56 protein-coding genes and 3 pseudogenes (1 of these 59 cut by a window edge) are annotated in these 56,365 nt (G+C 62.7%); 38 read left to right on the top strand and 21 right to left on the bottom strand.

The annotated features are described in order from the left end of the window. From VEC01_RS17340 to iscX, 9 genes are all read left to right on the top strand, one after another. On the top strand, window positions 1-208 hold the end of the coding sequence (locus tag VEC01_RS17340) for a hypothetical protein (RefSeq protein ID WP_324902160.1). 1,010 nt of this gene lie to the left of the window's left edge; only the last 208 of its 1,218 coding nucleotides appear in the window; its start codon lies off the left edge, out of view; its stop codon occupies window positions 206-208. A 244-nt stretch (window positions 209-452) separates the two neighbouring features. Next, entirely contained in the window at window positions 453-926 is a 474-nt protein-coding gene (gene iscR, locus VEC01_RS17335) for a Fe-S cluster assembly transcriptional regulator IscR (protein WP_324902159.1), read from the top strand. A 16-nt stretch (window positions 927-942) separates the two neighbouring features. Next, on the top strand, window positions 943-2,196 hold the full coding sequence (locus tag VEC01_RS17330; RefSeq protein ID WP_324902158.1) for an IscS subfamily cysteine desulfurase: 1,254 nt from the start codon (window positions 943-945) through the stop codon (window positions 2,194-2,196). A gap of 35 nt (window positions 2,197-2,231) precedes the next feature. Further along, entirely contained in the window at window positions 2,232-2,633 is a 402-nt protein-coding gene (gene iscU, locus VEC01_RS17325; protein WP_324902157.1) for a Fe-S cluster assembly scaffold IscU, read from the top strand. 48 nt (window positions 2,634-2,681) lie between these two features. Next, window positions 2,682-3,005 (top strand): iron-sulfur cluster assembly protein IscA, encoded by a 324-nt coding sequence (gene iscA / locus VEC01_RS17320; protein WP_324902156.1) that lies wholly within the window; start codon window positions 2,682-2,684, stop codon window positions 3,003-3,005. Window positions 3,006-3,093: 88 nt separating this feature from the next. Further along, a complete protein-coding gene (gene hscB, locus VEC01_RS17315) occupies window positions 3,094-3,609 on the top strand; it encodes a Fe-S protein assembly co-chaperone HscB (protein WP_324902155.1) in 516 nt (171 codons plus the stop codon). Window positions 3,610-3,683: 74 nt separating this feature from the next. After that, window positions 3,684-5,549, top strand: a complete 1,866-nt coding sequence (hscA, locus tag VEC01_RS17310) for a Fe-S protein assembly chaperone HscA (protein ID WP_324902169.1) — start codon at window positions 3,684-3,686, stop codon at window positions 5,547-5,549. Window positions 5,550-5,585: 36 nt separating this feature from the next. After that, window positions 5,586-5,924, top strand: a complete 339-nt coding sequence (fdx, locus tag VEC01_RS17305) for an ISC system 2Fe-2S type ferredoxin (protein WP_324902154.1) — start codon at window positions 5,586-5,588, stop codon at window positions 5,922-5,924. A gap of 15 nt (window positions 5,925-5,939) precedes the next feature. Beyond that, window positions 5,940-6,134 (top strand): Fe-S cluster assembly protein IscX, encoded by a 195-nt coding sequence (gene iscX / locus VEC01_RS17300; protein ID WP_324902153.1) that lies wholly within the window; start codon window positions 5,940-5,942, stop codon window positions 6,132-6,134. A 9-nt stretch (window positions 6,135-6,143) separates the two neighbouring features. Here iscX and VEC01_RS17295 read toward each other — a convergent pair whose 3' ends face one another. From VEC01_RS17295 to VEC01_RS17270, 6 genes are all read right to left on the bottom strand, one after another. After that, the gene (locus VEC01_RS17295; RefSeq protein WP_324902152.1) at window positions 6,144-7,712 is read right to left on the bottom strand and encodes a PAS domain S-box protein; all 1,569 of its coding nucleotides are present in this window, start codon (window positions 7,710-7,712) and stop codon (window positions 6,144-6,146) included. 100 nt (window positions 7,713-7,812) lie between these two features. Then, the gene (locus VEC01_RS17290; RefSeq protein ID WP_324902151.1) at window positions 7,813-8,511 is read right to left on the bottom strand and encodes a glycine zipper 2TM domain-containing protein; all 699 of its coding nucleotides are present in this window, start codon (window positions 8,509-8,511) and stop codon (window positions 7,813-7,815) included. Window positions 8,512-8,707: 196 nt separating this feature from the next. Then, a complete protein-coding gene (gene lysS, locus VEC01_RS17285) occupies window positions 8,708-10,234 on the bottom strand; it encodes a lysine--tRNA ligase (protein WP_324902150.1) in 1,527 nt (508 codons plus the stop codon). Window positions 10,235-10,270: 36 nt separating this feature from the next. Then, window positions 10,271-11,375, bottom strand: a protein-coding gene (prfB, locus tag VEC01_RS17280) for a peptide chain release factor 2 (RefSeq protein WP_324902149.1) whose coding sequence is annotated in 2 segments (ribosomal slippage) — window positions 10,271-11,293 and window positions 11,295-11,375 — 1,104 coding nt in all. Because the reading frame shifts where the segments join, the coding sequence is not laid out codon by codon here. 117 nt (window positions 11,376-11,492) lie between these two features. Then, a complete protein-coding gene (recJ, locus tag VEC01_RS17275) occupies window positions 11,493-13,193 on the bottom strand; it encodes a single-stranded-DNA-specific exonuclease RecJ (RefSeq protein ID WP_414691468.1) in 1,701 nt (566 codons plus the stop codon). After that, window positions 13,184-14,233: a hypothetical protein gene (locus tag VEC01_RS17270; protein ID WP_324902148.1), complete on the bottom strand. Its 1,050-nt coding sequence runs from the start codon at window positions 14,231-14,233 to the stop codon at window positions 13,184-13,186. The genes recJ and VEC01_RS17270 overlap by 10 nt, the downstream gene beginning before the upstream one ends. Before the next feature lie 157 nt (window positions 14,234-14,390). On the opposite strand from VEC01_RS17270, the gene VEC01_RS17265 reads away from it, so the two are divergent. The 13 genes from VEC01_RS17265 (at window position 14,391) to ftsB (ending at window position 28,645) form a co-directional block, all read left to right on the top strand. Further along, the gene (locus tag VEC01_RS17265; RefSeq protein WP_324902147.1) at window positions 14,391-15,518 is read left to right on the top strand and encodes a tartrate dehydrogenase; all 1,128 of its coding nucleotides are present in this window, start codon (window positions 14,391-14,393) and stop codon (window positions 15,516-15,518) included. A 10-nt stretch (window positions 15,519-15,528) separates the two neighbouring features. Next, window positions 15,529-16,338, top strand: coding sequence for a 4-hydroxy-2-oxoheptanedioate aldolase (gene hpaI / locus VEC01_RS17260; protein WP_324902146.1), 810 nt, complete (start codon window positions 15,529-15,531; stop codon window positions 16,336-16,338). Window positions 16,339-16,485: 147 nt separating this feature from the next. Beyond that, a complete protein-coding gene (locus VEC01_RS17255; RefSeq protein WP_324902145.1) occupies window positions 16,486-17,751 on the top strand; it encodes a lipoprotein-releasing ABC transporter permease subunit in 1,266 nt (421 codons plus the stop codon). Window positions 17,752-17,758: 7 nt separating this feature from the next. Beyond that, on the top strand, window positions 17,759-18,367 hold the full coding sequence (locus VEC01_RS17250) for a glutathione S-transferase family protein (RefSeq protein WP_324902144.1): 609 nt from the start codon (window positions 17,759-17,761) through the stop codon (window positions 18,365-18,367). Window positions 18,368-18,369: 2 nt separating this feature from the next. Further along, window positions 18,370-19,056, top strand: coding sequence for a lipoprotein-releasing ABC transporter ATP-binding protein LolD (gene lolD, locus VEC01_RS17245; protein WP_324902143.1), 687 nt, complete (start codon window positions 18,370-18,372; stop codon window positions 19,054-19,056). Continuing rightward, entirely contained in the window at window positions 19,046-19,843 is a 798-nt protein-coding gene (locus tag VEC01_RS17240; RefSeq protein ID WP_324902142.1) for a TatD family hydrolase, read from the top strand. Before lolD ends, VEC01_RS17240 begins: the two co-directional genes overlap by 11 nt. A 2-nt stretch (window positions 19,844-19,845) precedes the next feature. Beyond that, on the top strand, window positions 19,846-22,272 hold the full coding sequence (locus VEC01_RS17235; protein ID WP_324902141.1) for a DNA internalization-related competence protein ComEC/Rec2: 2,427 nt from the start codon (window positions 19,846-19,848) through the stop codon (window positions 22,270-22,272). A 228-nt stretch (window positions 22,273-22,500) separates the two neighbouring features. Then, window positions 22,501-23,295, top strand: a complete 795-nt coding sequence (locus VEC01_RS17230) for an alpha/beta hydrolase (RefSeq protein WP_324902140.1) — start codon at window positions 22,501-22,503, stop codon at window positions 23,293-23,295. A 6-nt stretch (window positions 23,296-23,301) separates the two neighbouring features. Continuing rightward, window positions 23,302-24,243, top strand: coding sequence for a lipid A deacylase LpxR family protein (locus VEC01_RS17225; RefSeq protein WP_324902139.1), 942 nt, complete (start codon window positions 23,302-23,304; stop codon window positions 24,241-24,243). Window positions 24,244-24,345: 102 nt separating this feature from the next. Beyond that, window positions 24,346-26,004 (top strand): CTP synthase, encoded by a 1,659-nt coding sequence (locus tag VEC01_RS17220; protein WP_324902138.1) that lies wholly within the window; start codon window positions 24,346-24,348, stop codon window positions 26,002-26,004. Further along, entirely contained in the window at window positions 26,001-26,855 is an 855-nt protein-coding gene (gene kdsA, locus VEC01_RS17215) for a 3-deoxy-8-phosphooctulonate synthase (protein WP_324902137.1), read from the top strand. The genes VEC01_RS17220 and kdsA overlap by 4 nt, the downstream gene beginning before the upstream one ends. Window positions 26,856-26,973: 118 nt before the next feature. Next, window positions 26,974-28,257, top strand: a complete 1,284-nt coding sequence (eno, locus tag VEC01_RS17210; RefSeq protein ID WP_324902136.1) for a phosphopyruvate hydratase — start codon at window positions 26,974-26,976, stop codon at window positions 28,255-28,257. A 64-nt stretch (window positions 28,258-28,321) separates the two neighbouring features. Then, the gene (ftsB, locus tag VEC01_RS17205; protein WP_324902135.1) at window positions 28,322-28,645 is read left to right on the top strand and encodes a cell division protein FtsB; all 324 of its coding nucleotides are present in this window, start codon (window positions 28,322-28,324) and stop codon (window positions 28,643-28,645) included. A 46-nt stretch (window positions 28,646-28,691) separates the two neighbouring features. On the opposite strand, the gene hslO is transcribed toward ftsB, so the two are convergent. Together hslO and VEC01_RS17195 are read right to left on the bottom strand one after the other, a co-directional pair. After that, on the bottom strand, window positions 28,692-29,618 hold the full coding sequence (gene hslO / locus VEC01_RS17200; RefSeq protein ID WP_324902134.1) for an Hsp33 family molecular chaperone HslO: 927 nt from the start codon (window positions 29,616-29,618) through the stop codon (window positions 28,692-28,694). Then, entirely contained in the window at window positions 29,618-30,142 is a 525-nt protein-coding gene (locus tag VEC01_RS17195; RefSeq protein WP_324902133.1) for a gamma carbonic anhydrase family protein, read from the bottom strand. The genes hslO and VEC01_RS17195 overlap by 1 nt, the downstream gene beginning before the upstream one ends. Before the next feature lie 53 nt (window positions 30,143-30,195). Here VEC01_RS17195 and VEC01_RS17190 point away from each other — a divergent pair, with 53 nt between their 5' ends. Further along, window positions 30,196-31,023 (top strand): ferritin-like domain-containing protein, encoded by an 828-nt coding sequence (locus VEC01_RS17190; protein ID WP_324902132.1) that lies wholly within the window; start codon window positions 30,196-30,198, stop codon window positions 31,021-31,023. Between the two features lie 123 nt (window positions 31,024-31,146). Further along, a complete protein-coding gene (locus VEC01_RS17185; protein ID WP_324902131.1) occupies window positions 31,147-31,413 on the top strand; it encodes a hypothetical protein in 267 nt (88 codons plus the stop codon). A gap of 12 nt (window positions 31,414-31,425) precedes the next feature. Here VEC01_RS17185 and VEC01_RS17180 read toward each other — a convergent pair whose 3' ends face one another. Next, window positions 31,426-33,114, bottom strand: a complete 1,689-nt coding sequence (locus tag VEC01_RS17180) for an acyl-CoA synthetase (RefSeq protein ID WP_324902130.1) — start codon at window positions 33,112-33,114, stop codon at window positions 31,426-31,428. A 112-nt stretch (window positions 33,115-33,226) separates the two neighbouring features. Between VEC01_RS17180 and VEC01_RS17175 the strand changes: the two genes are divergently transcribed. From VEC01_RS17175 to VEC01_RS17130, 10 genes are all read left to right on the top strand, one after another. Continuing rightward, entirely contained in the window at window positions 33,227-34,102 is an 876-nt protein-coding gene (locus VEC01_RS17175; RefSeq protein WP_324902129.1) for an alpha/beta hydrolase, read from the top strand. 93 nt (window positions 34,103-34,195) lie between these two features. After that, window positions 34,196-35,032 (top strand): 3',5'-nucleoside bisphosphate phosphatase, encoded by an 837-nt coding sequence (locus tag VEC01_RS17170; RefSeq protein WP_324902167.1) that lies wholly within the window; start codon window positions 34,196-34,198, stop codon window positions 35,030-35,032. A 110-nt stretch (window positions 35,033-35,142) separates the two neighbouring features. Then, window positions 35,143-36,024, top strand: coding sequence for a protease HtpX (gene htpX / locus VEC01_RS17165; protein ID WP_324902128.1), 882 nt, complete (start codon window positions 35,143-35,145; stop codon window positions 36,022-36,024). 180 nt (window positions 36,025-36,204) lie between these two features. Continuing rightward, entirely contained in the window at window positions 36,205-36,828 is a 624-nt protein-coding gene (locus tag VEC01_RS17160; protein WP_324902127.1) for an L-threonylcarbamoyladenylate synthase, read from the top strand. Between the two features lie 63 nt (window positions 36,829-36,891). Beyond that, a complete protein-coding gene (locus VEC01_RS17155; RefSeq protein WP_324902166.1) occupies window positions 36,892-37,551 on the top strand; it encodes a site-2 protease family protein in 660 nt (219 codons plus the stop codon). A 4-nt stretch (window positions 37,552-37,555) separates the two neighbouring features. Next, on the top strand, window positions 37,556-38,758 hold the full coding sequence (locus tag VEC01_RS17150; RefSeq protein WP_324902126.1) for a tryptophan--tRNA ligase: 1,203 nt from the start codon (window positions 37,556-37,558) through the stop codon (window positions 38,756-38,758). Window positions 38,759-38,766: 8 nt separating this feature from the next. Beyond that, the gene (locus VEC01_RS17145) at window positions 38,767-39,336 is read left to right on the top strand and encodes a class I SAM-dependent methyltransferase (RefSeq protein ID WP_324902125.1); all 570 of its coding nucleotides are present in this window, start codon (window positions 38,767-38,769) and stop codon (window positions 39,334-39,336) included. 97 nt (window positions 39,337-39,433) lie between these two features. After that, entirely contained in the window at window positions 39,434-40,312 is an 879-nt protein-coding gene (gene dapA / locus VEC01_RS17140) for a 4-hydroxy-tetrahydrodipicolinate synthase (protein ID WP_324902124.1), read from the top strand. Window positions 40,313-40,360: 48 nt separating this feature from the next. Further along, complete coding sequence (bamC, locus tag VEC01_RS17135) at window positions 40,361-41,515, top strand: outer membrane protein assembly factor BamC (protein WP_324902123.1); 1,155 nt, start codon at window positions 40,361-40,363, stop codon at window positions 41,513-41,515. 12 nt (window positions 41,516-41,527) lie between these two features. Further along, entirely contained in the window at window positions 41,528-42,313 is a 786-nt protein-coding gene (locus VEC01_RS17130) for an MBL fold metallo-hydrolase (protein WP_324902122.1), read from the top strand. 72 nt (window positions 42,314-42,385) lie between these two features. On the opposite strand, the gene VEC01_RS17125 is transcribed toward VEC01_RS17130, so the two are convergent. Beyond that, entirely contained in the window at window positions 42,386-42,655 is a 270-nt protein-coding gene (locus tag VEC01_RS17125) for a hypothetical protein (protein WP_324902121.1), read from the bottom strand. Window positions 42,656-42,895: 240 nt separating this feature from the next. Further along, window positions 42,896-44,017: a cupin domain-containing protein gene (locus VEC01_RS17120; RefSeq protein ID WP_324902120.1), complete on the bottom strand. Its 1,122-nt coding sequence runs from the start codon at window positions 44,015-44,017 to the stop codon at window positions 42,896-42,898. A 124-nt stretch (window positions 44,018-44,141) separates the two neighbouring features. Here VEC01_RS17120 and VEC01_RS17115 point away from each other — a divergent pair, with 124 nt between their 5' ends. Continuing rightward, window positions 44,142-44,702 (top strand): peptidylprolyl isomerase, encoded by a 561-nt coding sequence (locus tag VEC01_RS17115; protein ID WP_324902119.1) that lies wholly within the window; start codon window positions 44,142-44,144, stop codon window positions 44,700-44,702. 106 nt (window positions 44,703-44,808) lie between these two features. Here the strand turns inward: VEC01_RS17115 and VEC01_RS17110 are convergent, their stop codons facing one another. Beyond that, window positions 44,809-45,720 (bottom strand): hypothetical protein, encoded by a 912-nt coding sequence (locus VEC01_RS17110; RefSeq protein WP_324902118.1) that lies wholly within the window; start codon window positions 45,718-45,720, stop codon window positions 44,809-44,811. An 8-nt stretch (window positions 45,721-45,728) separates the two neighbouring features. Beyond that, entirely contained in the window at window positions 45,729-48,344 is a 2,616-nt protein-coding gene (gene mutS / locus VEC01_RS17105; protein WP_324902117.1) for a DNA mismatch repair protein MutS, read from the bottom strand. Between the two features lie 230 nt (window positions 48,345-48,574). On the opposite strand from mutS, the pseudogene VEC01_RS20665 reads away from it, so the two are divergent. From VEC01_RS20665 to VEC01_RS17095, 3 genes and pseudogenes are all read left to right on the top strand, one after another. Continuing rightward, window positions 48,575-48,775: pseudogene (locus VEC01_RS20665) on the top strand (integrase arm-type DNA-binding domain-containing protein); the annotation flags it as partial. A 207-nt stretch (window positions 48,776-48,982) separates the two neighbouring features. After that, window positions 48,983-49,864: a tyrosine-type recombinase/integrase gene (locus VEC01_RS17100; protein ID WP_414691470.1), complete on the top strand. Its 882-nt coding sequence runs from the start codon at window positions 48,983-48,985 to the stop codon at window positions 49,862-49,864. Between the two features lie 70 nt (window positions 49,865-49,934). Beyond that, complete coding sequence (locus tag VEC01_RS17095) at window positions 49,935-51,839, top strand: AAA family ATPase (protein ID WP_324902115.1); 1,905 nt, start codon at window positions 49,935-49,937, stop codon at window positions 51,837-51,839. 147 nt (window positions 51,840-51,986) lie between these two features. Here VEC01_RS17095 and VEC01_RS17090 read toward each other — a convergent pair whose 3' ends face one another. The 8 genes and pseudogenes from VEC01_RS17090 to VEC01_RS17065 all read right to left on the bottom strand — a co-directional run. After that, a complete protein-coding gene (locus VEC01_RS17090; protein ID WP_324902165.1) occupies window positions 51,987-52,205 on the bottom strand; it encodes a helix-turn-helix transcriptional regulator in 219 nt (72 codons plus the stop codon). 21 nt (window positions 52,206-52,226) lie between these two features. After that, window positions 52,227-52,490 (bottom strand): annotated as a pseudogene (locus VEC01_RS20660) (DNA cytosine methyltransferase); the annotation flags it as partial. Between the two features lie 59 nt (window positions 52,491-52,549). Beyond that, window positions 52,550-52,864 carry an HNH endonuclease gene (locus VEC01_RS20655; RefSeq protein WP_414691469.1) on the bottom strand — a complete coding sequence of 105 codons (315 nt, stop codon included), beginning with the start codon at window positions 52,862-52,864 and terminating at the stop codon, window positions 52,550-52,552. A gap of 988 nt (window positions 52,865-53,852) precedes the next feature. Continuing rightward, window positions 53,853-54,500, bottom strand: a pseudogene (locus VEC01_RS20650) (DNA cytosine methyltransferase); the annotation flags it as partial. Between the two features lie 17 nt (window positions 54,501-54,517). After that, window positions 54,518-55,012, bottom strand: coding sequence for a hypothetical protein (locus VEC01_RS17080; protein WP_324902113.1), 495 nt, complete (start codon window positions 55,010-55,012; stop codon window positions 54,518-54,520). Continuing rightward, window positions 54,996-55,265 (bottom strand): hypothetical protein, encoded by a 270-nt coding sequence (locus VEC01_RS17075; protein WP_324902112.1) that lies wholly within the window; start codon window positions 55,263-55,265, stop codon window positions 54,996-54,998. Before VEC01_RS17075 ends, VEC01_RS17080 begins: the two co-directional genes overlap by 17 nt. Further along, window positions 55,262-55,459, bottom strand: a complete 198-nt coding sequence (locus VEC01_RS17070) for a hypothetical protein (protein ID WP_324902111.1) — start codon at window positions 55,457-55,459, stop codon at window positions 55,262-55,264. Before VEC01_RS17070 ends, VEC01_RS17075 begins: the two co-directional genes overlap by 4 nt. A 192-nt stretch (window positions 55,460-55,651) precedes the next feature. Next, the coding region (locus VEC01_RS17065) for a DUF2303 family protein (RefSeq protein ID WP_324902110.1) at window positions 55,652-56,365 on the bottom strand (714 nt) is incomplete at its 5' end.

The following is a 56,365-nucleotide window of genomic DNA, read 5'->3' as shown; positions in this document are numbered from 1 at the left end:
GCTGCGGGAAAACGAGTCGCTGCAGCGCCAGATGTTCAAGCTTAACAAGTTCACCGCCGGCTTCTATCAGGGGGTACGGGTAACGACATCCCTTGCACTCGATGTCGGTATCTTCGTCAGCCGCCACTTCGTACCGTCCGGGATGGCCGTGTCCTACGGTGGTAATCCCACCGCCTACATGATGTTCATGCGGGTCAAGCTGCATTAAGTTGTCAGGCGTCAATTTATCCGGAAAGCCGCCCGCTCACGGCGGCGGCGGGATAGGAAATATGAAATAATAACGTTGCACCGCAGCAATCGCTGTGACGCCTAAGATCGCTCTCGCCTTGCAGGGAAAAATGGCTCCGGCAATACCTGACGAAATCACTCAACTTTGATATACTTGACCAAAATCTTCGGGAATCCCGGATATTCATTAGAACTTGGATAAAGTCATCTTGGAGTGGAACATCATGCGTCTGACTACCAAAGGCCGTTTTGCAGTAACCGCGATGATCGATCTGGCAATGCGCCAGGATAAGGGGCCGGTTACGCTGTCCGCGATCAGCCAGCGGCAGGAAATTTCCCTGTCCTACCTTGAGCAGTTGTTCGGCAAGCTGCGGCGGCATGAAATTGTGGAGTCGGTGCGTGGCCCTGGCGGCGGTTATACGCTGGCACGCCGTGCGGAGGATGTGACGGTGGCCGACATCATCATCGCCGTGGATGAGCCGCTGGATGCGACGCAATGCGGCGGCAAGGAAAATTGCCACAGCCCCGGCCATGAGCACGGCTCGCGCTGCATGACGCACGACCTGTGGGCGACGCTGAACGCGAAGATGGTTGAATACCTGGACTCTGTTTCCCTGAAGGATCTCGTGGACCAGCAGCGCCAGAAGAACGCCGAACACAACGTGGTGCTGGTACCCCGTCCCCACGTAGCCGCATGATTGGAGTAAAGACAGCATGAACGCCCCATTGGAAAAAAGCCTGATCGATACCATCAAGGCGCCGCATTTTCCGATCTACATGGATTACTCGGCAACCACCCCGGTCGACCCGCGCGTGGCAGACAAGATGATTCCGTTCCTGCGCCAGCAGTTCGGCAACCCGGCTTCACGCAGCCATATGTATGGCTGGGAAGCGGAGAAGGCGGTCGAGGAAGCGCGTGGCCATGTCGCGGCGCTGGTGAACGCCGATCCGCGCGAAATCATCTGGACTTCCGGCGCAACCGAAAGCAACAATCTCGCGATCAAGGGCGCCGCGCATTTCTACAAGACCAAGGGCAAGCACATCATTACGGTCAAGACCGAGCACAAGGCCGTGCTGGACACCGTGCGCGAACTCGAACGCGAAGGCTTCGAGGCGACCTACCTGCAGCCGCAGGACAACGGCTTGATCACGCTGCAGCAGATCGAGGAGGCAATCCGCCCCGACACCATCCTGGTTTCCGTGATGCTGGTGAATAACGAGATCGGCGTGATCCAGCCGATCCCGGAAATCGGCGAGCTGTGCCGCTCGAAGGGAATTATTTTCCATTCCGATGCCGCACAGGCAACCGGCAAGGTGGCGATCGACCTCGAGAAGTGGAAGGTCGACCTGATGAGCTTCAGCGCCCACAAGACCTACGGCCCGAAGGGCATCGGCGCGCTGTACGTGCGGCGCAAGCCGCGCGTGCGCATCGAAGCGCAGATGCACGGCGGCGGCCACGAGCGCGGGCTGCGTTCGGGCACGCTGGCGACGCACCAGATCGCCGGCATGGGCGAAGCTTTCCGCCTCGCCAAGGAAGAGATGGATACGGAACTGGCGCGCATCAAGGCCTTGCGCGACCGGCTGGCGAAGGGTTTGACGGAAATCGAGGAAGTCTATGTCAACGGCGACATGGAGCACCGGGTGCCGCACAACCTGAACGTCAGCTTCAACTACGTGGAAGGCGAGTCCCTGATCATGGCGATCAAGGACATCGCGGTGTCTTCCGGTTCCGCTTGTACTTCGGCCAGTCTGGAACCATCTTATGTATTGCGCGCGCTCGGCCGCAGCGACGAACTGGCGCACAGCTCGATCCGTTTCACGATCGGCCGTTTTACCACCGAAGAGGACATCGATTTCACGGTGAACCTGATCAAGACCAAGGTTGCCAAGCTGCGCGAACTGTCGCCGCTGTGGGAAATGTACAAGGACGGCATCGATCTCAACTCAATCCAGTGGGCTGCGCACTGAAGCGGCCCCGACTGAACAGGTAAAGGAGCATCAACATGTCTTATTCCGAAAAAGTTCTCGACCATTATGAAAACCCCCGCAACGTCGGCTCCTTCCAAAAGGGCGACGAGTCGGTAGGGACCGGCATGGTCGGCGCGCCGGCATGCGGCGACGTGATGAAGCTGCAGATCAAGGTCGGCGCCAACGGAGTGATCGAAGACGCGAAGTTCAAGACCTACGGCTGCGGTTCGGCGATCGCCTCGTCCTCGCTCGTGACGGAATGGGTGAAGGGCAAGACGCTGGACCAGGCAATGTCGATCAAGAACACGCAGATCGCGGAAGAGCTGGCGCTGCCGCCGGTGAAGATCCACTGCTCGATTCTTGCCGAAGATGCGATCAAGGCGGCCGTGCAGGATTACAAGGCCAAGCACGGATCGGAGTCGAAGGAAGCGGCCTGATTTTGCGCCCCGGGGAGGCCCGGGGCAGGGACAAGAAGCGAAACTGCCATGGCAATCACACTGACAGAAAAAGCGGCAAAGCATATCAACCGCTACATTGAACGGCGCGGCAAGGGGATCGGGCTGCGTTTCGGCGTGCGTACCACCGGCTGTTCGGGGCTGGCGTACAAGCTCGAGTATGTCGACGAAAGCTCGCCGGAAGATGCGGTGTTCGAGTCGCACGGCGTCAAGGTGTTCGTCGATCCGAAGAGCCTCCCTTATATCGATGGCACCGAACTTGATTTTGCGCGCGAGGGATTGAACGAAGGCTTCAAGTTCCACAACCCGAATGTCAAGGATGAATGCGGCTGCGGAGAAAGCTTCCGTATTTGATGCAGCCGGGCTTTCCACTCGGAAGCCGGAAAACCCGGTCTCATGACAAGCCTGTTGAAGTCGTAACAGGCTTTTGTTTTAGATAACCATGCAAAACCACTTCGAGCTGTTCCACCTGCCCCAGCGCTTCGACGTCGACCCGGCGGCGCTGGACAAGGCGTATCACGAAGTGCAGAACCGGGTCCACCCGGACAAGTTTACGAATGCGACCGACACCGAAAAACGGGTCGCGATGCAGTGGGCGACGCGCGCCAACGAGGCATACCAGACGCTCAGGAATCCGTACAAGCGCGCCGCCTATCTGTGCGAACTGAACGGCGTTGACCTGCAGACCGAGTCCAACACGGCGATGCCGCGCGAGTTCCTGATGCAGCAGATGGAGTGGCGCGAAGCGCTGGACGACGCCAGGGCGGAATTGGACCTCGGCGCACTCGAACAGCTCGATGCCGAACTGCGGGCGGTGCGCCAGGCCGAACTCGCCCGCATCGGCGAGCGCCTGGACGCGCAGGATTTCGAGGCGGCCGCGCAGGGTGTGCGCAAGCTGATGTTCCTCGAGCGATTCGGCAGTGAAGTGCATGCCGTTTTTGAAATGCTCGAAGGCTGAAAAAGAATACTTAAAGGGGATCGTGGCCGGCGCTGCAGGAGCAACGCATGGCGTATCGACAGGCTGAATACAAGATGGCGCTACTTCAAATTTCCGAACCCGGCATGTCCACCGCGCCCCACCAGCACCGGCTGGCCGTGGGTATCGACCTGGGAACCACCAATTCGCTGGTTGCGACCGTACGCAGCAGCATTCCTGAAGTGCTGAGCGACGAGGAGGGCAGGGCCCTGCTGCCGTCCATCGTGCGTTACCTGCCTAATGGCAATGCGCACATCGGCTACAAGGCGCAGGCGGCGCAGACCACCGATCCGAAGAACACGATCGTGTCGGTCAAGCGCTTCATGGGACGCGGGCTGAAGGACATCGCCTATGTCGAGAACCTGCCGTATGACTTCATCGATGCGCCGGGCATGGTGCAGCTGAAAACGGTCGCCGGGGTGAAGAGCCCGGTCGAGGTGTCGGCGGAGATCCTGGCGACGCTGCGCCAGCGTGCCGAAGATGCGCTGGGTGACGAACTGGTCGGTGCAGTGATCACCGTGCCCGCCTACTTTGACGATGCGCAGCGTCAGGCCACGAAGGACGCGGCCAAGCTGGCGGGGCTGAATGTGCTGCGCCTGCTGAACGAGCCGACCGCGGCCGCGATTGCGTACGGACTGGATCACGGCTCCGAAGGGATTTATGCGGTCTACGACCTGGGCGGCGGCACCTTCGATATTTCCATTCTCAAGCTGACCAAGGGCGTGTTCGAGGTGCTTGCCACCGGCGGCGACTCCGCGCTCGGCGGCGACGACTTCGACCACCGCCTGCTGTGCTGGATGATCGAGCAAGCCAGGCTCGCACCGCTGTCGGACAAGGACACCCGGATCCTGATGGTGAAGGCGCGCGAGGCAAAGGAACTGCTGTCGTCGCAATCGGAAACCCATATCGATGTGGTGCTCAATTCCGGCGAGGAAGTGCACCTGACGCTGACGGCGGCCACCTTTGCCCAGATCACTCAGCATCTGGTAAACAAGACCATCACGCCGACACGAAAGGCGCTGCGCGACGCGGGCCTGTCGGTCGACGACGTCGACGGCGTCGTGCTCGTCGGCGGCGCGACCCGCATGCCGCACATCCGCAAGGCGGTCGGTGATTTTTTCCAGACGACGCCGCTGGCCAACATCGACCCGGACAAGGTGGTCGCGCTCGGCGCGGCGATCCAGGCCAACCTGTTGGCGGGCAACCGGGCGGCGGGCGACGACTGGCTGCTGCTGGATGTGATTCCGCTGTCTCTGGGCATTGAAACCATGGGCGGGCTGGTGGAAAAGGTGATTCCCCGCAATTCCACCATCCCCTGTGCCCGGGCGCAGGAGTTCACCACCTTCAAGGACGGCCAGACGGCGATGGCGATCCACGTGGTGCAGGGCGAGCGTGAACTGGTGAGCGACTGCCGTTCGCTCGCGCGCTTCGAGCTGCGCGGCATCCCGCCGATGGCCGCCGGCGCCGCGCGCATCCGCGTGACCTATCAGGTGGATGCCGACGGCCTGCTGTCGGTCTCGGCGCGCGAGCAGCGTTCCGGCATCGAAGCGTCGATCGCGGTCAAGCCCTCGTACGGCCTGGGCGACGATGAAGTCGCGAAGATGCTGCAGGATTCCTATCAGTCCGCCGAAATCGACATGAAGCTGCGCGCCCTGCGTGAAGAACAGGTCGAGGCCGAGCGCATCCTGCTGGCGACGCAGTCGGCGCTGGACGCCGATGCGGACCTGCTGTCGGACGACGAGCGCGCCGTGATCGCCGCGCTGATGGAGGCGGTGCGCCAGGCCTCGCAGGGAGATGAGCACGGTGCGATCAAGGCGGCGGTGGATGCGCTGGCCAGGGGCACCGAGGAATTCGCGGCGCGCCGCATGGATCGGAGCGTGCGCTCGGCATTGGCGGGCAAGAAGCTCGACCAGGTCGCCTGAGCCGCAGGTACACAAAACATAACCGAGGTAAAACAAGTGCCACAAATCGTTGTTCTTCCCCATGCCACCCTCTGCCCCGACGGGGCGGTGATTGAGGCGCCCGCGGGCAAATCGATCTGCGACGTGCTGCTCGAAAACGATATCGACATCGAGCACGCATGCGAAAAATCCTGTGCGTGCACCACCTGCCATGTGGTGGTGCGGGAAGGCTACGAGTCGCTGGAAGATCCCGAGGAAAAAGAAGAAGACCTGCTGGACCGCGCGTGGGGACTGGAGGCGACGTCGCGCCTGTCCTGTCAGGCGATCCTCGACAAGGAAGACCTCGTGATCGAGATCCCGAAGTACACCATCAACCAGGTCAGCGAAAACCACTGAGCGGTAGGGGGCGGCATGAAATGGACTGATATTGCGCGTATCGCCGAAGAGTTGCACGACAAGTATCCCGATGTCGATCCGATGAACCTGCGCTTTACCGACCTGCACAACTGGGTGTGCGACCTGGAGGATTTCGACGACGATCCGAAGCGTGGCGGCGAGAAGGTGCTGGAAGCGATCCAGATGGCCTGGATCGAAGAGGCCAGGTAAGCCCGGGCCTCAGGCCGGCGGGAGCGGCAGCGAAACAACCAGTGCCGTGCCGCTGTCCTGCCCGCTCAGGATCTCGAGGCTGCCGCCGAATGCATTGATCCGTTCCTCGATGCCGACCAAGCCAAAGGAATTGGCCTTTCTGCAGCGGTCCGGAACGATGCCGATGCCGTTGTCCGCAATGCGAAGCTGCATGCGGGCCCCCTCCCGGCGCAATGCGACCCGCACCGTGCTTGCCTGCGAATGGCGAAGCACGTTGTTCAGCGACTCCTGCACGATGCGGAACAGGGCGGTGGCGCGGTCGTCGTCGAGGGCGACATCGTCTTCCATTGCGAGCTCGCAGACGATCCCGCTACGGCGCTGGAAATCCTGCAATTGCCATTCGATCGCGGCCGCCAGGCCGAGGTCCAGTACCGTGGGCCGCAAGTTGTTGATCGCGGCGCGCACCGCTTTCATCGTCGCGTCAATCTGCCCGAGCGCACTGCGTACCCGTTCATTGAGCCGGGGATGGGTACGGCCGGTACGGCGCTGCAGTATCGATACTTCCAGGCGCAGTGCCAGCAAGTTCTGCCCGAGGTCGTCGTGCAGTTCGCGCGCAATGCGCTTGCGCTCGTCTTCCCTGACGCGCTCCTGGTGTGAAATCAGGTGCCGGAGCATCTGGCGCGAGTGCTGCAGCTCATCTTCGATTTTCTTTCGTTCCGAAATGTCGGTGCAGGTGCCGATGTAGCCGAGAAACCCGCCCGACGGGGACAGTCGCGGCACGCCGTGCGCCAGCATGAAGTGGTAGCCGCCGTCGCTGTTCTTCAGCCGGTATTCCAGAGTGAAGGACCGCCGCAGGGCGAAGGCGGCATCGTGTGCTGCGGCACAGGCGGCAAGGTCGTCGGGATGGATGCCATTCCTCCAGCCCGTTCCCAGTTCTTCTTCGAGGCGGCGGCCGGTGAACTCCAGCCACATCCGGTTAAACCAGAGATACTCCATATCCGGTCCGGTAATCCATATCAGGACCGGAGCCGAATCCGCCATCAGGCGGAACCGCTCCTCGCTTTCGATCAGGCTGAGCTCCGCCTTTTTCCGTTCGCTGACGTCGCACAGCACGACGCGGCAGGACTGCCGCGCCGGGTCCGCATTGGCCTCAAGGTGCGCAAAGAACGGATTCCGGCCGGAGTCGAGAAAGCGCAGCTCGCAGCTTTCCTTGGCCTCGCTCGCGAATACCTGCTTCAGGAACTCGGTGAACGACGCGTGCATGTCGAGCGAAATGAACTCCCGCAGACGGCGGCGCAGCAGGGCTGAACGCGTGGCGCCCAGGAGGCCGGCGCCGGAGAGGTTGACTTCAAGAATAACGCCGTGGCGGTCGAGCCGGAAGTAAGCCACGGGCGCGCGCTCGTACAGATCGGTATAGTGGGCAACGGCCTCTTCGACCGCCAGCGCTCTGTGGGAGGAGGGGATGGCGGAGTCGGCGCCGGTGTCATGGTGGCTGGCGGCCGGCCGCGTCCGCTTGATTCCATCGGGCGCGCGCGGGAGGCAGCCGGACAGGCTCGAGCGCCCCGCGTCGCCTCTCCGCTTGTCGTCATCGTGATCCACTGCTGCCTCGCAAAAAAAATGCAAAACTGACAAGTATGCAGGTGCAAAAAAGGCGGCACAAGTGCCGCCTTTGCCAGGATTTTCCGGCTGCCCGAATCGCCTATGCGCGGGAGGTAAGCTGACCATCGACGACGCGGACCCGGTCGCCCACATTCCATGCCGGTTGCTGCGCATACGGGAAGGTGCGGATGTCGCCGTCTTCCATGCGCACGCGTACCTTGTAGCTGGTGGTCGCGCGGCTGCGTTTCTCGATCTCGTTTCCGGCATAACCGCCGCCCACCGCGCCGGCAACGGTCGCGATCTTGCGGCCGTTGCCGCCGCCAACCTGATTGCCGAGAACACCGCCCAGCACCGCGCCGGCGACCATGCCGACGCCGCTGGGCTGCGCAACCTGCTCGATCGCCTGGATCGACTCGACGCGGCCGCAGCTATGGCAGATCGCGGGCGCCTGCGCCACCCTCGGTGCCGGCTCCGCGTAAGACCGGCGCGGTTGTGCGTGGCTGGATTCGGTTGCGGGGCGGGCCGTAGCGCGCTTTTCGGCTGGCGCCTGCCTGACGGGCGCCGGCGCGTCGTCGTCTGCCTTGGCTTGCTGTTTCGGCTCGACCAGCGCGGCGGGCGATGCGGCGGCGACAGTCGGACCGGCCGTAGCGGCGACCGGCGTCGCGGGCGCGGCGGCGGAGCTATGGGAGTTCGGAATCAAGCCGGTGATCGCGGCAACCCCGGTGAGGCTGACCAACATGACCGAGATGGCGGCGCCAGCGACCAGCGGGTGAATGCGGTTGGTAGTATTGTTTTCCATGATTACCTCCTGATATCGGACATCGTCCGTCGATTGCATGACACGATTATCAGAGGGAAGCACGGCCAAAAAAAGGAAATTAATGTGTCAGCTGTAAGCCTTTGTAACGCCGTTTCGCGGCGGGCAGTGCAAACGATGGCAGAAAGAAAAACGGGGCCGTCGCCGGGCCCCGTTCTGCATGACGCTGCGTTAGCGGTCAGTCTTCCCGGCGCAGGTGCGGGAACAGGATGACGTCGCGGATATTCGGCGAGTCGGTAATCAGCATCATCAAGCGGTCGATGCCGATGCCGCAGCCGCCGGTCGGGGGCAGGCCGTACTCGAGTGCGCGGATGTAGTCGGCGTCAAAATACATCGCTTCCTCGTCACCCGCATTCTTTGCCTCGACCTGCGCATGGAAGCGCGCGGCCTGGTCTTCCGGATCGTTCAGTTCCGAGAAGCCGTTGGCGATTTCGCGGCCGGTGATGAACAGTTCGAAGCGCTCGGTGATGCCGGGCACGGTGTCGGAGGCGCGCGCCAGCGGCGACACTTCGACCGGATAGTCGATGATGTAGGTCGGGTCCCACAGCTGGGATTCCGCAGTCTCCTCGAACAGCGCGAGCTGCAGTGCGCCGATCCCGGCATTGGCGAGCGGCTGGACCCCGAATTTCTTCAGCTCGGCACGCAGGAAGGCGGCGTCGTGCAGCTGCGCTTCGGCGTATTGCGGCGCGTACTTGTTGATCGCGCCGACGATCGTCAGCCGCTCGAAAGGCTTGGACAGATCCAGCTCGCGGCCCTGGTAGGTAAGGCGTGCGGTGCCGTGCGCGTCGAGCGCCGCCTGACGAATCACCGCTTCGGTGAAGTCCATCAGCCACTTGTAATCCACATAGGCGGCGTAGAACTCCATCATCGTGAATTCCGGATTGTGGCGCGGCGACACGCCTTCATTGCGGAAGTTGCGGTTGATTTCGAACACGCGCTCGAAGCCGCCGACCACCAGGCGCTTCAGGTACAGTTCCGGCGCGATGCGCAGGTACATCTGCATGTCGAGCGCATTGTGATGGGTGATGAAGGGCTTGGCCGCGGCGCCACCGGGGATCGGGTGCAGCATCGGCGTTTCCACTTCCATGAAGCCGTGTTCTGCCATGAAGCGGCGCATCGACGACATCGCCGCCGTACGTTCCCGGAACACACGGCGCGTTTCCTCGCTCATGATCAGGTCGACGTAGCGCTGGCGGTACTTGGTTTCCTGGTCATGCAGGCCGTGGAACTTGTCCGGCAACGGGCGCAGCGACTTGGTCAACAGGCGAAGCCCGGTTACCTTCACCGACAGCTCGCCGGTCTTGGTCTTGAACAGCGTGCCCTCGGCGCCAAGGATGTCGCCCAGGTCGTAGTGCTTGAAGGCGGCGTGCGTCGCCTCGCCGGCATTGTCGTTTGTGATGTAGAGCTGGATGCGGCCGTTGGCTTTCACGCCGGACGCGTCCTGGATCGTCGCGAAGGATGCCTTGCCCATTACCCGCTTGAGCATCATGCGGCCGGCCACGGATACCATGATCGGCTCGGCTTCGAGCTGCTCGTTGCTCAGCTCGCCGTATTGGGCGTGCAGGTCGGCCGACTTGTGCTCGGGACGGAAGTCGTTGGGGAAGGCGGGACCTTGCTCGCGCAGTGCGGCCAGCTTCGCGCGGCGCTCGGCCATGATGGAGTTCTCGTCCTGGGCCGGCGCGGTTTGTTCGTGTTGATTGGTCATGGACATTCAGCGGTCAATGTTGGAATTGCGATTGGCTTACACACCCTGCTTCAGCGATGCGGCGATGAAGTCGTCCAGGTCGCCGTCGAGCACGGCCTTGGTGTTGCCGACTTCGTGGTTCGTGCGCAGGTCCTTGATGCGCGACTGGTCGAGCACGTAGGAGCGGATCTGGTGGCCCCAGCCGATGTCGGTCTTGGCGTCTTCCATCTTCTGCTGTTCAGCCATGCGCTTGCGCAGTTCGAGTTCGTACAGGCGCGACTTCAGCATCGCCCATGCCTCGGCACGGTTGCGGTGCTGGCTGCGGTCGTTCTGGCACTGCACGACGATGCCGGACGGGACGTGCGTCAGGCGCACCGCGGAATCGGTCTTGTTGATGTGCTGGCCGCCGGCGCCGGAGGCGCGGAAGGTGTCGGTGCGCACGTCGGCCGGGTTGACCTCGATCTCGATCGATTCATCCACCTCGGGATAGACGAACACGCTGGAAAACGAGGTGTGGCGGCCGTTGGCCGAGTCGAACGGGGACTTGCGCACCAGCCGGTGCACGCCGCTCTCGGTGCGCAGGAAGCCGTATGCGTATTCGCCTTCGACCTTGATCGTGGCGGTCTTGATGCCCGCGACTTCGCCGTCGGACTGTTCCAGGATCTCGGTCTTGAAGCCCTTGCGCTCGCAGTAGCGCAGGTACTGGCGCAGCAGCATCGATGCCCAGTCCTGCGCCTCGGTGCCGCCGGCGCCGGCCTGGATGTCGATGAAGCAATTGTTCGGATCCATCGGATTGGAAAACATCCGGCGAAATTCCATGCCTTCGACCTGCGTCTTCAGGTCTTCGGCATCGGCTTCGATCGCCTGCAACGTGTCTTCATCCTGCTCATCGCGCGCCATCGCGAACAGGTCGCGCGTATCGGCCAGGTCGGCGTCGATCTTGGTGAGGGTGAGGACGATCGCTTCCAGCGATTTCTTTTCCTTGCCGAGGTCCTGGGCCCGCTTCGGGTCGTTCCAGACGTTGGGGTCTTCCAGTTCGGCGTTGACTTGTTCGAGTTTCTCCGACTTCACATCGAAGTCAAAGATACCTCCGTAGTTCGGCCGTGCGGGTAGTCAGGTCCGCGAGCAGCGAGGAGAGGGAATTGAGGCGTTCGGCTTCCATGGCGGTTTCACTTGCGATCAAACCCGCCATTATACCCGACGCGCGCGGCTCTTAGGCCGGGCGGCGCCCCGCAGATGCGTTGCCGCATAATGTCAAAACGTCACGTCCTGCACGCAGTCAGGCCGCCTCCGCATGTTCGACCAGCAGCTGCACGCGTGTGACGCCGTTGTATTCGTTGGCGTCGAGGCGGTAGGCAACGCGCGCGCGCTCGGGCAGGTCGGCGACATGCCCAAACCAGATCGCGTCGAAGCGCTTGCCGTTCTTTTCAAGCAGCAACTTCAGGTGTTTTTCCTTAAGGATACGTTGGTTCAGGACCCGGAATTCATCGCAGAACACCGGCGGCGCGAAGCCCTGGCCCCAAACCTGGCCGTCGATCAGTTCGATGAACTGGGTGCTGAAGTAGGCTTCCTCCAGCGGGCCGTCGGTCTCGATCACGCGCTCGAGCTGCTGCTGCGTGAGCCATTCGCGGCCGACTGCCTCGAACGCCGCTTCGAATGCGTCAAAGGCGTCCGCGCGAATCGTCAGCCCCGCGGCCATCGCATGGCCGCCGAACTTCTGGATCACGGAAGGCGCGTGCTTGGACACCAGGTCGAGCGCGTCGCGCAGGTGGAAACCGGCGATCGAGCGTCCGGAGCCTTTGATCTGGCCTTCGCCGCCGGGGGCGAAGGTGATCGTCGGCCGGTAGAACTTGTCCTTGAGCCGGGACGCGACGATGCCGATTACGCCCTGATGCCAGGAATCATCGAACACGCTGATCGTCGTCCGGTTGTGCGGTTCGTAGCTGTCCAGCAGCGTCAGCGCGGTGTCCTGCATGTCGGCCTCGATGTCGCGCCGCTCGCGGTTGATCGCGTCGAGCTGCTGCGCGATCGCCCACGCGCGGCCTTCATCGTCGGTGGTCAGGCATTCGATGCCGAGCGACATGTCTGCCAGCCGGCCGGCGGCGTTCAGGCGCGGCCCGAGCCCGAAGCCGAGGTCGAACGGCGTCGCGCGGCGCGCTTCCCGTGCGGCGGCGCGGAACAGCGCGGCAACGCCGGGCTGCATGCGGCCGGCGCGCATGCGCTTCAATCCCTGCGCCACCAGGATGCGGTTGTTGGCATCCAGCTTGACGACGTCGGCGACGGTGCCGAGCGCCACCAGGTCGAGCAGCGCGTCGAGCTTGGGCTGGGTTTGCGCATCGAACACGCCGCGCTTGCGCAGTTCCGCGCGCAGCGCGAGCAGCACATAGAACATCACGCCGACGCCGGCCAGGTTCTTGCTGGGAAAACCGCATGCCGGCTGATTCGGATTCACGATCACGCGCGCATCCGGCAGGCGGTCGCCGGGCAGGTGATGGTCGGTGACGACGACATCGATGCCGCGCCGTTTCGCTTCGGCGACGCCGTCGATGCTGGCGATGCCGTTGTCGACGGTGACGATGATGTCAGGCGATTTTTCGCGTACCGTCAGCTCGACGATTTCCGGCGTCAGGCCGTAGCCGTATTCGAAACGGTTCGGCACGATGTAGTCGACCCGCGCGCCGAGCGCGCGCAGTCCGCGCAGCGCCACCGCGCAGGCAGTGGCGCCGTCGCAGTCGTAATCGGCGACGATCGTCATTTTCTTTCCGGCACCGATCGCATCGGCCAGAAATGCGGCGGCGCTGTCGATATGCAGCAAGCCCGCCGGCGCAACGAGCGCATTCAGCTCGCTCGCGAGTTCGGCGGCGTCCGACAGTCCCCGCGCCGCGTAGATGCGGGCCAGGACCGGGTGCACGCCTTGCTGGCGCAACATTTCCGCAGTCCGGAAGGGCACGCTGCGGGTAACGATACGGGTCACGGACATAATCTGGCGAGCGAAGGTTTGACCCAGAATTTTCGCAGTGACGGCCGGCTGGCGGCAAATCGTGAAATGCGCGCGTCATGGGTCAGAATCAGGGAAATGGTATCCAGTTTTGCAGACTGGAGCGACTGCAGCAGCGGAGCGAACCAGCGTTCTTCGAGCTTGCGCATGCCGTCCAGCCAGCCTGCCCAGTCGCTGGACAGCGCCGGCTCGAGGAGCGCGTCGAGCAGCAGCAGGTTGCGTCCGGCCATTTGCGGCAGCAGCTGCGCGCCATCGCCGGCTTCGCCGTGACGTGGGGCTGCCGCGCAGAACGCCTGCATCCAGCCGGACAGATTGAAAATCTTGTCGTAACGCGCGCCTGGCCGGGTGCCAGTGCCCGACGGACCGCCCCACAGCCAGACGGAATTGACCGGCTTTTCGCCGCGCGCCTCGCGCTGTTCGTTGACCGGATGGTTGAACCAGTGCATCTGCACCTCGTTCTGGACCTTGCGCCAGTTGCGCTCTTGCGGCCCGGCTGGCATCCAGATATCGATGTTGTGCCCGCATGCGGCATCCGGCGTCGCGGTGCGCAGGCCGGCCCAGTCGCCGGCCTGCACGAACCATATGCCCGGTTCGCCGAAGCGAAGCGCCTTGCCGGCTTCCGCAAGCAATGGTTCCGCCACCTTGAACAGTGCGCGCGCCTCGTTTTCGTCCAGCCCCAGCTGCCGCGGATCGGTCAGCACGAGGTGGTCGCGCGCGATGTGGATGTGAACTGGCTGCAAGATGAACCAGGCGCCGGCATTGTCCGTTTGCAGGCCGGCTTTCTGCATCAATGCTTCCGCGACTGGCGGACTGCTGCCATCGTTGCCTGCGAAACCGAATTGCTGTGCGAGCCAGGTTTCATGCGGTAGCGCAAGCTGGAAGCCGTCGCGTTGCTCTTGTTGCGCAAGTTTGGCCCGGGCAAGGAGCGTGGCGAGCGCGGGGGCGTGCAATTCTCTCAACAGGTCGGCGGACAGTTCCGCCGGCGGCAAGCCGAAGGGGAGAAGGATATCCAGTTCAATCATGCCGCGATTGTATGCCAAGCCTCTGTCGCTGCGAAGAAAAGCCAGGCGGTGCCGCCGCGCATTCTGCTCCGTCCGGTGAAACGGCTGCTGCGAGGATGACAAAGTTTCCGGCAAAGGCGTAGGATGTGGCACGGTTTTCCCAATTTGAAAGAGCGTGATGAATTCTCCACAAGCCAAGACTTTCCGGATCGCGGTGATTCCCGGCGACGGCATCGGCAAGGAAGTGATGCCCGAAGGCCTGCGCGTGCTGGAAGCCGCAGCCGGGCGTTTTTCGCTTGACCTCAGGTTCCGGCATATCGACTGGGCGAGCTGCGACTATTACGAAAAAACCGGGAGCATGATGCCGCCGGACTGGCGCGGGCAGATCGAGGATTGCGATGCGTTATATTTCGGCGCGGTCGGCTGGCCGGCGCGCGTGCCCGACCATATTTCCCTGTGGGGCTCGCTGCTGAAGTTCCGGCGCGATTTCGACCAGTATGTGAACCTGCGCCCGGTGCGCCTGTTCGAAGGCGTGCCTTGCCCGCTGGCCGGCCGCAAGCCGGGCGACATCGACTTTTTCGTGGTGCGCGAAAATACCGAGGGCGAGTATTCCTCGGTCGGCGGACGCATGTTCGAAGGCACCGACCGCGAAATCGTGCTGCAGGAATCGGTGTTTACCCGTACCGGCACCGACCGCGTGCTGCGCTACGCGTTCGAACTCGCGCGCTCCCGCGCGCGCAAGCATGTGACGGTGGCGACCAAGTCGAACGGCATCGCGATCAGCATGCCTTACTGGGACGAGCGGACCGACGCAATCGCAAGCCAGTACCCGGACGTCAGCTTCGACCGCCAGCACATCGACATCCTGACCGCGCGCTTCGTCCTGCAACCGACGCGTTTCGATGTGGTCGTCGCGTCCAACCTGTTCGGCGACATCCTGTCCGACCTGGGCCCGGCCTGCGCCGGCACGATCGGCATCGCGCCGTCGGCCAACCTGAACCCGGACCGGCGTTTCCCGTCGCTGTTCGAGCCGGTGCACGGTTCCGCGCCTGACATCGCGGGCAAGGGCATCGCCAATCCGGTGGCGATGATCTGGTCAGGCGCGCTGATGCTCGACTTTATCGGCAGGGACCCCGCGGTGCAGGGCGGAGAACGCTATCTGCAGGCGCACGACGCGATGCTCAGAGCAATCGAGATCGTGCTGGCGAAGGGGCCGCGCACGCCGGACCTGGGCGGCAGCGCATCCACCGCGGAGATGGGACGCGCGATTGCCGAGCTGGTGAGCACGGTGGACGTGAGCCCGTAACAGGGAGTTGATGATGTACGACAACAATTTCAAGCGGGCGCTCGCGCGCCGCGAGGCGCAGGTCGGACTCTGGCTGTCGCTTGCCAATCCGTACACCGCCGAAGTGTGCGCCACTGCCGGCTTTGACTGGCTGCTGATCGACGGCGAGCATGCGCCGAACGACGTGCGCAGCATCCTTGCGCAACTGCAGGCGCTTGCGCCGTATCCCGGACATGCGATCGTGCGCCCGGTGATCGGCGAAGTCGCGCTGATCAAGCAGCTGCTCGACATCGGCGCGCAGACGCTGCTGGTGCCGATGGTCGACACCGCCGAACAGGCGCGGCAGCTGGTCGCGGCCACGCGCTACCCGCCGGAGGGCGTGCGCGGCAACGGCAGCGCGATTGCGCGCGCGTCCCGCTGGGGCCTGCGCGAGGACTACGTGGAGCAGGCGAACGACGAAATCTGCCTGCTGGTGCAGGCGGAGACGCGCACCGCGCTGGACAATCTGGAGGCGATCTGTGCGGTGGACGGCGTCGACGGCGTCTTCATCGGCCCGGCGGACCTTGCCGCATCCCTCGGCCATCGCAGCGATCCGGGCCACCCCCAGGTGCAGGATGCGATCGACGGCGCCTTGCGGCGCATCATTGCCAGCGGCAAGGCGGCAGGTACGATCACACCGGATATTGCACAGGCGCAGCGCTATCTCGATATGGGCTGCACATTCGTTGCGGTCGGCCTCGATGCGCGCCTGCTGGCTGGCGCGGCAAGGAGCCTGCGGCGGCAGTTCGGCGCAGCGGACGGACGGGCGGAAGGCGCAGCGAAACGTGGGTCCGTGTACTGACGGCGGTAACCGGCCGTTGCCGCGCTTGGCGCTTCGGATGCGCCTGTGGCACACTGCCGGCTGTCACATAGTTGCCAAACAGACTAGATCGGGTGCGCGCCTCACAACGGCCGTGCCCGGCGCTGGCGGCTTCATCAGGAGTTTCTATTGAGTATCTTTAAAAACATGCCCTTCGAATGGCTGGTCGGGATCCGCTATACCCGCGCCGGACGTCGCAGCGGCCGCAACAGCTTCATTTCCTTCATTTCTCTCATTTCGATGGCCGGCATCGCGCTCGGCGTGGCCGCGCTCATCGTCGTGCTGTCGGTAATGAACGGTTTCCAGAAGGAAGTGCGCGACCGCATGCTGTCGGTGCTCTCGCATATTGAAGTGTTCGACGCCAGCGGCAGCCTGCCGGACTGGCGCGAAACGGCGAAGGAGGCATTCCAGGTCGAGGAGGTAAAAGGCGCTGCGCCCTATGTGGCGGCACAGGCGATGCTGACGCGGGAAGATTCGCTGCGCGGCGTGGTGATTCGCGGCGTGCTGCCGCAGGAAGAGCCGAAGGTGTCCGACGTCGCATCGCAGGTGCGCAGCGGCAGCTTCGACAGCCTGCGGTCCGGTGAATTCAACATCGTCCTCGGCAGGGACCTCGCGCGTATGCTGCATATCGGAATAGGCGACAAGGTGACGCTGATCGCGCCGCAGGGGCAGGTGACGCCGGCGGGTATCCTGCCGCGCCTGAAGCAGTTCACCGTCGGCGGCATCTTCGAGGCCGGTCACAATGAATACGATTCCAGCCTGGCTTTCATCCATATCGATGATGCAATGCGCATGTTCAAGCTGGAAGCGCCGTCCGGCCTGCGCCTGCGCATCGCCGACATGCAGCGGGCGCCGGAAGTGGCGCTGACACTGTCGCGCGTGCTCAACGGCAACCTGTACATCCTGGACTGGTCCAAGCAGAACCGCACCTGGTTCGCGGCGGTGCAGACCGAAAAGCGCATGATGTTCATCATCCTTACGCTGATCATCGCGGTGGCGGCATTCAACCTGGTGTCGACGCTGGTCATGACGGTGACCGACAAGCAGGCCGACATCGCGATCCTGCGCACGCTGGGCGCGTCGCCAGGCTCGATCATGAAGATCTTCATCATCCAGGGCGCGCTGGTCGGCCTGCTCGGCACCGCCATCGGCGTCGGCCTCGGCGTGCTGGTGGCGCTGAACATCGACGTGATCGTGCCCTTCATCGAGCGCCTGCTCGGCGTGCAGTTCCTGTCCAAGGACATCTACCTGATCAGCTCGCTGCCGTCCGACCTGCGCTGGCCGGACGTGTGGACCATCGGCGGCCTGGCTGTGGTGCTGGCTTTCCTCGCAACCCTCTATCCCAGCTGGCGCGCCGCCAACGTCCGTCCGGCGGAAGCGCTGCGTTATGAATAGGCCGAACATGAAACTCATCGGTTTGTACGATTCCCCTTATGTGCGCCGCGTCGCGGTCACGATGCGCCTGTACGGCATGGATTACGAGCATGTGGCGTTGTCGGTTTTCCGTCACCAGGAGGAAATGCGCAAGACCAATCCCATGATGAAGGTGCCGATGCTGGTGCTGGACGATGGCGAAAAGCTGTCCGACAGCTCCTTCATCCTCGATTATCTCGACGGCGAGGCCGCGCCGGAGCAGAGGCTCACGCCGGCCTCCGGGCCCGAGCGGCGGCGGGTGATGCAGCATTGCGCGCTCGCCCTGCAGGCGGTGGAAAAGGCGGTGCAGATCGTCTACGACACCACCTTGCGGCCCAAGGAGTTTTCCTACGCGCCCTGGGTCGAGCGCTGCACCACGCAGATGCACACCGGATTCGCGCTGCTGGAACAGTTGCCGCCGGCCGCAGCGCTGTCCGGCGGGCGCCTGACGCAGGGCGACGTGACGACCGCCGTCGCCTTCCGCTTTACCCGCCACATGCTGCCGGCGGAAGTGCCGGAAGGGCGTTATCCGAATCTCGACAAGCTGTCGGCCTGGTGTGAAAGCCTGCCCGCATTTGTCGCAATTCCCCTGGAGTGACGATGGAGCAGGCCGTACTATCTTGCCGCGGACTGGCAAAAACCTTCACCCAGGGAAAATACAAGGTCGATGTGCTGCGCGGCGTCGATTTTTCCGTCCACCGCGGCGAACGCGTCGCGATCGTCGGGGCTTCCGGCTCGGGCAAATCCACATTGCTGCACCTGCTGGGCGGCCTCGACGTGCCGTCCGCCGGCAGCGTCACGCTGCAGGGACAGGATTTCGCCGGCCTCAATGAAAAGGTACGCGGCGACTTGCGCAATACGGCGCTCGGTTTCGTGTACCAGTTCCATCACCTGCTGCCGGAATTCTCCGCGCTCGACAATGTCGGGATGCCGCTGATGATCCGCCGCAAGACGCGGGCACAGGCGCAAGAGGCTGCGCAGCAGATGCTCGCACGGGTCGGCCTGGCAAACCGGGTGACGCACGTACCCGGGGAGCTTTCCGGCGGCGAGCGCCAGCGCGTCGCCCTGGCGCGCGCGCTGGTCACGCAACCGGCCTGCGTGCTGGCCGACGAGCCGACCGGCAACCTCGACCGCGCCACCGCGCACAAGACCTTCGACCTGATGCTCGAGCTGTCGCGCACGCTCGGCACCGCGTTCGTGATCGTCACGCACGACATTGAGCTGGCACGGCATTGCGACCGCGTGCTGCGGCTGTCGGAGGACGGGTTGCATCCGTATGTGGATTGACACGCACTGCCACCTGGACGCGGCGGAGTTCGACGCGGAAGCGGACGCGATCGCCAACGCGGCGCGGCAGGGCGGGGTCGGGCAGATCGTGATCCCGGCGGTCGAACGCGGCAACTTCCAGACGGTGCAGGCACTCGCGAAACGTCACGGCAATTGCGCCTACGCGCTTGGCATCCATCCGATTTTCGTGCCGCGTGCGACCGACGACGACCTCGATCTCCTGAGGACCAGCGTTGCGGCGGCGAAGAACGATCCGCGCTTCGTCGCCGTCGGCGAGATCGGCCTCGATTTCTTCATCCCGGCGCTGTGCGGCGACGCACTGCGGAAGAAACAGGAATATTTCTACAGCGCGCAACTGAAGATCGCGCGCGACGCCGGCTTGCCGGTGTTGCTGCATGTGCGGCGTTCGCAGGACATCATCCTGAAATACCTGCGCCGGATCGCGTTGCCCGGCGGGATCGCGCATGCATTCAACGGCAGCTTCCAGCAGGCGGAGGAGTTCATCCGGCTCGGATTCAAGCTCGGCTTTGGCGGCGCGATGACCTTTCCGCGCGCGCTGCAGATCCGCCGGCTGGCAACCGAGCTTGACGAAACGGCGCTGGTGCTGGAAACCGATGCGCCCGACATTTCTCCGGTGTGGCGGCACCCGCGCCGCAACAGCCCGGAAGAATTGCCTCGCATCGGGGCGGCGCTTGCCGGGCTGCGCGGCATGCCGGTCGACGAGGTCGCGCTGGCCACGTCCCGTAACGCAAGGGCGGTGCTGCCCCGGTTGCCGGAATCGAACTGAGGATGCGCGCCGCCGCTCTCGGGTTTGTAGCGGGTGCGGCGCTGCTGCAGACGCAGGCGGCGCTGCCGCCGGTCGGGGTGCTGGCGGCGATGCTGGCGCTGGCGGCGCTTGCCGGCCTGCTTGTGCGCCGCTTGCACGATACTGCCCGCATCCTGCTTTTCGCTTGCTGCGGCGCGGCCGCCGGTTTTGCCTGGGCCGGGCTCATCGCCCAGCATTACCTTTCGCAGGAACTGCCGAAGGAATGGGAGGGGCGTGACGTCACCGTGATCGGCACCGTCGACAGCCTGCCATACCGGTTCGAGCAGGGCGTTCGCTTCCACTTCGCGGTGGAGCGGGTGGCAGCCGCGGATGGCGAGGCGCCGCGCCTGCCGGATCTGCCCGATCGTCTGGCGCTATCCTGGTACTCCGCTTTCCATGCCGACGAGCTGCAGGCGGTTGGCGACGTTCAGCCGGGCGAGCGCTGGCAGCTGACGGTCCGCCTGCGCCGCCCTCACGGCAATGCCAATCCGCACGGCTTCGATTACGAAGTCTGGCTGCTCGAGCAGAATCTGCGGGCGACCGGCTATGTGCGTCCCGACCGGCGTTCGGCTTTGAAGAATGTCCGGCTCGACGCATTCGTTCCCGGCCTGCGCCACGCGGTCGAGCGCGCGCGGGCCGGGCTGCGGGAACGCATTCACGATGCATTGCCGGGGAAGGCATATGCCGGCGTGATTGTCGCGCTGGTGATCGGCGACCAGCGTGCCATCGCGCAGTCGGACTGGAAGGTGTTCAACCGCACCGGAATCGGGCATCTCGTCTCCATCTCCGGCTTGCACATCACGATGGTCGCAGGATTGTTTGCCGCGCTGGTCCTTGCATTATGGCGGCGCTCCTTTTTTACGCGTGCGGACCTGCCCTTGCTGCTGCCGGCCCAGAAGGCAGCGGCCGCTGCCGGGGTGGGGATGGCGCTGCTTTATGTAATGCTCGCAGGCGGCGGCATTCCGGCCCAGCGCACCCTGTACATGCTGATGGTGGTGGCCGCCGCCATCTGGTTCGGCCGCATCGCGCAGGTATCCCAGGTGCTTTGCGCTGCGCTCTGCGCCGTCGTGCTGCTCGATCCGTGGGCGGTGTTGTGGCCCGGTTTCTGGCTCTCGTTCGGCGCGGTCACGGTCATTCTTTTCGCCACAGCGGGAAGGGGGCATGCCCGGATCGCGCCGGCCTCGCGGGGGGCGAAATGGATCGCCGGCCTGAAGTCGGCCGCGCGCACACAGTATGTCGTCACCATCGGGCTGGTTCCGTTGACGATGCTGCTGTTCGGACAGATTTCGCTGGTGAGCCCGCTGGCCAATGCAATCGCGATTCCCTTGATCAGCTTCGTGGTGACGCCGATGTCGCTGGTGGGCAGCGTGTTGCCGGCGCCCCCGGGAGACTGGACACTTGTGGTAGCGCACCAGCTGGTCGAGTGGCTGGCGCTTGCGCTGCAATGGCTCAGCGAATCGCCGGCCGCCGTCTGGAGCGCACCGGTGCCGCCTTGGTGGATGTTTGCCGCGGCACTCGGCGGCACCCTGTGGCTGCTGGCGCCGGCCGGCTGGCCCGTTCGCTGGCTCGGAGCGACCGGTCTTCTACCGCTGTTCCTCAATGCCGCCGCGCAGCCGCAGGAGGGGGAAATGTGGGTGACCGCCTTTGATGTCGGCCAGGGCACGGCAGTGCTGGTCGAAACGCCGCGCCGGCGCCTGCTGTACGACACCGGTCCGGCCTACTCGCCGGATTCAGATGGGGGCAATCGCGTCATCCTGCCCTATCTGAAGGCGCGCGGCATCACCCGGCTCGATGCACTGGTCGTATCCCATGGCGACGCCGATCATTCTGGCGGCGCGCTGTCGATCCTGGATGAAATCGGCGTCGATGCGGTATACAGCTCGCTGCCCCAGCACCACGCCATTGTCGGGAAGGCGCGCGAGCACACCAGGTGCGAGGCGGGACAGTCGTGGGACTGGGATGGCATGAGTTTCGAGATGCTGCACCCGTCGGCGGACAGCTACGACCGCCTGAAGCTGAAGCCCAATGCGCGCAGCTGCACCTTGAAGATCAGCGCCGGCTCCCGGTCCATCCTGCTGCCGGGCGATATCGAGGCGCCCGAGGAAGCGGCGCTCCTGGACGGCAAGCTGTCGCAATTGCATGCCTCGGTGCTGCTTGCGCCGCATCACGGCAGCGGCACGTCGTCGACGCCGGCCTTCCTGCGCGCGGTGCAGCCCGAGGTCGCCGTGTTCCAGGTCGGCTACCGCAACCGCTACCACCATCCAAAGGCGGAAGTCTTTGACCGCTATGGCGAGTTCGGCATCCGCCGCCTGCGGACCGACGATTCCGGCGCAATCCGCCTGCATTTCGGCGCGCGGCTGGAGGTGGAGGAATTCCGCGATGCGCACGCGCGCTACTGGTACGGCCGCTAGGCTGTGTTTGACAAGCTGCTGCGCGAACCGGATCGACGCCTCGTTGCTCTGCGTACCTCGCGTACGCGTGCGCTACTCGACGCCAATCCGGCCCGCTCGCTACGCTCGTCAGACACTGCCTGGTGCCGCGGCGGACGCGGAATCACCGCGAACACGCAATCCATTTACAATCTCGGTCATCCGAAATTCCATCCGCCGGGCTTGCCGCCTTCAAGCCGCGGAACCGACATGACGCTACCGATTCTCCATTTTGTACACGCCAACAGTTATCCGGCCGGAACATACCGCGTCTTTTTCGAGCATCTGCGCAAGCATTACGATGTGCGCGGGTTGCCGATCCATGCCCATGATCCTGCTTATCCAGTCGGCAATGGCTGGTCCGCGCTGGCCAGGGAACTGATCGACGCGCTGACCGCCAGCTACACGGAGCCGGTCATCCTCGTCGGCCACTCGATGGGCGGGGTGCTCAGCCTGATGGCGGCCAGGGCGCGCCCCGACCTGGTGCGCTGCGTCGTGCTGCTGGATTCTCCGGTGGTGGCCGGCTGGCGCGCGGTGGCGCTGCGCGTCGCGAAGAAGCTGGGTATCGACAATCATTTTTCGCCCGCGAAGTTTTCCGAGAAGCGCCGCAACCTCTGGCCGGACGTGCACGCGGCCTATGCCCATTATGCCGCCAAGCCGATGTTCGCGGCCTGGGCGCCAGAGGTGCTCAACGACTATCTCGAGCACGGGCTGGCGCCGCATCCGCAGGGGGTGACGTTGCGCTTCTCGCGTGAAACTGAAACGGCGGTGTATCGTACCCTGCCCGACAATATCGGGCGCATGCTGCGTTCCTTCCCGGTTCCGGTGGGCTTCGTCGGCGGTGCGGAATCGGTCGAATGCCGGCAAGCCGGCATGACGGCGACGAAGCGGCTGGTCGGACGGCACTTTGTGCAAATCCCCGGCGGCCATCTTTTCCCGATGGAGCATCCGGCCGCCGCTGCGAAAGCGCTGCATGCGATGATCCTTTCCCTTCTTCCTGCGTGAGCGACGATGCGTGATTCCTTCTTCAGATTGATGACGGCCTGCCTGTTGCTGTCGGCCGTGCCCGGTGCCCGGGCGGGACTGCTGTCCGGCCTGGGCGATGACTATGCAAGGGTGCAGGCGGCGGGGCGCGTTTCGCACCTGTTCGACATCGACAACGACACCCTGCTGCTGAATGACAGCGACGGGTTCTATACCAGCGGCTTGCGCTATACCCGCTCGGCGACCCTGGACAGCGGCGGCACTGCAACAACGTATGGCTGGCGCATCGGCCAGGAGCAGTACACGCCTTCCGACATCAAGCTCCCGGCGGCGCTGGTGCGGCCCTCCGACCATCCTTACGCGGCCTGGCTGTATGGCGGTTTCTTCAAGGAAGTGCGGCGCGCGGACGGCACCTACACCAGGCTGGGCATCGATATCGGCTGCCTTGGTCCGTGTGCGGGCGGCGAATGGACGCAGACCCGGTTCCACCGCTTGCTGAACCAGCCGCTGCCGCAGGGCTGGAGCAGGCAGGTGAGGAACGAGGTGGGGGTTGTGCTGCATGCGGAAACGGCGCCGGTGCGCTGGACGCCCCATCCCTCGTTCGACCTCACGCCGATATTCAACGCCCGTTTCGGAAATATCTTTACCGATGCCGGCGCCGGGCTGGTGGCACGGGCGGGGCAGCTGAACCTTTCCCCGGCCGGGTCGGCGCTGCACGCCTACCTGCGTACGGAAGTCCGGGCAGTGGGCTACAACGCCACGCTCCAAGGCGGCTATTTCTCAAAAAACAATCCGCATACCGTCGCGCCCAAGCGCCTGCTCGGCATTGCCGAGGCCGGCATCGCCTGGACCAGGGGCGCTTTTGGCGTGAAGGCCGCGGTGATCAGGCGAAGCAATGAAATCAAGGACTTGCCGAATTCAATCGGGGCGCAGAACTATCTGCAGCTGCAGTTCTCTTATACCCCTTGAGGCTCTTGTGCAAATCATATGAAACCGCGAAACAAGGAATCCCGGGTTTGGTTTGGGTTATAATTTGAATTTCCCGCACGTGCCGTCCGGCACATCTCAGCAATGACCAAGTTTGTATTCGTCACTGGCGGCGTTGTTTCATCCCTGGGCAAAGGGATTGCAGCCGCATCTCTCGCTGCGATCCTCGAATCGCGCGGACTCAAAGTCACCCTCATCAAGCTCGATCCCTACATCAACGTGGATCCGGGAACGATGAGCCCGTTCCAGCACGGCGAAGTGTTCGTCACCGATGACGGCGCCGAAACCGACCTCGACCTCGGCCACTACGAGCGCTTCATCACCGCCAAGATGAAGAAGGTGAACAATTTCACCACCGGCCAGATCTACGAATCCGTGATCCGCAAGGAGCGCCGCGGCGAGTACCTCGGCAAGACCGTGCAGGTGATCCCGCACATCACCAATGAAATCCAGGACTTCATCCACCGCGGCGCCGAAGGCTTCGACGTGGCGCTGGTGGAGATCGGCGGCACGGTTGGCGACATCGAGTCGCTGCCGTTTCTCGAGGCTGCCCGCCAGCTGAGCCTGCGCGCCGGCCGCAACGCGACCGCGTTCGTGCACCTGACGCTGGTGCCGTTCATCGCCTCCGCCGGCGAACTGAAGACCAAGCCGACCCAGCACAGCGTGCAGAAGCTGCGCGAAATCGGCATTTCCCCCGACGCGCTGCTGTGCCGCGCCGACCGCCGCATTCCGGACGACGAGCGCGCCAAGATCTCGCTGTTCTCCAACGTGCCGGAAGATGCCGTCATCTCGGTCTGGGATGCCGACACGATTTACAAGATTCCGCAGATGCTGCATGACCAGGGCCTGGACCGGATCATCAGCGACAAGCTCGGCATATCTCCCAAACCGGCCGACCTGTCGGTCTGGAACAAGCTGGTGTACGCATTGGAGCATCCGAAGGCGGAAGTCACGATCGGCATGGTGGGCAAGTACGTCGACCTGACCGAATCCTACAAGTCGCTCACCGAAGCGCTGCGCCATGCGGGCATTCACACCGAGAGCCGCGTCAACATTGAGTACATCGATTCGGAAGAGATCGAAGCCAAGGGCGTGGGCAACCTTGCCAAGTATGACGCGATCCTGGTGCCGGGCGGTTTCGGCAAGCGCGGCGTGGAAGGCAAGATTGCGGCTGCCCGCTATGCGCGCGAGAACAAGGTGCCTTATCTCGGCATCTGCCTCGGCATGCAAGTGGCGCTGATCGAATACGCGCGCAACAAGGCCGGCCTCGTGCGGTCCAATTCGACCGAATTCGACCCGGATACCGAACAGCCGGTGGTCGCGCTGATCACCGAATGGCAGAATCACGACGGCAAGGTCGAGCGCCGCGACGTCAATTCCGATCTCGGCGGCACCATGCGCCTTGGCGCGCAGACATGCGCGGTGAAGCCGGGCACGATCGCCGCGGAAATCTACGGCGACAAGGTCACCGAACGCCATCGCCACCGTTATGAGGCGAACAACCATTATCTCACTCGTGTCGAGGAAGCAGGCCTGATCGTGTCGGCGCGCACGCCGAACGAAGGCCTGTGCGAAATCATGGAGCTGCCGCGCAACGGCGAAAATGCGCATCCGTGGTTCGTCGGCGTCCAATACCACCCGGAATTCAAATCAACGCCGCGCGACGGCCACCCGCTGTTCATTTCCTTCATCAAGGCAGCGCTTGAGCACAAGCAGACGGCGTCGGAGAGGAAAGCAGCATGAAGTTGTGCGGTTTCGAAGCAGGGCTTGACCGGCCGTTCTTCCTGATCGCCGGCCCCTGCGTGATCGAGTCGCAGCAGATGGCGCTCGACACCGCCGGCCGGCTGAAGGAAATCACCGGCGAGCTCGGTATCCCCTTTATCTACAAATCCTCGTTCGACAAGGCCAACCGCTCGTCCGGCTCGTCCTTCCGTGGACTGGGCATGGAGAAGGGCCTGGAAATCCTGGCCGAGGTGAAGAAGCAGATCGGGGTGCCGGTGCTGACCGATATCCATGAGATCGACGAGATCAAGCCGGTCGCGTCGGTGGTGGACGTGCTGCAGACCCCCGCCTTCCTGTGCCGCCAGACGGATTTCATCCGCGCCTGCGCACAGTCGGGCAAGCCGGTCAATATCAAGAAAGGCCAGTTCCTCGCGCCGGGTGACATGAAAAACGTGATCGACAAGGCGCGCGACGCGGCCAGGGAAGCCGGGCTGGAACAGGACAATTTCATGGCCTGCGAGCGCGGCGTGTCCTTCGGCTACAACAACCTTGTCTCGGACATGCGCTCGCTGGCGATCATGCGCGAGTCCGGCTGCCCGGTGGTGTTCGATGCGACCCATTCGGTGCAATTGCCGGGTGGGCAGGGCACGTCCTCCGGCGGCCAGCGCGAATTCGTGCCGGTACTGGCACGCGCCGCGGTCGCGGTCGGCATTGCCGGCCTGTTCATGGAAACCCATCCGACACCGGCCGAAGCCAAATCCGACGGCCCGAACGCGGTTCCGCTCGGCCGCATGAAAGAGTTGCTCTCGACGCTGGTGGAACTCGACCGCGTCGTCAAGAAAGCGGGCTTCCTGGAAACCGATTTTTCGTAATCGGTTTTGCGGTATTCCGGTGCGGGCCCGCACCGTTTGGCAATAATGCGAAAGAATCCGGCGCCAGGAGCCCGTCCTGCGGCGCCCCACGGAATTTTCTTTGATCTGGAGATAGTGAATGAGTGCCATCGTAGACATCATCGGCCGCGAAGTGATCGACTCGCGCGGCAATCCCACCGTCGAATGCGACGTACTGCTGGAATCCGGCGTCATGGGCCGCGCGGCCGTGCCGTCCGGCGCCTCCACCGGTTCGCGCGAAGCGATCGAGCTGCGTGACGGCGACAAGAGCCGTTACCTCGGCAAGGGCGTGCTGAAGGCCTGCGAAAACATCAACACCGAAATCTCCGAAGCGATCATGGGCCTGGACGCCAATGAACAGGCTTTCCTCGACCGCACCCTGATCGACCTGGACGGCACCGAAAACAAGGCACGCCTGGGCGCGAACGCGACGCTGGCCGTTTCCATGGCGGTTGCGAAGGCTGCGGCCGAAGAATCCGGCCTGCCGCTGTACCGTTATTTCGGCGGTTCCGGCGCGATGCAGATGCCGGTGCCGATGATGAACGTCATCAATGGCGGCGCGCACGCCGACAACAACCTCGACCTGCAGGAATTCATGATCATTCCGGTCGGTGCGCCGAGCTTCCGCGAAGCGATCCGCTACGGTGCCGAGGTATTCCACACCCTCAAGAAAATCCTGCATGACAAGGGCCTGACCACCGCGGTCGGCGACGAAGGCGGTTTCGCGCCGTCCGTGGCCAATCATGAAGAAGCGATCAAGCTGATCCTGCAGGCGATCGAGCAGGCCGGCTACGAGCCGGGCACGCAGATTGCGCTGGGCCTGGACTGCGCGGCTTCCGAGTTTTACAAGGATGGCAAATACCAGCTCGCAGGCGAAGGCCTGTCGCTGTCCTCGTCCGACTTCACCAACCTGCTGTCGACCTGGTGCGACAAGTACCCGATCATCTCGATCGAGGATGGCATGGCCGAGAACGACTGGGACGGCTGGGCGACGCTGACCAACGCACTGGGCAAGAAGGTGCAGCTGGTGGGCGACGACCTGTTCGTGACCAACACCAAGATCCTGCGCGAAGGCATCCAGAAGAACATCGCCAATTCCATCCTGATCAAGATCAACCAGATCGGCACGCTGACGGAAACCTTCGCGGCGATCGAAATGGCCAAGCGCGCCGGCTACACCGCGGTGATTTCGCACCGTTCCGGCGAGACCGAAGACTCGACGATTGCCGATATCGCGGTCGGCACCAACGCGCTGCAGATCAAGACCGGTTCGATGTCCCGTTCCGACCGCATCGCGAAATACAACCAGCTGCTGCGCATCGAGGAAGACCTTGGCGACATCGCCAGCTACCCGGGTCGTAACGCGTTTTACAACCTGCGGTAACAAAAATTGGACTGAAAGGGGATCTGGGGGCGCAAGCCCCCAGATTTCTATTTAGAATGCTCGCATGCGCCTGATCACCTTAAGCCTTGCCGTCCTTCTTGTCCTGATCCAGTATCCGCTATGGCTGGGCAAGGGCGGCTGGCTGCGCGTATGGGACCTGGAAGGGCAGGTTGCGGCGGCGCAGAAGAAGAATGACGAGCTGAAGGCGCGCAATGCGAAGCTGAACTCCGAAGTGCACGACCTGCGCGACGGCACCGGTGCGGTGGAGGAGCGTGCGCGTTACGAGCTTGGCATGATCAAGGACGGGGAACTCTTCATCCAGATCCTGGAGCCGAACGCGCGCGGTGCGGAATCCGCCTCGCCGAAACCGCCGCCGAACACGAACTGATCCTCGGCAGCATCGTGCGGACGGCGTTTCAATCAGCGTCCCTCCGTCAATGCCGCGCCTTCCCCGCCGGCTGCATCGCATCGCTTGCATTGTCGGTCGCGAACAGCTGCGCGCAATCGACCTTGTCGAACTCATAAAGCTGTCCGCAGAAATCGCAGTTGATCGCGAGCTTGCCCAGATCCGCCAGCGCGCCGTCGATTTCCGGCTTGCCCAGCATGATCAGCATGTTGCCCACTTTCTCCCGGCTGCAGCTGCAATGGAACACCGGATGGTGCGGTTCGAACACCCGGATCGTCTCTTCCCAGAACAGCCGCCGCAGCAGCGTCTGGATGTCGGTGGACAGCAGCTCTTCGCTGCGCACGGTGGACGCCAGCACGACCGTGTGATTCCACGCTTCCGCATCGTTGGCCGTTTGCACGCCGGTGCCGCCTTCCCGCGGGAGTTTCTGCAGAAGCAGGCCGCGCGATACCTGTTCGTCGGCGGCCAGCCACAGCTTCGTGTCCAGCTGCTCGGAACGCAGCATGTAATTTTCGATGACCACTGCAACCGAATCGCCGTCCAGCGGCACGATACCCTGGTAGGGTTGCTGCCCGGGCAGCTTGTCCTTCGGGTCGAGCGTGATCACGAAGCGCCCGTGGCCGTGCACGTTGACCAGCTGCTTGAGCGTGGCGTCTTCCGGGATCACCGCATTCTCGGAAAGCTTGGCCGTGGCGCGCAGGCGCAGGTCCGAGTCGCATTCGATGACCAGCAGCTTGACCGGACCGTCGCCGTGCATTTGCAGGATCATCATGCCGTTGAATTTCAGGTTCGCTGTCAGCAGCGCGGCCGCCGACAGCAGTTCGCCAAGCAGGGTGCGCACCGGCGCGGGGTAATCCTTGCGCGCCTGGATCTGCTTCCAGGTGTCCGAGATCTCGACCAGTTCGCCGCGCACGGCGGCATTTTCAAAAATAAAACGTTGCAGCGTATCCATCATTATCCAATTCGTTTGAGTTCCTGCTTGAAGAGCTGGCCGCGCTTCACATAATTGGCGGTATTGCCGTGCAGCCGGGCGATATCCTCCTCGCTCAGAGTGCGCACAGCCTTGGCCGGCGAGCCGATGATCAGCGAGTTGTCCGGGAATTCCTTGCCTTCCGTCACCAGTGCGCCCGCGCCGACCAGGCAGTTCCTGCCGATCTTCGCGCCGTTCAGGATGATCGCCTGGATGCCAATCAGCGCCCCATCGCCGATCGTGCAGCCATGCAACATTGCCTGATGGCCCACCGTGACGTTCTTGCCAACGGTAAGAGGAAAGCCGGGGTCGGTATGAAGCACGCAGCCTTCCTGCACATTGCTGCCTTCGCCAATCGTGATCAACTCATTGTCGCCGCGTATCGTGACCTCGAACCAGATGCTGGCGTTGGCTTCGATGCGAGCCTTGCCGATCACGTTTGCACTGTCGGCAACATAGGCCGATGGATCGATTGCGGGGGCATGTTCGCCCAATTGGTAGATGGCCATGGAATTCCGTAAAATCAAGAGTTTGGTCAAACCGACATTTTACCCCCCCTCGCATGACCTCAGAGTCCGGCCGGAATTCCATCGCGTCCCCGGAAGTGCGCACCTCCGCCCTGCAGTGCCTGTGCGAGTGCGATGCCGCTTCCAAGACGGCAGCAGTGCAGTCCTTGCACGCGGCCTGGACGGCAGGGGCGATTCCGCTCGATCCTGCGGCTCTCCTGGTTCCCGAAGCGCCGATACCCGGCCGCCCGGCGCGCCCTGAACTCGTGCCGCCGCTGCAGGTAAGGCATCGCTCGATGCGAACCGCGGAAGGGCGCGCCGCAATGATTCACGCGCTCGCGCATATCGAGTTCAATGCGATCAATCTTGCGCTCGATGCGATCTGGCGCTTTCCCCGCATGCCGCGCGACTATTACAGCGACTGGCTGCGCGTGGCGCGGGAAGAGGCCGAGCATTTTTCGCTGCTGGCTGCGCATCTGCATGCGCTCGGCTTCGGTTACGGCGACTTCCCTGCGCATAACAGCCTGTGGGACATGGCGGAAAAAACCGGGGGCGACGTGCTGGCGCGCATGGCGCTGGTGCCGCGCACGCTGGAAGCGCGCGGGCTCGACGCGTCGCCGGCGGTGCGGGCGAAACTGGCGCAGGCGGGCGACGCGGCGGCCGCCGCGATCCTCGACATCATCCTGCGCGACGAAATCGGCCACGTGGCGATCGGCAACCGCTGGTTCGGCTGGCTGTGCGCGGAACGGGGCCTGGAGCCGCTCGCGGCCTATGCGCAGCTTGCGGCCGATTACAAGGCGCCGCCGCTGCGCGGCCCGTTCAACCTTGAAGCGAGGCGCAGAGCCGGTTTCAGCGATGCGGAGCTGGCCGCGCTCGGCTCCTGATTCTCCTTGTACGTTTTGTAACAGTGAGCGGGAAACTTGGACTGCCTGCAAGGGTCTGTTTACCCGTGGCACCGGGCGTGATGTCCGGCGCCGGTTTGGTAACGTGATCAGGGGAGAGCATCCATGTTTCGATCAGCAAAATCCGCAGCGCTGCTGATGGCAGTCGCCGTATTCGCCGGCGTACTTTCCGGCTGCGAGAAGAGGGAGACCACGACCGGCGAAAAAGGGCCGGCCGAGCAGGCGGGCCAGAAGGTCGACCAGGCCGCCTCGCGCGCAGGCGAGGAACTGAACAAGGTGGCGGAAAAGGCCGGCCAGGGGCTGCAGCAGCTCGGCCAAAAACTCCAGAGCGAAGCGGAACAGGCGCAGCAGCAACAACCGAAAAAGGAATGACGCTTTCTTCCGCTAGGCTGCCGGCCCCTGTGCCGCGCGCTCCTGTTCGCGCAGGCGCAGGATGCGGCGCTGCACCTTGCCCGTCGTGGTCATCGGCAGTTCATCGATGAACTCGATTTCCTTCGGATACTCGTAGGGCGCGAGCTTGCCGCGCACATGCGTCTGCAGTTCCGCGATCAGCTTCGCGTCGGCCTCCCTGCCGCGCTCGGTGCCGGATGTCAGCACGATATAGGCCTTCACCACATTGCCGCGTTCCGCATCCGGTTTCGGCACCACCGCAACGTTGGCCACCGCCGGATGTTTCACCAGGCAGTTTTCAATCTCCGAAGGGCCGATCCGGTAACCCGCGGCCTTGAACATGTCGTCTGCGCGGCCCTGGTACCAGAGGTAACCGTCTTCATCCAGGGACGCCAGGTCGCCGGTGCGGCACCAGTCACCGGTGTACTTGTTGCGCGTGGCCTCCGGATTCTTCCAGTATTCAATGAAGAAGATCGGGTCGGGGTGGCCGTGGATGTCGTTCCGGTGCAGCGCGACCTCGCCGGTGTCGCCGGGCTTGACCAGGTTGCCGTCATCGTCGATCACGGCGACGCGGTGCCCCGGATAGGGGCGGCCCATGCTGCCCGGCTTCGCAGGCCACTGGTGCACGCTATTGCCGACGATATAGTTCATCTCGGTTTGCCCGAACATTTCATTCGGCGTCACGCCGAGCGCGTCACGGCACCAGTTGAACACGGTATCCCCGACCGCTTCGCCGGCGCTCATGATCGCGCGCAGCTTCAGATTGAAGCGTTCGCGCGGCGCCGGATACGCCTTCATCATCATCTTCAGCGCGGTCGGAAACAGGAAGGTATTGGTAATGCCGTATTTCTCGAGCAGGTAGAACGCGGTGTCGGGCGAAAAGCGGCCGCGATAGCCGACGATCGGCATGCCGAAGTAGAGCGACGGCAGCAGCGCGTCCATCAGTCCGCCGGTCCATGCCCAGTCCGCCGGCGACCAGAACACGTCGCCGTCCTGCGGAAACCAGTTTTGCGAAGCGACGAAACCGGTCAGGTTGCCGATCATCGCGGAATGCGGGATGAGCGCCCCTTTCGGCGCGCCGGTCGTGCCGCTGGTATAGATCAGCACCGCCGGGTCCTTCGCGAGCGTGCGCACCGGATCGAACGAATCGGCGGCCTTGCCCAGTTCCGTCTGCCAGTCCAGCATGCCGTCCGCCGCGCAGTCGACGCCGATCACGTGCTTCAATGCGGGACAGGCGGCGCGCGCCTGCTGCAGGTTGTCGAAACCGGCCCGGTCGACGATTGCGATCTCGGCTTCGCTGTTCTGCAACCGGTATTCCAGCGCTTCCGGCCCGAACAGGATGGACAGCGGCATCGCCACCGCGCCCACCTGGTAGCACGCCATGTGCGCGACCGCGGTTTCGGTGCGTTGCGGCAGGATGATGGCGATGCGGTCGCCTTTCCTTGCGCCAAGGGCCGCCAGCACATTGGACAGGCGGTTGGCCTGCTCGAAGAGGGCGGCGTAGGTGAGGGTGGCGCTTCGCCCTTCATCGTCCTCATAGTGGATCGCGATGCGCGACTGTTCGCAGGCCCAGCGCCTGCAGCAGACCTCCGCGATATTCAGTTCCTCCGGCACATGCCAGCGGAAATTGTTGTACAGCTCGTCGTATCGATCCGTTTGCGTGTTGCTCTCTGCGGTCGCCATATCCTCTCCACTATAATTACCGAACGCTCGTTCTATAAGTTTGTTTTTATAGCAATCCGCCTATTATGCCGATTTCTGCGCAATCCATTCTTGACCCGATAACGAGAAAACCATGAAAGCGTCATGTTCCGAGTACCTGCCCGTGCGCGGCTTGCAATATCACATCCGCCACTGGGGCGATGGCGATGCACCGAAGCTGTTCATGCTGCATGGATGGATGGATGTGTCGGCTTCCTTCCAGTTCGTGGTGGATTGCCTCCAGCGCGACTGGCATGTGATCGCGCCCGACTGGCGCGGGTTCGGCCCGACGAAAAATCCGGGCGCCGACTGCTACTGGTTCCCGGATTACCTCGGCGACCTCGACGCGATCCTGCAGCATTATTCGCCGGAACAGCCGGTCGACCTGCTCGGCCACAGCATGGGCGGCAATGTGGCCTGCGTGTATGCCGGCGCGCGGCCGCAGCGCGTGCGCAAGCTGGTCAACCTGGAGGGCTTCGGCCTGGCCGCGACCAGGCCGGAGCAGGCCCCCGGGCGCTATGCGAAATGGCTGGACGAGCTGCGCGACCCGCCGCTGATGCGCGCCTATGCAAGCCGGGAAGAGGTGAAGGCGCGGCTGCGCAAGAACAATCCGCGCCTGACCGACGAACGAGCGGATTTCCTGTCGCGCCATTGGGCCGCCGAGAATGCACAGGGGGAATGGGAAATCCTGGGAGATCCGGCGCACAAGCTGGTTAATCCCAACCTTTACCGCATCGAGGAAGTGCTGGCGTGCTGGCAGGAGATCACCGCGCCGGTGCTGTGGGTGGAGGCGGATGACACCGAAGCGTGGCGCTGGATGGGGGCGAAGGAAACGGCGCGGGTCGAGATCGACCGGCGTATCACCTTCATCCGGGACGTGCAGACCGCGTCGATCGCCGATGCCGGCCATATGTTGCATCACGACCAGCCGGAAGCCCTGGCAACACTGATCGAACAATTCCTCGCCTGACCCGGGATCGCCTGCATTTTCCGGATGTCGAAGTGCTGCACGGCGCCCATGCGCGCTACAATAGTTGCACCTGATTCCACGCTCCGGTTCCGCATGCTCAACGTCGACCTTCACTGTCATTCCAATGTATCCGATGGCGCACTTGCGCCGGCGGAAGTTGCCGCGCGCGCGAAGGCGGGCAGCGTGGACGTATGGGCGTTGACCGACCACGATGAAATTGGCGGCATCGCCGAGGCGCGCGAAGCGGCGGCCGCGCTGGGAATGCGTTACGTGACCGGCGTGGAAATATCGGTGACGTGGGCGGGGCGCACGATCCATGTGGTCGGCCTGCGGTTCGACGAGAACAACCGCGACCTGGCGGAAGGCCTGAAGCGAACCCGCTGCGGCCGGGAGCAGCGCGCGCACGAGATGGCCGCGCAGCTCGCCGCCGTCGGAATTCCGGACGCGTTCGAAGGGGCGCTCAAGCACGTGGGCAATCCTGACCTGATTTCAAGAACGCATTTTGCGCGCTACATCATTGAAACCGGCGCTTGCAAGGATGTGCAGGAAGTCTTTGCCAACTACCTGATCGAAGGCAAACCCGGCTATGTGCCGCATCGCTGGGCAACGCTGCGCGACGCGGTTTCCTGGATCCGCGGCGCCGGCGGGATCGCCGTGGTGGCGCACCCCGGCCGCTATGATCTCTCCGACCTGGAACTCGACGCCTTGCTGTCCGAGTTCAAGCAGCTTGGCGGTGCCGGTGTGGAAGTCGTCACCGGCAGCCATACCGTCGACGAATATGCCCGCTTCGCGCGGATCGCGCAGCAGTACGGCTTGCTCGCATCCCGCGGTTCCGACTTCCACGCGCCGGGCGAGTCGCAGACCGAACTCGGGGCATTGCCGGCGCTGCCGCCCAATCTGACCCCTGTCTGGCACGACTGGGCGGTATAAGCGCTCAGCCCGGGTTTTCCTGCGCAACGTGCTTGCGTTTGTGGCATCATTCGCCACTTGAATTTCCCTGCATTAAACCCAATCTTGGCCTACAAACAAGGAGGCTTTGCATGAAACGTATCGTACTTTTCCTGGCGACCAATCTTGCCGTCATGCTGGTGATGTCGGTTGTGCTGTCCTTGCTGGGCGTCAACCGGTACCTGACCGCGAACGGGCTGAACATGGGCGCGTTGATGGTGTATTCGCTGGTGGTCGGCTTCACAGGCGCCATCATTTCGCTGCTCATGAGCAAGCAGATGGCGAAATGGTCCACCGGCGCGCATGTGATCGACGCGCCGTCGACCTCGACCGAACTGTGGCTGGTCGATACCGTGAGAAAGCTCGCCGAACGTGCCGGCATCGGCATGCCGGAGGTGGCCATCTATGAAGGCGAACCGAATGCATTCGCGACCGGCGCCTTCAAGGATTCCGCGCTGGTGGCAGTGTCGACCGGACTGCTGGAGAGCATGACGCGCGACGAGGTCGAAGCGGTGCTCGGCCACGAGATCGCGCACGTCGCCAACGGCGACATGGTGACCCTGACCCTGATCCAGGGCGTGGTGAATACCTTCGTGGTATTCCTTGCGCGCGTGGTCGGGTACATGATCGACAAGACGGTGTTCCGCAACAACGAGGACCGCGGCCCGGGCATCGGCTACATGGTCACGGTATTCGTCTGCGAAATCGTGTTCGGCATCCTCGCGTCCATCATCGTCGCCTGGTTCTCGCGCTATCGGGAGTTCCGTGCCGACGCCGGTTCGGCCAGGCTGCTCGGCACCCCGCAGCCGATGGTCAAGGCGCTGGCGCGCCTCGGCGGCATGGAAGCGCCGGAAAGCATGCCGCAGAACTTCAGGGCATTCGGCATCAATGGCGGCCGTTCCGGATTTGCGGCGCTCTTCTCCAGCCATCCGCCGATCGAGGAGCGCATCGCTGCGCTGCGCGGACTGAGCTGAATGACATTTTTTCATTGCAACGGCGGTCGTGACAGACCGCCGTTTTTTTGTTCCGGCCACAGCTAAAGCTGCTTAACCTGCTGCGCAAGTCAGCCTTCACTGAGACTTCGTTTTAGTTTCGGCCGCAGCGGCGCTGCTTAACTTGCTGCGCAAGTCAGCCTTCACTGAGACTTCGTTTTCATGAGCCAATTTTTTCAGATCCATCCCGAAAACCCGCAGTTGCGCCTGGTCCGCCAGGCGGCGCAAATCATCCATGGCGGCGGCATCGTCGCGCTGCCCACCGATTCCTGCTACGCGCTGGTCTGCCATCTGGACGACAAGGCCGCAGTGGAGCGCTTGCGCCGCATCCGCGGCGTGGACGACAAGCACCACCTGACGCTGCTGTGCCGTGACTTGAGCGAGATCGCGCAATATGCGCGGGTCGACAATCGCCAGTACCGGATGCTGAAGGCGGCTACCCCCGGCCCCTATACCTTTATCCTCGAAGCGACCAGGGAAGTGCCGCGGCGCCTGAGCCACCCGTCGCGCAAGACGATCGGCCTGCGGGTGCCGGAAAACACGATTGCGCATGCGCTGCTGGAAGAGCTGGGCCAGCCGCTGCTCGGCACGACGCTGATCCTGCCCGGTGAAAGCGAACCCCTGACCGACCCGGAAGACGTGCGCAGCCGTCTGGAACGCCAGATCGAGTGCGTGATCGACGGCGGCGCCTGCAGCCTGGAGCCGACCACCGTGATCGACCTGACGGACAGCGAGCCGGTTCTCGTGAGGCAAGGCCGCGGCGACGCCGCGATGTTCGGCCTGTGAGTGATTCACGCCAGCGCGGGCCGCATCCGGCTCGCGCCACCCCCCTCTGATAAAATCCCCGCCATGGATCAAATTATTCAAACGATTGCCGTCCTGGCAATTCCGGTGATCTTTGCGATCACGCTGCACGAAGCCGCCCACGCGTATGCCGCACGCTACTTTGGCGATGCGACCGCCTACCTGCAGGGGCGCATGAGCCTCAACCCCGTGAAGCATATCGACCCGCTCGGCACGATCCTGATCCCGGTGCTGCTGTATTGGGCCAGTTCCGGTTCCTTTTTCTTCGGCTACGCGAAGCCGGTTCCGGTGGATTGGAGCAACCTGCGCAAACCCAAGCGCGACATGGCCTGGGTCGCTCTCGCGGGGCCGGGGGCGAACGTGGTGATGGCGCTGATGTGGATGCTGATGGCGATCTCGCTGCGCGTGCTGAACATCAACGAGCCGTTCTTCGCGAACATGGCGGCCGCGGGTGTCTGGTTCAACCTGCTGCTGTTCGCCTTCAACCTGTTTCCGGTTCCGCCGCTTGACGGCGGCCGGGTGCTGACGAGCATGCTGCCCAACAGGATGGCGTATCGTTTCGCGCAGCTCGAGCCCTACGGATTTTTCATCGTGATCGGCCTGGCCGTCATGAATCTGCTGCAATACTGGGTGACGCCGGTACGGACCCTCGCCCAGACCGCGTTGCTCGTCATCGTTTCTCCCTTGACCTTCTTACTGAACTGACACTATGTTTCCCGATCGCGTAGTTTCCGGCATGCGCCCCACCGGTGCGATGCACCTCGGCCACTATCATGGCGCGCTCAAGAACTGGATCAAGATGCAGTCCGAACTGCCTTGCCTGTTCTTCGTCGCCGACTGGCATGCGCTGACGACGCATTACGACGACCCGAGCATCATCGAATCCAGCACCTGGGACATGGTGATCGACTGGCTCGCCGCCGGCATCGACCCGTCGCAGGCGACGCTGTTCATCCAGTCCAAGGTGCCCGAGCATGCCGAGCTGCACCTGCTGCTGTCGATGGCGACGCCGCTCGGCTGGCTGGAGCGGGTGCCGACCTACAAGGATCAGCAGGAAAAGCTGGCCGATCGCGACCTGGCCACCTACGGCTTCCTCGGCTACCCGCTGCTGCAGGCGGCCGACGTGCTGATCTATCGCGCCAGCCTGGTGCCGGTGGGCGAGGACCAGGTGCCGCACATCGAAATGATGCGCGAGCTGGCGCGCCGCTTCAACCACCTGTACGGCAGGGAGAAGGGCTTCGAGGAAAAGGCGCAGGAGGCGATCAAGAAGCTTGGCAGCAAGCGTGCGCGCATGTACACGGAATTGCGCAACGCGTTCCAGGAGCAGGGCAATGCCGATGCGCTGGAACAGGCCAGGGCGATGCTGGACGAAACCCAGAACCTGTCGATGATCGACCGCGAACGCCTGTTCGGCTACCTCGAAGGCAGCCGCAAGATCATCCTGGTGGAACCGCAGGCGCGCCTGACCGAAGCGTCCCGCATGCCGGGCCTGGACGGGCAGAAAATGTCCAAGAGCTACGGCAACGCAATCAGCCTGCGCGAAGACCGCGATACCGTGACCAAGAAAGTGCGGACCATGCCGACCGACCCGGCGCGCGTGCGGCGCACCGACCCGGGCGACCCGGAAAAGTGCCCGGTGTGGCAGCTGCACCAGGTCTACTCCGACCAGGACACCAAGGACTGGGTGATGAAGGGATGCCGCTCCGCCGGTATCGGCTGCCTCGAGTGCAAGCAGCCAGTGGTCGACGGCATCCTGAAGGAGCAGGAGCCGATGCGTGAGCGCGCGCAGCAGTACCTGGACGATCCGTCGCTGGTCCGCGCGATCGTCGCCGATGGTTGCGACAAGGCGCGCAAGCTGGCGCAGGAAACCATGCGCGACGTGCGCGAGGCGATGGGTCTGAGCTACAGCTGACGTTCGCCGTGTCCGATCTGCTGCCTCCTCATCCGCCAACCGATGCGCCTTCCGCCTGGGTGGCGCGCTTCGCGCCGCTGATCCCGTCAGGCGAGGTGCTCGACCTTGCCTGCGGCGGCGGACGGCACGCGCGCCTGCTTGCCGCACTCGGGCGCGCGGTGCTCGCGATCGACCGCGATACGGCGGCGCTTGCAATGGCGGCGGGGCAGGGCATCACTACCCGGCAGGTCGACCTCGAAGCCGAGGGCGCGGTCTGGCCGTTCGAGCAAAACCGCTTTGCCGGCATCGTCGTGACCAATTACCTGCACCGGCCGCTGTTCCCCCATCTCGTACGCAGCCTTGCTGCAGGCGGCGTGCTGATCTACGAAACCTTCGCGCAGGGGAATGAGCAATTTGGCAAGCCCTCCAACCCGGCTTTCCTGTTGCGTCACGGGGAACTGCTCGGACTGGCGTCGATGGTGGATGGATTGCACGTCGTCGCGTATGAAGACGGCTTTGTCGGCGTCCCGCGGCCGGCAATGGTCCAGCGAATCTGCCTGCTCAAGGCCGGCGCGCCGGCGGAAGCGCGCCTGGCGTGACGCCCGAATGTGAACCCCGAATGCACCCGGTATTGCCCCACGGGACCGGGCTATCCGCTACAATCAACGTTTTATCTCTTTAGCCATTCACACCATCATGATCCAGGGCAGCATAGTCGCCATTGTCACCCCCATGCATGCTGACGGCAGTCTCGACCTGCCGGGGCTGCGCAAACTGATCGACTGGCACATCGCCGAAGGCACCGACGGCATCGTCATCGTCGGCACCACCGGCGAGTCGCCGACGGTCTCGGTCGAAGAGCATTGCGAGCTGATCAAGGTCGCGGTGGAGCACGTCGCCAAGCGCATCCCGGTGATTGCCGGCACGGGCGGCAATTCGACTATCGAAGCGATCGAACTGACGCAGTATGCGAAGAACGTCGGCGCCGATGCATCCCTGCTCGTCGTACCGTATTACAACCGGCCGACCCAGGAAGGCATGTACCAGCACTTCCGGAAGATCGCCGAATCGGTAGACCTGCCGGCGATCCTGTACAACGTGCCCGGCCGCACCGTCGCCGACATGGCGAATGAGACCATCCTGCGCCTGGCGCAGGTGCCGGGTATCGTCGGGGTCAAGGATGCGACCGGCAATATCGCGCGCGGCAGCGACCTGATCCGCCTGGCGCCGAAGTCCTTCGCCGTCTACTCCGGCGACGACCCGACTGCGATGGCGCTCATGTTCTGCGGCGCCAGGGGCAATATCTCGGTCACCGCGAATGTTGCGCCGCGCGGCATGCACGAACTCTGCGCGGCCGCCATGGCAGGCCGCGTGGCCGAAGCGGTAGCCATCAACAACAAGCTCCTGCCGCTGCATAACAAGTTGTTCGTGGAACCGAACCCGGTACCGGTGAAGTGGGCGATGGCCGAGATGGGCTTGATCCCGCCGGGCATCCGCCTGCCGCTGGTGCCGCTGGGAGAAGGCTATCGCGAGACCGTGCGCGCGGCTTTGCGCGAATCCGGTGTATTACAATAAGCGCCGCCTTCCGGGCAGACCAGCAGATTTCACCTCATCAGCAACGACATGACTATTCGCAAGAACACCCGTATCGCTCAACGTGGACTTATTCTCGGGCTGGCCGTTGCCGGCCTGGCCGGCTGCAGCTCGCTCGGATCGGTGCTGGAGCCGGGCCGCGTCGAGTACAAGAGCGCCGGCAAGGCGCCGTCGCTGGAGGTGCCGCCGGACCTGACCCAGCTGCAGCGGGAAAACCGCTATGCGATTCCGGAAGCGACCCGGGGTAGTGCCACCGCGTCCAGCTACAACCAGCAGCAGGTTACGCGCCCGGTAGTGCCGGCGGCCTCTTCCGTTGCCGTAAGCGCCGCGACGGACATCCGCATCGAACGCAACGGCAACCAGCGCTGGCTGGTCGTCAAGCAGCCGCCCGAGGCGCTTTGGCCGCAGATCAAGGACTTCTGGCAGGATTCCGGATTCCTGGTCAGCTATGAGCAGCCGCAGGCCGGCATCATGGAAACCGACTGGGCGGAGAACCGCGCGAAAATCCCGCAGGATTTCATTCGCAACACCATCGGCAAGGCGCTCGACGCGCTCTACTCGACCGGCGAACGCGACAAGTTCCGAACCCGCCTCGAGCGTACCGCGGACGGCACGACCGAGATCTACATCAGCCATCGCGGCATGCAGGAAGTGCTGGTCGGCCAGCAGAAGGATTCGACCGTGTGGACGCCGCGTGCGGCCGATCCCGAACTCGAGGCCGAATTCCTGTCGCGCCTGATGTCCCGCCTCGGCGTGGAAACGACGCGTGCAAGGACAACCGTCGAAAGCGTTGCGGCGCAACCGTCGCGCGCCAAGCTGGTCAAAGGCACCAGCGGCGGCTTTGTCGAAGTGGATGAAGGCTTTGACCGCGCATGGCGGCGCGTCGGCCTCGCGCTCGACCGCGTCGGCTTCACCGTCGAAGACCGCGACCGTGCGCAGGGCTTGTACTATGTCCGTTATGTCGATCCGGACCAGGATCAAAAGAAGGCCGCAGACAAGGGCTTCTTGTCGAAACTGTTCTCCTTCGGCTCCGATGACAAGGCAAAATCGGCGCAGCGTTACCGCATTGCGGTGAAGTCGGTTGGCGCGGCCAGCCAGGTCAGCGTGCTCAACAGCGATGGCCGCGCGGAATCGTCGCAGATTGCCGACAGGATCCTGTCGCTGTTGAACGAGCAACTCAAGTAATCGAATCAGCTATTGAAATTTGCCAGTCTTGGAAGCGGCAGTGAAGGAAATGCGCTTCTGATCTCCACCGCATCCGGCACGACACGCACCACCGTCATGCTGGATTGCGGGTTCGCGATACGCGAGACCGAACGGCGCCTGCAAAGAGCAGGACTGGCGCCAACCGAGCTCGCCGGCATCGTCGTCACCCATGAGCACCAGGACCACGTCGGCGGCGTCTTCAAGTTCGCGCGTCGGCATCGCGTCCCGGTCTGGCTTACCTTCGGCACCTACCAAGCAGTGCGCCACGATTGTGAAGGCGTGGACATTTCTTTCTGCCGGGACGGCGCCAGCTTCGCGATACAGGACCTCTTATTCACGCCCTACACCGTTCCGCACGACGCGCGGGAACCGGTCCAGTATGTCGCAAGCGACAAGCGCTTCCGCCTCGGCGTGCTGACCGACGCCGGACAGGCGACCTCCCACCTGATCGCCGCCCTCGGCGGCTGCGATGCTTTGGTTTTGGAGTGCAATCACGATCGCCAGATGCTCGCGAATTCCTCCTATCCCCCGTCGCTCAAGCGCCGTATCGGCGGCGACTACGGGCATCTTGCGAACGAAACGACGGCGGAAATCCTCGCGGCACTGGACAAATCCCGCCTGAAAACCGTCGTCGGCGCGCATCTCTCCCAGCAGAACAACACGCCCGAACTCGCGCGCAAGGCATTATGCGGCGTGGTCGAGAAAGAGGGTATCGAGGTGATGATTGCCTGCCAGGCGGAAGGATTCGACTGGGTCGACCTGGCGGCGGGTGGGTAAAGAGCGCGGTTTCCTCGCGCGGAAAACAAAAAAGCCGACCAGATGGTCGGCTTTTTTGCGAGTAACCGTGGATTACTTCGATGCAGCCGGAGCAGCAGCAGCCGGAGCGGAAGCTTCAGCGGAAGCAGCCGGAGCAGCAGCAGCCGGTGCAGCAGCGTCAGCGGAAGCAGCCGGAGCAGCAGCAGTAGCGTCAGCGGAAGCAGCCGGAGCAGCAGCAGCCGGTGCGGAGGCTTCCGGAGCAGCAGCAGCCGGAGCAGCAGCCGGAGCAGCAGCTTCTTCCTTCTTGCCGCAAGCAGCCAGGGCAACAGCCAGCAGGGATGCAATCAACAGAGTCTTTTTCATGGATTTCCCTTCAAAATTTATTATAAAAAATTATGCGATGAATAATTACCGGTAATTATCGCTCTATATAGGCGCCCTCTTCATGCCACGGATGTTGCAGTGCGGCACTCCAAAAACTCCTAGCCCGAGATTATAGCGAGTTTTTTTACAACAGAGCATGCGTCGTTTTCTTATGGGTAAGGAATTTGTAAGAAATTACTACAAAAAGGCAATCCCTTCTTTTCTGATTCGTCCGCGGACTCAGGCAAGCTGCAGCCATCCATCCTGATACCACGCGTGCAGCGTTTCCTGCACGTCCGGGGATGCGGCAGCAACGCCTGCCGCGTCGAGCCGGCGCAGATCCGCCAGCGGCACCAACGCGGCGCGGTCCGCGCGTCCGGCGACGAAAGACTCGCCGTTAATGAACACATGCCTGCCGGCATACATCATGCGCGTTTTGCGTGACAACGCGACGCCACGCTTGCCAGCGGTCTGGATGAAACGGGCAAGCGACAAGGGACGCTCGGGCGGATCGAAAAAGACAGTGGGTTTCGGCTCTGACAGGTATTCGCCGAGGAAAATGGCGACGTCGTCCTTGCTGGGCCGAATCTTGTCGAGCTGGGCTGCCACTTGCGCCAGCATTGCGCTTCCGATTTCTGCCGGCCGCCGTGTCGCTTCAAGCTCCGGGTCGGCGTAGTGGCCTGGCAGGTCGACCGATTCGGCCATGAAATGCAGGAAGCCTTCCCCGAGTTCCTGGAAGGATGGCGTGCGGAAGCCGACCGAATAGGTCATGCACTCGCCCACGGCAATGCCGTCATGCGCGAATTGCGGCGGCAGGTACAGCATGTCGCCAGGTTCGAGGATGAATTCCTGCTCCGGCGTGAAGTTTTTCAAGATCTTGAGCGGCATGCCTTCGACCAGAGTGCGGTCGGTATTGGCGCCGATGCGCCACAACCGCTTGCCATGCGCCTGCAGCAGGAAAACATCATAGGCGTCGAAATGCGGGCCGACCCCGCCGCCATCGGTCGCGTAACTGATCATCAGGTCGTCGAGCCTGGCATCCGGAATGAAACGGAACTGCTGCATCAGCTGGTCGGCGCCGTCGTGATGCAGGTTGACGCCCTGCACCAGCGTGGTCCAGCGCTTCTTCGTCGCAGCCGGCAGCTGCGCGAAGGGGCCATGCTGGATCTGCCAGCGCGAACCGAAATGCGTGACCAGGCGGGATTCGACATCGTCCCGCGTCGTCATTTCCCACAACGCTTCGCGGGAAAGCAGGGGAGTGAATCCGGGGATCGCCTGGCGTATCAGCAAGGGTTTCTTGTGCCAGTAGTCGCGAAGGAATTGCTGCGGCGTGAGTCCGCCAAGGAGGGGGAGTTTTTTCATCTTCATATTTATATAGGCACGGCTATTGCTGTTAAGCTAAGAAGACCAGGCAGAAAATAGCCATGGTGGCAAGGGAAGGCGGACGATTATAATCTCGCGACAAGCTGACACGAAAGGACGGAGCATGAAGATTGCCAAGAACACCGTTGTGACGGTGCACTACAAACTCTCGGACGCGCAGGGCAATCTGATTGAGGAGAGCCGGGAGCCGATGGTCTACCTGCATGGCGGCTATGAGAATACGCTGCCGAAGATCGAAGAGGCGCTGGAGGGCAAGGACGTCGGTTATGAAACCACGATCCAGGTCGAGCCGGATGACGCCTTCGGCGAATACGACCCGAACCTGATCAAGATCGAGCCGCGCAACCGCTTGCCGGAGCCGGTCGAGGTCGGCATGCAATTCGAAGGGACGCCGGACGACGCCGAGGGCGGGCAGGAATCGCTGATCTTCACCGTCACGGATATCGCCGACGACCAGGTCGTCCTGGATGGCAACCATCCTCTTGCCGGCATGGCATTGCGTTTCACGCTGAGCGTCGCCGAGGTACGTGGTGCGACCGAGGAGGAGATTGCGCACGAACATGTGCATGGCGCCCACGGCCATCATCATGATGAGGATGATGCCGGCGGTGACGGGCCGGAAGCCGAGGACGGCGATCACTTCCGCAGCCACCCGTTGCACTGAAGTTCCGGCTTCATGCAGGGATTACACGGGCCGCGTCATTACTACATGGTGACGCCGTGGCCCGGATGTGTCCTGCGCAGCACGAGCCGGGCGGCTCGCGCCATGTCTAGCGGTGGCGGTTTTCCACCTGCTGCGGGAAAGGCTCGAGGGTAAATAATGCGGGGCCGGACGGTTTGACCGTCACCTTCATCCATGCCGGCGCCGCCAGCAGTTCCCCAAGGTTGCCTTGCCAGTAAATCCGCGGTCCGGTGTTGTCCTGGCCTCCCGATGCATGGACAAGCAAGACTTTCCCGGGAAATTTTGTCGCCAGGCCAAGAATCAGCTTGCGCGTTTCCGCGAAACCGTCCCTGCCTTGCGCATTCGGCGCCGACAGCGGGTTGGCATCGCTGAACAGCACGACTGCCTTGAACTTCCCCTGTTGCGCAAGCGTGAAGACGCGGTTGAGCCAATTGCGGTTTGCGACCAGCCTGTCCTCGAATTCACTATTTCGTCCGGCGTCGGGCAGGTAGTGGTTGTTGTCGCTTGGAAGATTCACTGTTGCGAACATGATCCCGTCGATCGTCCAGCGCGCGTTCTCGGCAAAACCGCGGAACTTGGCGATGGTGGACTGGCGCGCCAGCGCGATCTTGTCGGCGCCAAGTGAAAAACTATCTGCGAAGTACAGGTCGCGCAGCCGGTTGAGCTTGGCCAGCGCATCCGATTTGCCGACCTCGGTGCGGCACTCCGCCCAGTCGCTCGCCGTCAGCGACAGGATCAGCGCATGCTGCGAGTCCTGCAGCACTTCCTTTCTTTGCTGATAGAGGTTGTCCGTGCAAGGCTCGCGACCGGCCTTCAATCCGTGGACGACGACAAATGCAAGGTTTTCCGCGTCGGTTTCCTTGATGGTGTTTCCGAGGTTGCTGTCGACATCCGTCCGCGGCAATGCATGCGCAACCACGCCGAAGCTGAATGCATCGAACGCGTGCGCCATAGGAAGCCCCTGCATCAGGGCGACGCATAGCAGCATTGACTGCAACATGACGTTTTTCATTGCTGGTCGAGCAAGGCCCTCAGCCGGTACAAGGCGTCAAGCGCCTCCCGGGGCGTCATCGCATCCGGGTCGATTTCCGCAAGCGCATCCCTTACCGCTGTGACCGCCGCATCCGGACCGCGTTCGTGCTCTTCTTCCTCGACAAGTGCGGCCGGGGGAGATGCAAACAGGTCGAATTGCGGGGTTGACTGCACGGAATGGGCTTCCAGCACAGCAAGGTGTCTGCGGGCCGCCCTGATCACGGGTTGCGGTACGCCCGCCAGCTGCGCCACCTGGAGGCCATAGCTTTGGGACGCCGGGCCGGGTTGCACCGCATGCAGGAACACAATGCTGTCCTTGTGCTCCACCGCCGACAGGTGCACGTTCGCCGCCGCCGGATGCGTTTCCGGCAACTGGGTCAGCTCGAAGTAATGAGTTGCGAACAGCGTGAAGCTGCGCGTCGTGTCGATCAAATGGCGGGCGATCGCCCAGGCCAGGGCGAGGCCGTCGAAGGTCGATGTGCCGCGCCCGACCTCGTCCATCAGCACCAGCGAATGCTCGGTCGCGCCATTCAGGATGGCCGCTGATTCCGTCATCTCCACCATGAAGGTGGAACGGCCACCGGCAAGATCGTCCGCGGCGCCGATGCGGGTGAAGATGCGGTCGATGGGACCGATGGTTGCGCGGGTGGCGGGCACAAAGCTGCCGACATAGGCCAGCAGCGTAATGAGGGCGACCTGGCGCATGAAGGTCGACTTGCCGCCCATGTTCGGGCCGGTGATCAGCAGCAGCCGGCGCTCGTTGTTCAACTCGCAGTCGTTCGCGATGAAGCGTTCGATCTGGTTTTCAACCACCGGATGGCGACCCTGCTCGATCAGGATGGCCGGCTCCGGCACCAGGTGCGGCGCGGACCAGTTGTTGCGCATCGCGTGGTCGGCCAGCGCGACCAGCGTATCCAGCTGCGCGAGCGCATGGGCGATGGATTGCAGCGTGCCGATGTGGGGCGCCAGGTCGGCCAGTATTTTCTCGTAGAGGAATTTCTCCCGGCTCAGCGCGCGCTCCTGCGCGGACAGTGCCTTGTCTTCGAAGGCTTTCAGTTCCGGCGTGATGTAGCGTTCCGCATTCTTCAGCGTCTGGCGGCGGCGATAATCGTCCGGCACCTTGTCGGTCTGTCCGTGCGTGACCTCGATATAGAAGCCGTGCACCTTGTTGTACTCGACCCGCAGGTTGGCGATGCCGGTGCGCGCCCGTTCGCGGACCTCGAGGTCGACCAGGAACTGGCCGGCGTTTTCCGACAGCGCGCGCAGTTCATCCAGCTCCGCATCGAAGCCGCGAGCGATCACGCCGCCGTCGCGCACCATCGCGGCCGGCTCGAGCGCGATGCCGCGTTCCAGCAGCTCCAGGCATTCCGACGGCGTCGCCAGCGCGTCGTGAATGGCTCTCAGCAGCGGCGCATCCGCATCCTTGTTGCACACCGCGACGTAGGCGCGCAGTGAGGGCAGCTGCTGCAGGCCGGCGCGCAGGCCGGCCAGATCGCGCGGACGGGCGGAAAGCAGCGCAATGCGGGTGGTGATGCGTTCAATATCCGGCACCGCAGCCAGCGTCGCTGACAGGCCGGAGGCGGCATCGGCGCGCATCAGCGCGTTCAGTGCCGCATGCCGCGCCTTCGCCACTTCCTGGTCGCGCCGGGGATGGTGCAGCCAGTGGCGCAGCAGGCGTGATCCCATCGCGGTACGGCAGTGATCAAGTTGTGAGAACAGGGTAGGGGCGGCGCCGTTCCCTTCCTGCCCGCGGATGGTTTCCGTCAGTTCCAGGTTGCGGCGGGTGGACGCATCGAGGCCGATGAATTCATTTTCCGATTCGACAGCAAGCGTGCGCACATGCTGCAGGCCCTTGCCCTGCGTCGACTGTGCGTAGCGCAGCAGCGCGCCGGCCGCACCGATCGCCGCAGCCAGGCTATCAGCGCCGAAGCCGCTCAACGTTGCCACGGCAAGCTGTTCCAGCAGCGCCTTCTTGCCGGCGTTGAGGTCGAAGTGCCAGTCCGGCACGGTCGTGCATTTGCCGTTGGCCGGAAGGACAGGAAGGGATGCAGTTTGTTCGGTCAGCAGGATTTCGGCGGGCGCGATGCGTTCAAGCTCCTGCTTGAGCCGCGCCTCGAGGGCCTTGGCATCGCCGCTGAATTCCATCACGCGCAGCGCGCCGCTTGCCATCGCCAGCCATGCGAGGCCGACGCTCATCGTCTTGCGCTGAGTGACGATGTGCAGCGCCAGCAGCGGTCGTTCGGATTTTTCCGGCAGCAGGTCGGAGTCGGTCAGTGTGCCCGGCGTGACCACGCGCACCACCTTGCGCTCGACCGGCCCCTTGCTGGTTGCCGGATCGCCGATCTGCTCGCAGATTGCCACCGACTCGCCGAGCTTGATCAGCTTCGCGAGATACTGTTCCACCGAGTGGAAAGGCACGCCCGCCATCTTGATCGGTGTGCCGTTCGACGCGCCGCGCTGGGTGAGGGTGATGCCAAGCAGGCGCGCGGCCTTTTCGGCATCGTCGAAGAACAGCTCGTAGAAATCGCCCATGCGGTAGAACACCAGCATGTCCGGATAGTCGGCCTTGATGCGCAGATACTGCTGCATCATCGGGGTGTGGCGTGAAATATCCGCCTCTCCAAGGCCTTGTTTTTTCTCGGAAATTTTTGTAAGTGCTTGATTGCTCACTTCTTTCGCCTGACCTGTATTTTCTTCGTTCTACCCGCAACACCCTGCGTCACCCCGTGACACTCCACAAATCAGCGTAGTTTTTAAAGCAGTGATTTGAAAAGTTACGCTACAATTTCCCGCGTCTGCAAAAAGTTACGCCGGGAGGGGTGATGAATTTCGATGCGCGGGAAGCGAAGCTGTTGCCGTCGGGTGCACACATTACCATTGATGACGCCCCCGGGCTACGTCTGGAAGCGACGAATACCACGAAGGCCTGGACCTACCGATACAAGAGCCCGATCGACCAGCGCATGCGGCAGGTGAAGATCGGCGAGTGGCCGGCCATGTCGCCGGCGAAGGCGATCGTGGAGTGGGAGGGGTTGTCGCAGGCGCGGAAAAACGGGCGGGACCCGGCACTAGAGCGGCGCAACGCGCGGGTCGAGGAGCGTGCCGCCGTCGAGAAGCAGCGGGAAGAGAAGCGCAATGCCACCTTCACAGTGCGAAAGGTGTGCGACCTCTACCTGGATGGCTATATCGACCGGCACCGCAAGCCGAAGGGCGCAAAGGAGGTTCGACGGATGTTCGATAAGATGCTCGGCGACCATGCCCACCGGCCGGCGGCCACATATGCGCGGGCTGACGCGTTCGAGCTGTTGGAGAGTCATTTCGACCATCCCGTCCAATGTACAAAGTTGCGGACCGAACTTGCGGCCGCGTGGGACTATTCAATCGACGCTGGTAAGCTGCCGGAGACAACACCGAACTGGTGGCGCCAGATCCTGAGAGGGAAGGTGCGCAGCCAGGGCAAGGCGATCGCCGGCGAGAAGATCGGCACCGCAAAGCGCCACCTGTCCGAGCAGGAGCTGCGAGACCTCTTCGCCTGGCTGCCGAACTTCAGCCGGACAATCGAGGACGTGCTCACCCTGTACTCGTGGACGTGCACGCGCGGCTCTGAAATCTGCGCCATGGAGGCGAAAGAGATAACCGAGGAGGTCGACGGCCTGTGGTGGACGATACCGAAGGCCAAGACCAAGAACGCACGGCACGTCAACGCGACGGACCTGCGCGTGCCGCTAATTGGGCGGGCCGAGCAGATTGTGCGGCGGCGCCTTCCGCTTGCAAGGAATGGATACCTGTTCCCGGCGACAGCCGGCGAGGTCGAGCACGTGCAACAGAAGACGATTCAGACCGCAGTCTGGTATCACATGCCGTATTCCGAGACGCGGAAGGAACAGCTGCGGCCTCGACTCACCGTCACGCATTGGGCACCGCATGACCTGCGCCGCACCTCGCGCACCTTGCTGGCGGCGATTGGTTGCCCTGATTCTGTGGCTGAGGCGATTCTCGGACACATGCAGCCAGGCGTGAAGGGAGTTTATAACCGCCACTCCTACGACAAGGAGCGGCGGGAGTGGCTGAGCAAGCTAGCACAAAAGCTTGAAGCTTTGATCCGCCTATAAAGATCTTAACTAAATGCGTTTTCTTCGCGCTACCATTTGGTCTTAATGCAAATACCTTTGTGAGCCGACGATGCGCATTACCTCTTTATCATTTGACCAGTCCATTTTGGCCAATTATCCGCAGTTTGGTTTCAATGAACGCGTTTCGATGTCGAAGCTTGGAAAGGTGGTACTTCTTGCCGGTGCAAATGGAAGTGGCAAGACACGACTACTTAATCTTATAGCTGCTATTGGCCATGACAGACAAAACATTAAAATTGCTGAGTATCGCCGTTCAGTCGAAGTTGAAACTAAGTTTCTGGACATGCACAAGGGGCGCGGATATCCGGCGGCAATGCAGGCGGAAATTGATGCGCACGAGCGGCGGCTAAGCGAGTCTTCGGCGGTGCTGAAACGTTGGTCCGCAGTTGGCACATACCCAGAAGACGCAGCGGTTAATCCCGTCTTCTTCCTTCCTGATATTGCTCGCCTTCGCCATCCGAACGCGCAGACAGAAGGAAGCTTGCAGGAATATGCGAGGTCGGCTACGAACCTCGGGCTGACTCAAGCTGAATTCACCGTGCCCTGCTACGTTAAGTACATCCTTCGTACAGCACGAAATGCTGAGTTCGAAATATACAAGGCTCGTGCCACACCGGAACACTATGTAGAAGTAGAGAATGGCGAGGCGTTACAGCAACTAGTTTGTGAGCTTCTTGGAGCCGCCGCTAAACCAAAGCTGGAAACAAGTGAGCAAGTGAGCTTGTTTGGGCGAACCGACTACACCGATACATTGAGTTCTGGTCAAAAGGTTCTGCTGATGCTCGCAACGGCGCTCCATGCTCAAGGTGCGGCACTTGAAGATGCACTCATTTTCCTCGACGAGCCGGAAAATCATCTGCATCCGGCCGTGCTGGCCGAAGTTATTGATCTTCTTTCTGAGAAGGTGGTCAACGGACAAATTTGGATTGCAACACACTCTGTTCCGCTCATTGCTAGGCTCGCATATGCGGACCCCGGGTGCGTCTGGTACGTCAAAGATTCCAAGTTGGCTAAGGCGGGAAAACAACCTGAGGTTGTACTGCAGGGGTTGCTTGGGGCTGAGGAAGAAATTGCAAAGCTTCGTGACTTCACTGACTTACCGTCGAAGCTCGCATCCAATCGCTTTACATCTGAGTGCCTATTGCCCCCGGTTACAGTGGCGCCGGCACCAGGGGACACCCAGCAAGCGCAGATGGCGCGTATATTGCACTCGAGGAAAAAGGGGGAGAAGCTTAAGGTCTTGGACTTCGGGGCAGGGCAGGGCCGTCTCCTTGCGGCACTACTGGAGGCTGGGAACGATGTAGCAAATTCATACGACTACCTTGCCTACGATCTTATTGGAGAACAAAATCAGCGATGCAGGGCCGTCATCGAGGAGGTGTACGGAACATCTGAGAAAAGATTCTATACAGACCTAATCGCATTGCGCGAAGACCACGCCGACGGTGTTGACGTGGTCGTTATGTGCAACGTCCTCCACGAAATTAATCCAAACAAATGGCTGGTCGAGTTCGGTCCCGAATCAAGCGTTCAACGTCTTATGCGGGAAAATGGAGCGCTGTTAGTAGTGGAGGATCAACGAATCCCCGTGGGCGAGGCGGCCCACGAGCATGGCTTCTTAGTCCTCGATACGCTACAATTTTATGACTTATTTTGCGTTAAAGAAGTCGACATTGATAACGAAAAGTATCTAGTAGACGACGCTAGGAAAGAGAGTGAATCCCAAAAGGGACGTCTAAAGGCTCATTTGTTTTCTAAGTCCCTTATTGCAAGACTTACTCCTGAAACGCGAATTGCGGCCATTTCCTCCCTCAAATCGATTGCAGCAGAACATATCCGTCGGTTGCGACGAGAGACGCCAAGCTTTTCGAATGGTCAGCTATTTGCCTTTTGGACGGCGCAGTTCGCGAATGCTTCTCTCTGGCTCCAAGAGAACGCAAGGCAAGCTGATTGACATGACAACGGAGGCGGACGCTGGATACTAAGGACCGTCCGCCCGAGCAACCTTTCGATGATGCTCTGATGACAAATAGGCCTGCAATCAGATCTCAAGCTTTAAAACGAACACGGGAGCGGTGCTCAGTCGAACTGCAGAGGTTGTTCATGCATTCCGCTTTCCCGTATGCTGGGGCGGGGGGAGGTTCGAGACAGGCCGATTCTCTGCCCACTCTTCGATTTCACGGACAAGCCAGGCTACTCGTCGCCCCGATAGTTGCCGCGGCGCCGGAAACTCCCCTTCGCGGATCATCCGTTGGATAGTGGTTTCGCCGAGTGAAACGACTGCAGACACGTCGGGAAGATCGATGTAAATCGGTTTCATTACTGCGGACATTTAGCCTCCCTATGCTGCTTTCTGCACCGACCGTTCGTGTGCGAAGTTTGCTTCAACAAGCGCCTTCGCCATAGGCGGGCAGACGCTGTTGCCAATCATGCGGACCTGCGACGACTTCGGAAGCGGCTTGCCATTCACGACGGGGTCCAGGATGTAGCTGTCTGGGAAGCCCTGTGCGCGCGCTAGCTCGCGCGGCGTGAGCATCCGCATGCCGATGTCGACGATCGCGTATTCCTCGCCGCGAATGGTGACCAGGCCGATGCGGTCCTTTGTGGTGACTGTAGGAAGGGGTTTTTCGAGGCCCGGGTTTTGATCTGTTCTGTAGTAGGAAATCAGGAACGCTTTGACGCGCTCTGCACCGCACGGAATGCTGTAGACTGTGAAATGCCCAGGCGCTTCGCGATCGCGCTGTAGGAAAGGCCCTGTGTCCTGAGGGTGTGCGCTTCCTCGGCATGTTTCGCCACTATGGGCCGTATTGCCGGCTCGCGGAGCTTCATTTGATACGCATGCAGATGATTCTGGCTCCGTGTTGCCAATTCGAGGTTGGCCGGATTGTTGTTGGTCTTGTCGCCGTCCATGTGATTCAGGTCCGTTCCTTCCGGTATTTCGCCCCTGAACAGCGTCCAGACCGCCCTGTGGGCAAGCATTAAGTATTGCTTCCCATCCAGTGCCACCTTGATACCTAAGTATCCGTTCTTCAGGTTGCACTCCGCTCGCCGGCGGGAGACCGGCGTGATGTGCCCGTAGCGATTCAAATTCGCCAGCTTCCAGGCAGCGCCGTTCGAGTCGACCTCGATCAGTCCCAGCTCGATTGCCTTCTTGATCGCTTGCATTGCATTCATGTGTGGTCTCCTTACGCATAAGTGTAGCGCGTACGACTGCAGTATCCGCCTTGCTGGTGATCGTCGCCGCCGGTTCGCCGGCGTCACGCGGGCGAGATTGCCCGGCCCGGCCGCCGCAGCCGACCAGCTGGGCGGTGACAATGGAGTGGTGGTCGGTTGCGGTAACGGTTCCGGTCGGGGCGTCCGCCGGGATTCCAACGACGCCGCCGTAGTGCTTCGCGAGGAAGGCGGTCACTACGCCCATGGCGTGCGCGGCGCCCGCCGGGCGCTGGCATTCTCCGCCGGCCGTGATCGTGTGGAGCGGTTCGTCCGCACCGCTGCCGACGCTATTTGCGCGGAACTTCGTGATGTGCGCGGCGACCAACGCATGGTGCCCGCCCTTGACCTGCGCGCAGATCGTCCGCAGCGGCTCGTCCGCGGGCATGCAGCGCGGCGACGAGGCGTTCGCATGCTCGGTCATAACCGGGGCGAAGATCGGCTGCACCAGTGCGCGGTGATTCTCCGTCGTAAGCGTGCCGAAAGGCTTGGCGATGTCAGCCGGCTTGCCGCCGTAAATCGGGCCGCCGGCGCCAACAATGAACGGATCTGCGCTGTTCACTACGTATTTCATGATGCCCTTGGCGATCCGGCGCAGCGTGGCATCCTTCAGCGGGCGCTTGCGTTCGAAGATGGACGGGCAGGGAATCGACCAGTCGATGCATTCTGCAGCGGTTCGCCACGGTTGCAGCTTGCCTTTCCTGACGGCCTCGCTCTTCGGGTCGCCATGGGTTGCCGCCGGCCAGACAATCGGACGGCCGTCGCGGCGCGCGACAAGGAACAGTCGTTTGCGGATCGTCGGCGTTCCGAAGTCGCAGGCGCGCAGCACCTTCCATTCAACCTGGTAGCCGAGACCCTTGTGCAGGCGCTCGATGGGGAAGTCATGCCCCAGCACGGTGTAGATTTCCTCGAGGTCCGGGTGGTCGGCAGGAATGCCGGTCGTCAGCACACCGATGAACGCGCGGAAGGTGCGCCCCTTCTCGGCCTTGATTGGCTTGTTGTCGTCGCCGACTGGCCCCCAGTCCTGGAACTCCTCGACGTTCTCCAGCATGATCACGCGCGGTGCCTGAAAGGTTGCCCACTTCAGCGTCACCCAGGCGAGCCCGCGGATCTTCTTGTCGACGGGCTTGCTGCCCTTGGCCTTGCTGAAGTGTTTGCAGTCCGGGCTGAACCAGGCTAGGCCAATCGGCAACTGGCGCGTAACGAAGCCTGGATGCACAGCAAAGACGTCTTCCGTGTAGTGCGCGGCCGTCGGGTGGTTTGCCGTGTGCATGGCGAGTGCTTCGCCGTCATGGTTGATTGCAATATCGATCTCGCGCCCCAGGCCGAGCGCAATCCCTGTAGAAGCTCCCCCGCCCCCGGCGAAGTTGTCGATCGCCAGCTCGTGGCCAAGCGGCAATTGCATGGTGAAAACGTCCCGTTTCATGCTGGCTCCCGTTCCTTAAATTGCATGCCGGCGCGGATCCGCCGCCACATTTCCTTGATTGCTGCCTCGACCTCGCCCTTCGTGGCGATTTCGAGCTGGGCGCGGTGGAGGTCTTCCATCGCGTAGAGGGCGTTGCAGCCGTCGCCGTCGAGGCCCCATTTCCCCGTGCGCGCCTGGCGGTCCTTGATGTGCTGGACGGCTGCCATGCCCTGGTAAATGATTTGCTCGTACTCGTCGCCGAAGCCCATGTCAGCGAGGACGCGTGTCACGTTGACCGCGTACACCAGCTTCTCGAAGTGCTTGAACTCGGCGCGGCCGGACAGGAACGCGTCGATGGCGGCGTAGTAGTCGGTCAGAACCTCGGTCTGCTGTTCGTCCGACAGCGGCTCCCGATTAACCAGGCGGCCGGCCAGTACGGCTAGTCCGCCATAGACGGCCGTCCCGCGCGGGCGGTAGACCTTGTTGCGCTTTGGTTTAATGCGGCGTGCCATTTCGAACCTTCCGAAAATGGTTGCGGTAGAAGTACATGCTGCAGACGATGCCGAGCGGGCCGCCGAGCAGGTAGGCGCCGTAGTCCCATCCGGTCTGCGCGTGCACGATCTGGAGCGCGCCGAGCTGTCCAAGCGAGATCAGCAGGCTGTTGCAGAAGGCACCCATGTAGTGCCCGTTGTTCACGAACTGGGATTGCAGCCCCAGCGCGAACACCAGGCTGAACGTGCTGACCAGTAGGAGCACGGCATTCATGCTGCGACGGCTTCCGCCTGCAGATTGACGAGAGGAACGCACTGGGTCATGCCGCTGAGTGCATGGTCGACCTCGACGACGGCGAAGCCTTGCGCGTTGCCAATGTCCTTTTGCACGCCGACGACGACGCCGCGCTGCGGGCCGTATTCGCTGTCGAACTCGACGCGCATGCCTACGGTGATTTCTGTTTTCATGGTGCTTGTCCTTCCAATGTTCGGTGTGGTGCCGGTACGTTTCCCGCCCGCCGGCTCCGGGAGTGCTGTTCTGCTTGAGACCAACACGCATGCTGACTGCCTCGGGCTGTTCAATTCCTTCGCAACTTTCTCAGGGTCGCTAAGACAATCAGCATGCGTGTTGGAGCCGGGTTGCCCCGGCTGCCAAGCGGTTTAGTTGGAGAAGGGATTGCCGAAGAAGAACGGACTGCCGGTCTTCTCGCGGATGGTGTCGATGATGGTCTTGGTCGCCGCCTCAAGCGTCTTGTCCTTGCGGATCAGCTCGTACCAGAACGTCAGCTTCCCGTCGCGTACGCGGTAGCGCAGGCGCGCCTCGATGCGGTAGGCGTCGCCATTCCAGAACACCGGGATGCCGATCGCGAAGCGGTCGAACATCTGCATCTTCTCGATGGTCTGCTGGTCGTCATCCTGGACGAACTGCATCTGCACGCCGCCGCTCTGCAGGCGGATCGCGCTCTTGAAGCGCATGTCCTGCTTGGCCTCGAAGGAAATCGCCATTTCGAGCATTTGCGCGCCGCTGGGCAGCGTGTCGTCGCCGGCGATGTCCTTCAGGTTGTTGTCGATAAAGTTGGCGAACTCGGCCTGGCCGAAGGGCTTCTCGTTGCCGCCGGCCCAGCGCTTCCATTCCTCGCTGAACTCGGGCGAGAACGTCGCAGTGTGGTCACGCCACGCCGCCTTGTAGTCGGCGTCGCCGTGATCGTTGATGATCGCGCGGAAGTCGACCGTGCCTGCCTTGTAGTCGGCCTTGCACCAGATCGTGCTGTCGGTCAGCGATCCGTGGCGTTTGATGTAGTCGATGAAACTGTCGGTGTCGAGCAGGTCAACCTTTGCGCGCTTACGCCGGGGCGCGGCGAGCAGCTTCTCGTC

Source organism: Noviherbaspirillum sp. (assembly GCF_035627455.1).
In the GTDB taxonomy this organism is placed as follows: Bacteria; Pseudomonadota; Gammaproteobacteria; order Burkholderiales; family Burkholderiaceae_D; genus Noviherbaspirillum.
Note: the sequence above shows the minus strand (reverse complement) of the source record. Positions and strands in the feature narration are given on the sequence as shown.

Bases quoted from the DNA above. Each gene is read 5' to 3' on its own strand.
- VEC01_RS17240 (WP_324902142.1), top strand. From the start codon at position 19,046: ATGTGGATTGACACGCACTGCCACCTGGACGCGGCGGAGTTCGACGCG.
- VEC01_RS17150 (WP_324902126.1), top strand. From the start codon at position 37,556: ATGTTTCCCGATCGCGTAGTTTCCGGCATGCGCCCCACCGGTGCGATG.
- VEC01_RS17230 (WP_324902140.1), top strand. From the start codon at position 22,501: ATGACGCTACCGATTCTCCATTTTGTACACGCCAACAGTTATCCGGCC.
- VEC01_RS17090 (WP_324902165.1), bottom strand. From the start codon at position 52,205: ATGAAACCGATTTACATCGATCTTCCCGACGTGTCTGCAGTCGTTTCA.
- VEC01_RS17075 (WP_324902112.1), bottom strand. From the start codon at position 55,265: ATGAATGCCGTGCTCCTACTGGTCAGCACGTTCAGCCTGGTGTTCGCG.
- hscB (WP_324902155.1), top strand. From the start codon at position 3,094: ATGCAAAACCACTTCGAGCTGTTCCACCTGCCCCAGCGCTTCGACGTC.
- VEC01_RS17195 (WP_324902133.1), bottom strand. From the start codon at position 30,142: ATGGCCATCTACCAATTGGGCGAACATGCCCCCGCAATCGATCCATCG.
- lysS (WP_324902150.1), bottom strand. From the start codon at position 10,234: ATGACCAATCAACACGAACAAACCGCGCCGGCCCAGGACGAGAACTCC.
- VEC01_RS17270 (WP_324902148.1), bottom strand. From the start codon at position 14,233: ATGATTGAACTGGATATCCTTCTCCCCTTCGGCTTGCCGCCGGCGGAA.
- iscU (WP_324902157.1), top strand. From the start codon at position 2,232: ATGTCTTATTCCGAAAAAGTTCTCGACCATTATGAAAACCCCCGCAAC.
- VEC01_RS17250 (WP_324902144.1), top strand. From the start codon at position 17,759: ATGAAACTCATCGGTTTGTACGATTCCCCTTATGTGCGCCGCGTCGCG.
- VEC01_RS17330 (WP_324902158.1), top strand. From the start codon at position 943: ATGAACGCCCCATTGGAAAAAAGCCTGATCGATACCATCAAGGCGCCG.
- VEC01_RS17235 (WP_324902141.1), top strand. From the start codon at position 19,846: ATGCGCGCCGCCGCTCTCGGGTTTGTAGCGGGTGCGGCGCTGCTGCAG.
- iscR (WP_324902159.1), top strand. From the start codon at position 453: ATGCGTCTGACTACCAAAGGCCGTTTTGCAGTAACCGCGATGATCGAT.
- VEC01_RS17170 (WP_324902167.1), top strand. From the start codon at position 34,196: ATGCTCAACGTCGACCTTCACTGTCATTCCAATGTATCCGATGGCGCA.
- VEC01_RS17120 (WP_324902120.1), bottom strand. From the start codon at position 44,017: ATGAAAAAACTCCCCCTCCTTGGCGGACTCACGCCGCAGCAATTCCTT.
- VEC01_RS17290 (WP_324902151.1), bottom strand. From the start codon at position 8,511: ATGGAAAACAATACTACCAACCGCATTCACCCGCTGGTCGCTGGCGCC.
- kdsA (WP_324902137.1), top strand. From the start codon at position 26,001: ATGAAGTTGTGCGGTTTCGAAGCAGGGCTTGACCGGCCGTTCTTCCTG.
- VEC01_RS17265 (WP_324902147.1), top strand. From the start codon at position 14,391: ATGAATTCTCCACAAGCCAAGACTTTCCGGATCGCGGTGATTCCCGGC.
- hpaI (WP_324902146.1), top strand. From the start codon at position 15,529: ATGATGTACGACAACAATTTCAAGCGGGCGCTCGCGCGCCGCGAGGCG.
- bamC (WP_324902123.1), top strand. From the start codon at position 40,361: ATGACTATTCGCAAGAACACCCGTATCGCTCAACGTGGACTTATTCTC.
- VEC01_RS17220 (WP_324902138.1), top strand. From the start codon at position 24,346: ATGACCAAGTTTGTATTCGTCACTGGCGGCGTTGTTTCATCCCTGGGC.
- VEC01_RS20655 (WP_414691469.1), bottom strand. From the start codon at position 52,864: ATGCTTGCCCACAGGGCGGTCTGGACGCTGTTCAGGGGCGAAATACCG.
- dapA (WP_324902124.1), top strand. From the start codon at position 39,434: ATGATCCAGGGCAGCATAGTCGCCATTGTCACCCCCATGCATGCTGAC.
- VEC01_RS17080 (WP_324902113.1), bottom strand. From the start codon at position 55,012: ATGGCACGCCGCATTAAACCAAAGCGCAACAAGGTCTACCGCCCGCGC.
- hslO (WP_324902134.1), bottom strand. From the start codon at position 29,618: ATGATGGATACGCTGCAACGTTTTATTTTTGAAAATGCCGCCGTGCGC.
- VEC01_RS17185 (WP_324902131.1), top strand. From the start codon at position 31,147: ATGTTTCGATCAGCAAAATCCGCAGCGCTGCTGATGGCAGTCGCCGTA.
- VEC01_RS17190 (WP_324902132.1), top strand. From the start codon at position 30,196: ATGACCTCAGAGTCCGGCCGGAATTCCATCGCGTCCCCGGAAGTGCGC.
- VEC01_RS17155 (WP_324902166.1), top strand. From the start codon at position 36,892: ATGGATCAAATTATTCAAACGATTGCCGTCCTGGCAATTCCGGTGATC.
- iscX (WP_324902153.1), top strand. From the start codon at position 5,940: ATGAAATGGACTGATATTGCGCGTATCGCCGAAGAGTTGCACGACAAG.
- iscA (WP_324902156.1), top strand. From the start codon at position 2,682: ATGGCAATCACACTGACAGAAAAAGCGGCAAAGCATATCAACCGCTAC.
- VEC01_RS17095 (WP_324902115.1), top strand. From the start codon at position 49,935: ATGCGCATTACCTCTTTATCATTTGACCAGTCCATTTTGGCCAATTAT.
- VEC01_RS17160 (WP_324902127.1), top strand. From the start codon at position 36,205: ATGAGCCAATTTTTTCAGATCCATCCCGAAAACCCGCAGTTGCGCCTG.
- ftsB (WP_324902135.1), top strand. From the start codon at position 28,322: ATGCGCCTGATCACCTTAAGCCTTGCCGTCCTTCTTGTCCTGATCCAG.
- VEC01_RS17125 (WP_324902121.1), bottom strand. From the start codon at position 42,655: ATGAAAAAGACTCTGTTGATTGCATCCCTGCTGGCTGTTGCCCTGGCT.
- VEC01_RS17225 (WP_324902139.1), top strand. From the start codon at position 23,302: ATGCGTGATTCCTTCTTCAGATTGATGACGGCCTGCCTGTTGCTGTCG.
- lolD (WP_324902143.1), top strand. From the start codon at position 18,370: ATGGAGCAGGCCGTACTATCTTGCCGCGGACTGGCAAAAACCTTCACC.
- VEC01_RS17175 (WP_324902129.1), top strand. From the start codon at position 33,227: ATGAAAGCGTCATGTTCCGAGTACCTGCCCGTGCGCGGCTTGCAATAT.
- VEC01_RS17180 (WP_324902130.1), bottom strand. From the start codon at position 33,114: ATGGCGACCGCAGAGAGCAACACGCAAACGGATCGATACGACGAGCTG.
- eno (WP_324902136.1), top strand. From the start codon at position 26,974: ATGAGTGCCATCGTAGACATCATCGGCCGCGAAGTGATCGACTCGCGC.
- mutS (WP_324902117.1), bottom strand. From the start codon at position 48,344: ATGATGCAGCAGTATCTGCGCATCAAGGCCGACTATCCGGACATGCTG.
- VEC01_RS17110 (WP_324902118.1), bottom strand. From the start codon at position 45,720: ATGTTGCAGTCAATGCTGCTATGCGTCGCCCTGATGCAGGGGCTTCCT.
- VEC01_RS17070 (WP_324902111.1), bottom strand. From the start codon at position 55,459: ATGAAAACAGAAATCACCGTAGGCATGCGCGTCGAGTTCGACAGCGAA.
- hscA (WP_324902169.1), top strand. From the start codon at position 3,684: ATGGCGCTACTTCAAATTTCCGAACCCGGCATGTCCACCGCGCCCCAC.
- VEC01_RS17115 (WP_324902119.1), top strand. From the start codon at position 44,142: ATGAAGATTGCCAAGAACACCGTTGTGACGGTGCACTACAAACTCTCG.
- htpX (WP_324902128.1), top strand. From the start codon at position 35,143: ATGAAACGTATCGTACTTTTCCTGGCGACCAATCTTGCCGTCATGCTG.
- recJ (WP_414691468.1), bottom strand. From the start codon at position 13,193: ATGTCCGTGACCCGTATCGTTACCCGCAGCGTGCCCTTCCGGACTGCG.
- VEC01_RS17100 (WP_414691470.1), top strand. From the start codon at position 48,983: ATGTTCGATAAGATGCTCGGCGACCATGCCCACCGGCCGGCGGCCACA.